The 57,671-nt window shown below is 47.7% G+C and carries 47 protein-coding genes (2 of these 47 running past the window's edge); 24 read left to right on the plus strand and 23 right to left on the minus strand.

The window, feature by feature from the left end; genetic code table 11:
* The 7 genes from DWW52_RS06820 to DWW52_RS06850 form a co-directional block, all read left to right on the plus strand.
* On the plus strand, positions 1 to 1,217 hold the 3' portion of the coding sequence (locus tag DWW52_RS06820; RefSeq protein ID WP_118714711.1) for a TolC family protein. Its footprint begins 115 nt before the window's first position; only the last 1,217 of its 1,332 coding nucleotides appear in the window; the start codon falls outside the window, past its left edge; it ends in the stop codon at positions 1,215 to 1,217.
* Positions 1,218 to 1,241: 24 nt separating this feature from the next.
* Entirely contained in the window at positions 1,242 to 2,405 is a 1,164-nt protein-coding gene (locus DWW52_RS06825) for an efflux RND transporter periplasmic adaptor subunit (protein ID WP_118714712.1), read from the plus strand.
* Positions 2,406 to 2,426: 21 nt separating this feature from the next.
* On the plus strand, positions 2,427 to 3,191 hold the full coding sequence (locus tag DWW52_RS06830; protein ID WP_118714713.1) for an ABC transporter ATP-binding protein: 765 nt from the start codon (positions 2,427 to 2,429) through the stop codon (positions 3,189 to 3,191).
* Between the two features lie 148 nt (positions 3,192 to 3,339).
* Positions 3,340 to 4,560 (plus strand): ABC transporter permease, encoded by a 1,221-nt coding sequence (locus DWW52_RS06835; RefSeq protein ID WP_118714714.1) that lies wholly within the window; start codon positions 3,340 to 3,342, stop codon positions 4,558 to 4,560.
* Positions 4,561 to 4,688: 128 nt separating this feature from the next.
* Positions 4,689 to 5,753: a sensor histidine kinase gene (locus tag DWW52_RS06840; protein WP_118714715.1), complete on the plus strand. Its 1,065-nt coding sequence runs from the start codon at positions 4,689 to 4,691 to the stop codon at positions 5,751 to 5,753.
* A 13-nt stretch (positions 5,754 to 5,766) separates the two neighbouring features.
* Entirely contained in the window at positions 5,767 to 6,483 is a 717-nt protein-coding gene (locus DWW52_RS06845) for a LytTR family DNA-binding domain-containing protein (protein WP_118714716.1), read from the plus strand.
* A 148-nt stretch (positions 6,484 to 6,631) separates the two neighbouring features.
* Positions 6,632 to 7,810 carry an AIR synthase related protein gene (locus DWW52_RS06850; protein ID WP_118714717.1) on the plus strand — a complete coding sequence of 393 codons (1,179 nt, stop codon included), beginning with the start codon at positions 6,632 to 6,634 and terminating at the stop codon, positions 7,808 to 7,810.
* 67 nt (positions 7,811 to 7,877) lie between these two features.
* Here the strand turns inward: DWW52_RS06850 and DWW52_RS06855 are convergent, their stop codons facing one another.
* The 9 genes from DWW52_RS06855 to DWW52_RS06895 form a co-directional block, all read right to left on the minus strand.
* Positions 7,878 to 10,952 carry an AsmA-like C-terminal region-containing protein gene (locus DWW52_RS06855; protein ID WP_118714718.1) on the minus strand — a complete coding sequence of 1,025 codons (3,075 nt, stop codon included), beginning with the start codon at positions 10,950 to 10,952 and terminating at the stop codon, positions 7,878 to 7,880.
* 106 nt (positions 10,953 to 11,058) lie between these two features.
* On the minus strand, positions 11,059 to 12,228 hold the full coding sequence (locus tag DWW52_RS06860; RefSeq protein WP_118714719.1) for an exo-beta-N-acetylmuramidase NamZ domain-containing protein: 1,170 nt from the start codon (positions 12,226 to 12,228) through the stop codon (positions 11,059 to 11,061).
* A gap of 3 nt (positions 12,229 to 12,231) precedes the next feature.
* Positions 12,232 to 13,236: a DUF4837 family protein gene (locus DWW52_RS06865; protein ID WP_118714720.1), complete on the minus strand. Its 1,005-nt coding sequence runs from the start codon at positions 13,234 to 13,236 to the stop codon at positions 12,232 to 12,234.
* Positions 13,237 to 13,251: 15 nt separating this feature from the next.
* Positions 13,252 to 14,013: a DUF3108 domain-containing protein gene (locus tag DWW52_RS06870; RefSeq protein ID WP_118714721.1), complete on the minus strand. Its 762-nt coding sequence runs from the start codon at positions 14,011 to 14,013 to the stop codon at positions 13,252 to 13,254.
* The gene (locus DWW52_RS06875) at positions 14,010 to 15,923 is read right to left on the minus strand and encodes an Ig-like domain-containing protein (protein ID WP_118714722.1); all 1,914 of its coding nucleotides are present in this window, start codon (positions 15,921 to 15,923) and stop codon (positions 14,010 to 14,012) included. Before DWW52_RS06875 ends, DWW52_RS06870 begins: the two co-directional genes overlap by 4 nt.
* An 82-nt stretch (positions 15,924 to 16,005) precedes the next feature.
* The gene (locus tag DWW52_RS06880; protein WP_118714723.1) at positions 16,006 to 16,683 is read right to left on the minus strand and encodes a ComF family protein; all 678 of its coding nucleotides are present in this window, start codon (positions 16,681 to 16,683) and stop codon (positions 16,006 to 16,008) included.
* Between the two features lie 266 nt (positions 16,684 to 16,949).
* Positions 16,950 to 17,723: an energy transducer TonB gene (locus DWW52_RS06885; protein ID WP_233556746.1), complete on the minus strand. Its 774-nt coding sequence runs from the start codon at positions 17,721 to 17,723 to the stop codon at positions 16,950 to 16,952.
* A gap of 12 nt (positions 17,724 to 17,735) precedes the next feature.
* Entirely contained in the window at positions 17,736 to 18,965 is a 1,230-nt protein-coding gene (locus DWW52_RS06890; RefSeq protein ID WP_118714987.1) for an ABC transporter permease, read from the minus strand.
* 159 nt (positions 18,966 to 19,124) lie between these two features.
* Positions 19,125 to 19,748, minus strand: a complete 624-nt coding sequence (locus DWW52_RS06895; protein WP_118714724.1) for a hypothetical protein — start codon at positions 19,746 to 19,748, stop codon at positions 19,125 to 19,127.
* A gap of 469 nt (positions 19,749 to 20,217) precedes the next feature.
* Here DWW52_RS06895 and DWW52_RS06900 point away from each other — a divergent pair, with 469 nt between their 5' ends.
* The 6 genes from DWW52_RS06900 (at position 20,218) to DWW52_RS06925 (ending at position 26,182) form a co-directional block, all read left to right on the plus strand.
* Entirely contained in the window at positions 20,218 to 21,558 is a 1,341-nt protein-coding gene (locus DWW52_RS06900; protein ID WP_118714725.1) for a TIGR01777 family oxidoreductase, read from the plus strand.
* 323 nt (positions 21,559 to 21,881) lie between these two features.
* Positions 21,882 to 23,201 (plus strand): pyridoxal phosphate-dependent aminotransferase, encoded by a 1,320-nt coding sequence (locus DWW52_RS06905; protein WP_118714726.1) that lies wholly within the window; start codon positions 21,882 to 21,884, stop codon positions 23,199 to 23,201.
* Positions 23,202 to 23,427: 226 nt separating this feature from the next.
* Entirely contained in the window at positions 23,428 to 23,655 is a 228-nt protein-coding gene (locus tag DWW52_RS06910; RefSeq protein WP_027202850.1) for a 4Fe-4S binding protein, read from the plus strand.
* A gap of 19 nt (positions 23,656 to 23,674) precedes the next feature.
* Positions 23,675 to 24,760, plus strand: coding sequence for a 3-methyl-2-oxobutanoate dehydrogenase subunit VorB (locus tag DWW52_RS06915; protein ID WP_118714727.1), 1,086 nt, complete (start codon positions 23,675 to 23,677; stop codon positions 24,758 to 24,760).
* A gap of 3 nt (positions 24,761 to 24,763) precedes the next feature.
* Positions 24,764 to 25,531, plus strand: a complete 768-nt coding sequence (locus DWW52_RS06920) for a thiamine pyrophosphate-dependent enzyme (protein WP_118714728.1) — start codon at positions 24,764 to 24,766, stop codon at positions 25,529 to 25,531.
* A 99-nt stretch (positions 25,532 to 25,630) separates the two neighbouring features.
* Positions 25,631 to 26,182 (plus strand): 2-oxoacid:acceptor oxidoreductase family protein, encoded by a 552-nt coding sequence (locus DWW52_RS06925; RefSeq protein WP_118714729.1) that lies wholly within the window; start codon positions 25,631 to 25,633, stop codon positions 26,180 to 26,182.
* Positions 26,183 to 26,238: 56 nt separating this feature from the next.
* Here the strand turns inward: DWW52_RS06925 and DWW52_RS06930 are convergent, their stop codons facing one another.
* Positions 26,239 to 27,864, minus strand: coding sequence for a sodium/sugar symporter (locus DWW52_RS06930; RefSeq protein ID WP_118714730.1), 1,626 nt, complete (start codon positions 27,862 to 27,864; stop codon positions 26,239 to 26,241).
* Positions 27,865 to 27,888: 24 nt separating this feature from the next.
* Positions 27,889 to 29,043, minus strand: coding sequence for a galactokinase (locus DWW52_RS06935; protein ID WP_118714731.1), 1,155 nt, complete (start codon positions 29,041 to 29,043; stop codon positions 27,889 to 27,891).
* A gap of 155 nt (positions 29,044 to 29,198) precedes the next feature.
* Here DWW52_RS06935 and DWW52_RS06940 point away from each other — a divergent pair, with 155 nt between their 5' ends.
* Positions 29,199 to 30,215 carry an aldose epimerase family protein gene (locus tag DWW52_RS06940; RefSeq protein ID WP_118714732.1) on the plus strand — a complete coding sequence of 339 codons (1,017 nt, stop codon included), beginning with the start codon at positions 29,199 to 29,201 and terminating at the stop codon, positions 30,213 to 30,215.
* A gap of 34 nt (positions 30,216 to 30,249) precedes the next feature.
* On the opposite strand, the gene DWW52_RS06945 is transcribed toward DWW52_RS06940, so the two are convergent.
* On the minus strand, positions 30,250 to 31,800 hold the full coding sequence (locus DWW52_RS06945) for a DHA2 family efflux MFS transporter permease subunit (protein ID WP_118714733.1): 1,551 nt from the start codon (positions 31,798 to 31,800) through the stop codon (positions 30,250 to 30,252).
* A gap of 3 nt (positions 31,801 to 31,803) precedes the next feature.
* A complete protein-coding gene (locus tag DWW52_RS06950; protein ID WP_118714734.1) occupies positions 31,804 to 32,823 on the minus strand; it encodes an HlyD family secretion protein in 1,020 nt (339 codons plus the stop codon).
* 227 nt (positions 32,824 to 33,050) lie between these two features.
* Here DWW52_RS06950 and DWW52_RS06955 point away from each other — a divergent pair, with 227 nt between their 5' ends.
* From DWW52_RS06955 to DWW52_RS06965, 3 genes are read left to right on the plus strand one after another with little or no spacing between them, the layout of a single operon-like run.
* Positions 33,051 to 33,470 carry a hypothetical protein gene (locus DWW52_RS06955; RefSeq protein WP_118714735.1) on the plus strand — a complete coding sequence of 140 codons (420 nt, stop codon included), beginning with the start codon at positions 33,051 to 33,053 and terminating at the stop codon, positions 33,468 to 33,470.
* On the plus strand, positions 33,445 to 34,749 hold the full coding sequence (locus tag DWW52_RS06960) for a DUF3440 domain-containing protein (protein ID WP_118714736.1): 1,305 nt from the start codon (positions 33,445 to 33,447) through the stop codon (positions 34,747 to 34,749). Before DWW52_RS06955 ends, DWW52_RS06960 begins: the two co-directional genes overlap by 26 nt.
* Positions 34,736 to 35,248 carry a ParB/RepB/Spo0J family partition protein gene (locus DWW52_RS06965; RefSeq protein WP_118714737.1) on the plus strand — a complete coding sequence of 171 codons (513 nt, stop codon included), beginning with the start codon at positions 34,736 to 34,738 and terminating at the stop codon, positions 35,246 to 35,248. Before DWW52_RS06960 ends, DWW52_RS06965 begins: the two co-directional genes overlap by 14 nt.
* Positions 35,249 to 35,460: 212 nt before the next feature.
* Here the strand turns inward: DWW52_RS06965 and DWW52_RS06970 are convergent, their stop codons facing one another.
* Complete coding sequence (locus DWW52_RS06970; protein ID WP_118714738.1) at positions 35,461 to 36,567, minus strand: pyridoxal phosphate-dependent aminotransferase; 1,107 nt, start codon at positions 36,565 to 36,567, stop codon at positions 35,461 to 35,463.
* Between the two features lie 13 nt (positions 36,568 to 36,580).
* Positions 36,581 to 37,045 (minus strand): DUF4268 domain-containing protein, encoded by a 465-nt coding sequence (locus tag DWW52_RS06975; protein WP_118714739.1) that lies wholly within the window; start codon positions 37,043 to 37,045, stop codon positions 36,581 to 36,583.
* A 253-nt stretch (positions 37,046 to 37,298) separates the two neighbouring features.
* Here DWW52_RS06975 and DWW52_RS06980 point away from each other — a divergent pair, with 253 nt between their 5' ends.
* The 3 genes from DWW52_RS06980 (at position 37,299) to DWW52_RS06990 (ending at position 40,734) form a co-directional block, all read left to right on the plus strand.
* Positions 37,299 to 37,904 carry a ribonuclease HII gene (locus DWW52_RS06980; RefSeq protein ID WP_118714740.1) on the plus strand — a complete coding sequence of 202 codons (606 nt, stop codon included), beginning with the start codon at positions 37,299 to 37,301 and terminating at the stop codon, positions 37,902 to 37,904.
* An 83-nt stretch (positions 37,905 to 37,987) separates the two neighbouring features.
* The gene (locus tag DWW52_RS06985) at positions 37,988 to 39,511 is read left to right on the plus strand and encodes a GH3 auxin-responsive promoter family protein (RefSeq protein ID WP_118714741.1); all 1,524 of its coding nucleotides are present in this window, start codon (positions 37,988 to 37,990) and stop codon (positions 39,509 to 39,511) included.
* Between the two features lie 200 nt (positions 39,512 to 39,711).
* Complete coding sequence (locus DWW52_RS06990; RefSeq protein WP_233556748.1) at positions 39,712 to 40,734, plus strand: META domain-containing protein; 1,023 nt, start codon at positions 39,712 to 39,714, stop codon at positions 40,732 to 40,734.
* 157 nt (positions 40,735 to 40,891) lie between these two features.
* Here DWW52_RS06990 and DWW52_RS06995 read toward each other — a convergent pair whose 3' ends face one another.
* On the minus strand, positions 40,892 to 43,072 hold the full coding sequence (locus DWW52_RS06995) for a glutamine synthetase III (RefSeq protein WP_118714743.1): 2,181 nt from the start codon (positions 43,070 to 43,072) through the stop codon (positions 40,892 to 40,894).
* 274 nt (positions 43,073 to 43,346) lie between these two features.
* Here DWW52_RS06995 and DWW52_RS07000 point away from each other — a divergent pair, with 274 nt between their 5' ends.
* The 4 genes from DWW52_RS07000 (at position 43,347) to DWW52_RS07015 (ending at position 48,246) form a co-directional block, all read left to right on the plus strand.
* The gene (locus tag DWW52_RS07000) at positions 43,347 to 45,641 is read left to right on the plus strand and encodes an ATP-binding protein (protein WP_118714744.1); all 2,295 of its coding nucleotides are present in this window, start codon (positions 43,347 to 43,349) and stop codon (positions 45,639 to 45,641) included.
* Between the two features lie 226 nt (positions 45,642 to 45,867).
* Positions 45,868 to 46,734, plus strand: a complete 867-nt coding sequence (locus DWW52_RS07005; protein WP_118714745.1) for a pyridoxamine kinase — start codon at positions 45,868 to 45,870, stop codon at positions 46,732 to 46,734.
* Between the two features lie 142 nt (positions 46,735 to 46,876).
* On the plus strand, positions 46,877 to 47,701 hold the full coding sequence (locus DWW52_RS07010) for an HAD family hydrolase (protein WP_118714746.1): 825 nt from the start codon (positions 46,877 to 46,879) through the stop codon (positions 47,699 to 47,701).
* Positions 47,702 to 47,703: 2 nt separating this feature from the next.
* Entirely contained in the window at positions 47,704 to 48,246 is a 543-nt protein-coding gene (locus tag DWW52_RS07015) for an AAA family ATPase (RefSeq protein ID WP_118714747.1), read from the plus strand.
* Between the two features lie 113 nt (positions 48,247 to 48,359).
* Here DWW52_RS07015 and pyrF read toward each other — a convergent pair whose 3' ends face one another.
* From pyrF to DWW52_RS07050, 7 genes are all read right to left on the minus strand, one after another.
* Positions 48,360 to 49,187, minus strand: coding sequence for an orotidine-5'-phosphate decarboxylase (gene pyrF, locus DWW52_RS07020; RefSeq protein WP_118714748.1), 828 nt, complete (start codon positions 49,185 to 49,187; stop codon positions 48,360 to 48,362).
* A gap of 40 nt (positions 49,188 to 49,227) precedes the next feature.
* Positions 49,228 to 50,313 carry a peptide chain release factor 1 gene (gene prfA, locus DWW52_RS07025; protein WP_118714749.1) on the minus strand — a complete coding sequence of 362 codons (1,086 nt, stop codon included), beginning with the start codon at positions 50,311 to 50,313 and terminating at the stop codon, positions 49,228 to 49,230.
* Positions 50,314 to 50,669: 356 nt separating this feature from the next.
* Positions 50,670 to 53,306, minus strand: coding sequence for a zinc-dependent metalloprotease (locus tag DWW52_RS07030; protein ID WP_118714750.1), 2,637 nt, complete (start codon positions 53,304 to 53,306; stop codon positions 50,670 to 50,672).
* A 101-nt stretch (positions 53,307 to 53,407) separates the two neighbouring features.
* Positions 53,408 to 54,523: a TlpA disulfide reductase family protein gene (locus DWW52_RS07035; RefSeq protein ID WP_118714751.1), complete on the minus strand. Its 1,116-nt coding sequence runs from the start codon at positions 54,521 to 54,523 to the stop codon at positions 53,408 to 53,410.
* A gap of 25 nt (positions 54,524 to 54,548) precedes the next feature.
* Positions 54,549 to 55,808, minus strand: coding sequence for a thioredoxin fold domain-containing protein (locus DWW52_RS07040; RefSeq protein WP_118714752.1), 1,260 nt, complete (start codon positions 55,806 to 55,808; stop codon positions 54,549 to 54,551).
* 32 nt (positions 55,809 to 55,840) lie between these two features.
* Positions 55,841 to 57,166, minus strand: a complete 1,326-nt coding sequence (locus DWW52_RS07045) for a thioredoxin family protein (RefSeq protein ID WP_118714753.1) — start codon at positions 57,164 to 57,166, stop codon at positions 55,841 to 55,843.
* Positions 57,167 to 57,229: 63 nt separating this feature from the next.
* Positions 57,230 to 57,671: the 3' portion of a putative zinc-binding metallopeptidase gene (locus tag DWW52_RS07050; protein ID WP_118714754.1), read on the minus strand. The gene runs 422 nt beyond the window's last position; only the last 442 of its 864 coding nucleotides appear in the window; its start codon lies off the right edge, out of view; the stop codon is at positions 57,230 to 57,232.

Genomic DNA, 57,671 nt, shown 5'->3' on the forward strand with positions numbered 1-57,671 from the left:
CCCGGAAAAACAACATTCAGGTGCAATCGGCCCGGGTTTCCCGGCAAAGCACAAACGTGGATTTATTGCAGGCCAAGGCGCAACTTTTCCCCTCGTTGACCTTTAGTAGTTCACAAGGTTTCGGGCATCAAAAAGTGCAGGACACGGGAGGGGATTTCAAATCACAAAGTGCTTACACGGGAAGCTACTCGCTCAACTCCGGCCTGACCCTCTACAACGGGGGCAAACTCACCCGTTCCATCCGGAAACAGGAAATCACCAACGAGGCTCAAACCTACCAGGTGAGCATGGCCGAGAACGACATTGAAATCGCCGTTACCGAGGCTTACCTGCAAATTCTTTACGCCAACGAATCGCTGAAAACGAACAGACAAACACTAGAAACTTCCGCCGCGCAACTCGAACGTTCCAAGGAACTACTGAAAGCAGGCTCGATCGCCGCCAGCGATTACGCGCAGATTGAGGCCCAGTACGCCAACGACCAGTACAAAGTCACCACGGCCGAAAACACGTTAGCGTTAAATAAATTACAACTGAAACAGCTACTGGAACTGGAATTAACTGATCATTTTGAAATATACTTCCCGGAACTGGACGATTCACAGGTACTCGCCATGGCACCCTCGTTGGAAGAGGTCTACCAGACAGCACTGGAAGTCATGCCGGAAATGAAAAACAGTAAATTGAATGTCGAATCGGCACAACTGGAAGAGAAGATCGCGGCGGGAGACCGTTTACCGAGCGTGTCACTCAGTGCTTCCGTCTCTACCGACCACAACTCGGAATCAGACTACTCTTTTTCAAAACAACTAAATAATAAATTAAGCGAGAACGTGGGGATTAACATCAGTATCCCCATTTCCAAGAATCGCCAGATCAAGTCCGCCATCGAGAAAGCAAAACTCCAAACCGAAACGGCACAATTGAACGAGATAAACACCCGCAAGGAATTGTTGAAAACAGTCGAATCCCTTCATCAGAACGTGATTTCAGCACAAAGTCGCTACGTGGCAGCAACCAACAGCGTGAAATCAGCCACGAAAAGTTACGAGCTGGTACAAGCACAATTCGACAGCGGGATGAAAAACACGGTAGAGCTACTCACCGAGAAAAACAACTACTTGTCGGCCATACAGGAGCAAATACAGGCCAAGTTCGAGAGCATCCTCTCGCTTAAACTGTTGAATTTCTACCGGAACCAACCTATTGAATTATAACACGAAACATTAATATAGCCCAAAATGAAAAAAATAGCGATTATCATCATCATCCTTGCCGTCATAGCGGGAATCTACTTCATCGTTCGCGGGGGTGAAAACAAAGCCGTGACGTATGAAACCGCCGAGGTAAAAAAAGGCTCTATCAATAACACGGTCACCGCCACGGGCACGATCGAACCGATCACGCAAGTGGAAGTAGGTACACAAGTTTCCGGCACGATTTCTCACATTTACGTGGACTACAACTCCATCGTGAAAAAGGGACAAATCATAGCCGAACTGGATCGTACCCTGCTGGAAGCCGAATTGGAATCTCAAACCGCCAACTTGAAATCAAGCGAAAACGAATACGATTACCAAAAAAAGAATTACGAGCGTATCCGGGGATTACACGAGAAACAACTGGTAAGCGACACGGAATACGAAACGGCTCTATACCAGTATGAAAAAGCAAAACAAGCGTATGACAAGGCAAAAGCCGACCTCGTGAAAGCCAAATCAAACCTAGGCTATGCTACCATCACGTCCCCCATTGACGGCGTGGTACTATCGCGGGCCGTGGACGAAGGGCAAACGGTAGCATCCAGCTTTAACACCCCGACCCTTTTCACCATTGCCAACGACTTGCGCAAGATGCAGGTCATCGCGGACGTGGACGAGGCCGACATCGGGCAAGTGGAAGAGGGACAACGGGTGACGTTTACGGTTGACGCCTTTCCCGACGACACGTTTGACGGGAATGTTATCCAAGTACGGTTAAACCCGACGACGGAATCTAACGTCGTGACTTACGAGGTCGTGATCGACGCCCCGAATCCGGAACTAAAACTGAAACCGGGATTAACAGCTAATATCACGGTATACACGCTGGAAAAAGAGAATATATTACTCGCCCCCCTGAAAGCCTTCCGTTTCACCCCGGCCACCACGCCCGGCGAGGAACAAACGCCGCAAGCCGGTAGGGGTGAGAAAGTCGTGTGGCTAAAAACAGCCGAGGGGATGACTCCTAAAATCGTGAAAACCGGGGTTAGCGACGGAATCTACATGGAAGTGTCGAACGGGGTTCAAGCCGGGGATAAATTAATCGTCGGGGAAATGAAATACAAAATTGCCGCGCCCGGCAACGGGAACAGCGGGGAATCCAACCCCTTCATGCCTGCCAGACCGGGACAAAAAAAGAAATAACTTTACCAAAAGAGAAGACTCATGACCAATGATATTATAAGAATAGAAAACCTGAGGAGGGACTTTACTGTCGGTTCAGAAATCGTGCATGCCTTGCGAGGTGTCTCATTTTCGATCCGGGCGGGAGAATTCGTGACGATAATGGGTACCAGTGGCTCCGGGAAATCCACCTTGCTCAATATCCTCGGATGTCTCGACACCCCCACCTCGGGGGACTATTTCCTCGACGGGATTGCCGTCCGGGACATGGGTAAAAACGACCGGGCAACCTTACGCAATCGCAAAATCGGATTCGTGTTCCAGTCGTATAACCTCCTCCCCAAAACAACGGCCCTCGAAAACGTGGAACTTCCCCTGCTCTATAACCCGGCTTTCTCCGCGAAAGAACGGAAAGAAAAAGCCCTGGAAGCCCTGGAAGCCGTGGGACTTAAAGACCGGATCAACCACCGTTCGAACCAGATGTCCGGGGGGCAGCAACAACGTGTTGCCATCGCTCGCGCCATCGTGAACGATCCCGTGATCCTGCTGGCCGACGAGGCTACCGGGAACCTGGATACCCGCACGTCTTTCGAGATATTGACCCTATTCCAACGGTTACACGCGGAAGGACGAACGATCATATTCGTGACTCATAACCCGGAAATCGCCCAGTTCTGCAGCCGGAACATCGTGTTACGGGACGGACATATCACCGAGGACAAGATCAACCCGAACGTTGCCTCGGCCAGAAAAGCCCTGGAAGCGTTACCGAAAGAAGAAGAGGAAACGGGAACAATTGAAAATTGAAAAAAGAGATTCTAAGATTCTGTGATTGCCGATTCTATGATTAAGTGATTATTAAAAATGTTAGCCTTGCGCGGTTGGAATCACCTAATCCGGAATCTAAAGATCACGAAATCAATAGGATTTAAAATTTAAAATCTAAAATTAGAACATGAACTACGGAAACTTAATACGAATCGCCATACGGGCCCTCGCGAACAATAAATTCCGGGGTTTCCTGACCATGCTGGGTATCATCATCGGGGTCGCTTCCGTGATCTCGATGCTCGCCATCGGGCAAGGATCCAAGCGAAGTATCCGGGAACAAATATCGGAAATGGGATCCAACATGATCATGATCCGCCCGGGAAACGGGAAATTCGGGGGAGTCAGACAAAGTGCCAGCAGCATGCAAACACTCAAGCTGGAAGATTTCGAGGCGATCACCCGGGATGTCAGCCTAATCGACAAGGCAACCCCGATGGTCAATTCCAGCGGTCAAATCATCTACGGGGCCAACAACGCCCCGACCTCCGTGTACGGGATTAACCAAGACTACTTGGATATACGAAAATTCTCGGTTGACCAGGGAGAAATGTTCACGGAACATGATATAAAAACAGCCGCGAAAGTGTGCGTTGTCGGGCAAACGGTCGTGAATAACCTGTTCACAAAAGGAGAAGACCCCCTGGGAAAAACCATCCGGTTCAAATCAACGCCCTTCCGGATTATCGGGGTACTTACTCCCAAGGGATACAACTCCATGGGACAAGACCAGGATGACATGATCCTCGCCCCCTACACCACGATACAAAAGCGCATACTAGCCATCACGTACATCAACGGGATCGAGGCATCAGCCATCAGCGAGGAAGCATCGGAAGAGGCCATAGAGGAAATATCCGCCATCCTCCGGCAAAACCATAAACTGGCCCCGGGAGACGAGGCAGACTTCCACGTCCGTTCACAGGAAGAATTAAGTTCCATGCTAAGCACGACGACAGATTTAATGACCGTGTTATTGGCATGTATCGCGGGAATATCCTTGCTTGTCGGGGGTATCGGGATCATGAACATCATGTACGTATCGGTAACGGAACGCACGCGGGAAATCGGGCTTCGTATGTCCATCGGGGCAAAGGGACGGCACATCCTGTTCCAGTTCCTCATCGAAGCCGTGATCATCAGCGTAACGGGAGGTATTATCGGGGTTATCCTCGGCATAGGCTCGTCACTCATTATCAAATACGGGATCGGCTGGCCCGTGTACGTTCAGGTGTATTCCGTCGTACTCTCGTTCTTGGTTTGCACGATCACCGGAATATTCTTCGGCTGGTACCCGGCACAGAAAGCATCCCGGTTAAACCCGATCGACGCCATACGATACGAATAGGGTTTGCCTTCGGCAAGTTACAGGTTTGCAAGTTACAAGTTCGCGTGACTTGTTTTCCAAACTTGCAACTTGTAAACTTGTAACCTGTAACCTTTTTAATATCTTTGCAAGTGGAGAAAGACTATATAATGCAAAAGGCAAGAAACAAAAAAATATTAATGGGAGCCATCCACATCATTGGCTGGGGCATATTCTTTGCCCTCCCGTTCTTTTTTTATCGTGGGGAAGGGGTCTCGATTACCCTAAACAGATATCTAGGATATTGTTTCGTTCCGCTGTCTTGCCTGATCATCTTTTACGTGAATTTTCTCTGGTTGATTGAAAAACAACTCTTCCGCCGGAAAGTAATCCTCTTCATTCTAAGCAACATCGCCGTTGTTCTCATCATGGGGGTGGCACTCCATTTCTGGCAAGACTTTCACAGGGCCCATTTATCGGATCCTCTCCCGGAAGCTTTACAAGCAATAAAAGATTCTTTTCCGAAACCACCCCGCTACGTGTTTATCGCCCGGGACATGATGCTCATGGCCCTTACCGTGGCTCTTAGCGTGGCGATCAAAATGACAGGGGGATGGTACGAAACGGAAAATGAAAAACAAGAGTTGAAAAAAGCGCAGGCAGAAGCGGAACTTCAAAACCTGAAAAGCCAGCTCAACCCTCATTTCCTGTTCAACACGCTGAACAACATCTATTCCCTGATAGCGATAAACCAGGACAAGGCCCAGTACGCCGTTCACGATCTCAGCAAAATGCTTCGTCACGTGCTGTACGAGAACAACCAGCATTTCGTACCCATAAACAAAGAATTCGAGTTCATGAAAAGTTACATTGAACTCATGAGCCTGCGTTTACCCAAAAATACCCGGCTGGAAATTTCCATCCCGGAACAGGCGAACAATAGCATGATCGCCCCGCTTCTCTTTATCCCCCTACTGGAAAACGCCTTCAAACACGGGGTTAGTAGCACACAGGAATCGTTTATCAACATCAAGTTTGACCTCCAAAACGGGAACCGGATTGATTGCCGGGTAGAGAACAGCAATTACCCCAAGAAAGATAACGACCGTAGCGGTTCGGGTATCGGGCTGATAAACCTGCAACGCCGACTGGAACTACTCTACTCCGGGAAATACATTTTCAATAGAGAAATACAAGACGATAAATTCGTCACGCAACTGATTATTCAACTCTAAAACCTCGAATGCCATGACCTTAAACTGCCTGATCGTGGATGATGAACCGTTAGCTCTCGACTTACTGGAAAGTTACGTGAGCCGGACCCCCTTCCTGCACCTCGTGGCCCAATGCGACAGCGCGGTGAAAGCGCTCGCGGTAATCGAAGAGGAACCGGTTGACCTGGTGTTTCTGGATATCCAGATGCCCGAACTCAACGGGCTGGAACTCTCCCGCCTCGTGAGCAACAAGGTCAAGATCATCTTCACCACCGCCTTCGAGCAATACGCACTGGAAGGTTTTCGGGTAGATGCTATCGACTACCTGCTGAAACCGTTCAATTACTCGGAATTCCTCCGGGCTGCCACGAAAGCCCTGCGTTGGATCGAGATGAGCCGGGCCGAGAACGTCTCTTCCAAAGTACCGGATTCGATCTTCGTGAAAAGTGACTACAAACTCATCCAGATACAACTGAAAAATATCCTCTACATCGAGGGACTCAAAGACTATATTCGCATCCAGACCGAGGACAAGGAGGGCGGTATCCTCACGCTCATGAGCATGAAATCCATCGAGGACCACCTACCCGGTGATCTCTTTATCCGGGTGCATCGCTCCTATATCGTCAATATCAACAAAATCAAAACCATCGAGCGGAATCGTATCGTGTTCGGGAAACTCTACATTCCCATTTCCGATTCTTACAAAGACCGTTTCATGGAATTGCTGGACAAACGAGCAATTAATTGAAAATTGAAAATTGAAAATTGAAAATTATCCCTACCTTTGCGAAGAGATAATAAGTCAATGCTAATATCAAGATAATTTGAACGATTGAACGTGAGGTATTCAAACGAATTCTTCATCTTTAATTTTCAATTTTCAATTTTCAATTGTTATGAGAAAAGACGAAAGATATAATCAACGAGGGGTGTCCGCATCCAAAGAAGACGTGCACAACGCCATTAAAAACATCGACAAAGGTATTTTCCCGAAAGCCTTCTGTAAAATCATACCCGATTACCTCGGGGGACAGAAGACCTATTGCAACATCATGCACGCCGACGGGGCGGGAACAAAATCCTCGCTGGCATACATGTACTGGAAAGAAACGGGAGACCTTTCCGTGTGGAAAGGCATCGCGCAGGACGCCTTGATCATGAATATCGACGACCTCATCTGCGTCGGTGCCGTGGATAATATCCTGCTCTCTTCCACGATCGGGAGAAACAAAAAACTGATCCCCGGGGAAGTGATCGCCGCGATCATCAACGGAACCGAAGAACTGATCGAAGAATACCGGAAACTAGGCGTCAACATCTATTCCACGGGAGGCGAAACCGCCGACGTGGGCGATCTGGTGAGAACAATCATCGTGGACTCGACCGTGACCTGCCGGATGAAACGTTCCGACGTGATCTCCAACGACCGCATCAAAGCGGGAGACGTCATTGTCGGCTTGGCCTCCTACGGACAAGCTACCTATGAAACCGAATACAACGGCGGTATGGGCTCCAACGGCTTAACTTCCGCCCGCCACGACGTGTTCGCCAAATACCTGGCAACCAAATACCCGGAAAGCTACGATAATTCCGTACCGGAAGAACTCGTTTACTCCGGTCAATGCAAATTAACCGATAAGATCGCCGAATTGGGAATTGATGCCGGCAAACTGGTATTATCCCCGACGCGTACTTACATCCCGGTAATCAAACAAGTTCTTGACAAATACCGTAAACAAATTCACGGAATGATCCACTGCTCGGGCGGTGCCCAGACCAAAGTGATGAACTTCGTGGAAAACATGCACATCGTGAAGGACAACATGTTCCCCGTTCCTCCCCTGTTCAAGTTAATTCAAGAACAATCGGGGACCCCGTGGGAAGAGATGTACAAAGTTTTCAACATGGGCCACCGCATGGAAATCTACGTGGATGAAGAGATTGCCGACGACATCATCGCTATCTCTAAAAGCTTTAATATTGATGCCCAAATTGTGGGTCGTTGCTACGATCACGAAGAGGGAGAAGGTAATAAGCTCACGATTATCAGCGAACTCGGGAAGTTCATATACTGAACCGTGGGTTTCATTCTTAAAACCTATATATAAAGAAACCGTCCGGAATCCGGACGGTTTCACTTTTCTACTCTCTCGCCGATTGCAGCATCTTTCGAATCTGGTTCTTCACGTTGATCTGGGCACTATCCACTTTTGCCCGTTTCGAGGGGATGAATAAATCCTTGTATTTCGCTTTCGTGATCTTGAACTTCATCTTCTCCAACGACCCGTAGATATCCACACCCAGCTTAAACGGGACCGGAGATTTCAACACCGAAATATGATAATTGAAAGTCATATCTATCTTATGCTCACCGCCCACGGCAACTTTATACCGATCCACTTCCACCAGGAAAGGGAATACCTCGATCATCCCGTTCTGAATCCGGAAATCCACGGACACGCTATCAATCAAATTCCGTTCCTTATTCTTGAACATCAACATCTTTGATATCTCGGCGAAGGTCTCCCCGTCCATCAACACCAAATCTTTACCGTCAATATAAGCGGCAGCCCGTAACGTGGGGAGATCGACCATCATGGTGGAATCCAGATCGGTCTCGGCCGCCATGTGGAAATCAACCAATCCCTCGAACGAACGCAACATCGGGACAATCGTATCCAGAGAAGGCATGAAATCAATCAATGAACCCACGTCGATATCATCCATCCGCAGATCAAACCCCGTATACGCTTTCTCCTTCGAAGAAGCCTTGTACAACATGGTAGTCCTCACGTCTGCCGCCATAGAACGCATGCTCAAATCGGACAACTCGATACATTGGTTCTGCATCACTACCTTACCATGAATACTATCCAATTCCAATTTCCCGTACAAAACCTTATTAATATTCGTCTCGAACGTGAAGTTAATCCCGGGAGGGACGACGAAAACAGACATGGTAGAATCCGCCACGTAAGTCGAATCAGCCGCCAGGTTAACATCCGACAACTCTTCCTCGCTCAATTCATCCTCCGCACCCCATTTCATGTTCACCCGATTGGCCTCTCCCACCTCCATAGCCTTCATCAACTGGTTGCAATCAATCCTGTCCGACTTCACCTTCAACTCCGCTTTCAACTCCTCCTGTCGTAAAAATGCTCCCGCCAGATTATACACCTCTCCGGTCAGCAACACGTCCGAACGTCCTAACCTCAATTTCGCCCCGTTCAGCTTGATATGTCCGGGACTCAAAGTCACTTTCGTCCCCGGCATCTTCACACGCAACGGGAACATCGGGGTATACATCCGCAAATCTTTAAAACCGATCACGCCATTCGTGTTCCACTGACGCTTGTTCACCTTGTCCGGAACCCCGGACAGATCAAACCCGGCATTGGCCAATCTCAACCGGTTACCCCGGGCCTTCACTCGCAGGCTATCCATTTCCACCCTGGCTTTCACCAAGGGCAATTTCTTATCTTCCGCCGAAGGAGATAACGCGAAATTCGCCTTACTATTCCCCATCCGAAAACGCACGGAATCACCCATGACCAGATCAATCCACCCGATACGGATATCAGCCGACATAGAGGCTACCGCCGTCGTGTCCCGCAGAGGAGAAGTTTTCACTTTCACATAAGAAGTATCCATGTGGAACACCAAAGCATTCTTCCATTGAATATCGACACTATCAAACCCGAATATCCCGTTCAACAGATTCTTCTCCTGCAAAATTGTCTTGTCTTCCATGTTCGTCCCGAAACCTAATATCACGGACTTTGAACGCAATCTTAAACTATCCTTCTCACTGGCAAGCAACACGTCATGCAACCGACATCCGCCCCGAATATCCAGCTTTCCATAATTCTTATTCTTCAAATCGGCAAGCAAAACATTCGCTCTCAATCCGGCATTCAAGCCCCCCTTCAACGTCACACCCTCTTGTACCGGGAATATCTTGGGTAAAACCGAAAAATCCACGTCTGCCTTCACCTCTGCCGTCAACCGGGGATTCGTGAGTAAATAATCCACCCGACCATTGATATCCACGTTAATATCTGTTCCCTTCACGTACAACTTATTCACTTTCAAGAAAGAAGGTTCATCCTTCTGCAAATCAACCATTCCCTCCACGTCGACATCCAACTTATCCAACGCGTAGGGCATCCCCGCGTACTTCACCGCCCCGTCATTTATCTTGAAGCGGGCGTTCAACACGGGCACTTGTTCTTTCCCGTATTTCCCTTTCAATGTACCCCGGCACAACACCTCTCCCGAAACCGTCACGCCCTCATCCGGTTTGAGAATAGTCTCCGGCACAAGTTCAAGTATCGTTTTTAAAGAAGGTACCTTTATCCCGAAAGTCAGATCCACGTCCAACAAACGCGCCACGGTATCCGCCTGCAAACGACCGCCCACACCGAACTTGATCCCGTTCACCTGCATGACGGCCTTATCCAACACGTAGAGCAAAGAATCTCTATTCAGGTGCATACCCGTCTGTAACCCGAACTGCAACCGCTTCACGAGTAAATTACCTTCCTGCCAAAAAAGTACGTTCTTGGCCTTCATTCCCAGTTGCAGATTCGCATTCCGTTCCATAAAATCGCCCTCGATCTTCAACCCCAACCCTTCCAGACGGGCGTAAAGTTCGTTCGCCCGATCATCAAACACGAGCCGACCGTCCACGATACGGATATTGCGAATATCAATCCGCTCTGCCAACTTCTCCCGAACCGAATCGGTTTCTACCACCGCGGTATCGGGCTCGGACACCCGAACCATATCCCAACCGGGAACCCCGTTCGTATCAATATAAGCATATATATGAGGCTCCTCCAACCGGAGTTCCTTCACGATCACCTCTTTATTGGACAAATAAGCCATCGGGTTCACGGTCAACCGACAACGCTTGAAACTCATCAAGGAATCCGTCGCCGCGTAGACATTCTCTCTACCCGAAGTATCCTGAAACACCTTCGTCACCACACTACCGTTTCGTATTTCCAGACCGAAATCAGGGAATGTCGAGAAAAAAGTCAGTTCGATCGAGTCAAAATGTACCTCAGCATTCAAAAATTGGTTAGCACTCTTCTCCACGATAGGAGTCAACTTCTCCGGGGTAAAAATAAAATTCAGCACGATACCGATTGAAGCTGCAACCAGTAATACCAACACGAGAAGAGAAATTAAAAAATACTTTAGCAAACGGACCATTATAATTTTAAATTTTAAATTTTAAATTTTAAATTCCAGCCGCACGGAAGATCGCCTTCGGCGAGTTACAAGTTACAGGTTACATTTGCCTCCGGCAAGTTACAAGTTACCGAAGGTAATCCCCATAAATCAAATACTTGTTCCTCACTTTCATGAACTCTGCCACCTCATCCTGCCACCCGGCTCGGATTTCTTCTTCCGTTGCCCCGTCCTTGATTTGTTGCCGCACTTTAGCATTTCCCACCAGCTTGTCGAACAAGGCGTTGAAAAAAGGCTCCTTGCCTTTATACTCCCGATAAGCCAACAATAACCACGCCAAATTCAGACGTTTCATTTCTAAAATAGTCTTATATTCCCCTTTCAAATCCATGCCGTGACACACTTGTCCCGAACATTTAGGCGTCATGCTCATCCCCTTGATCGGTTTGGGCACGTAAGAATAAGGCATACCTTTCAAACCGGGATGACCGAACACCTGAAACGGCCGTAACGTCCCTCGCCCCTCGTTAATCGCGGTCCCCTCGAAAAAACAAGTCGACGGGTAAAGCATGACGGAAACCGAATCCGGTAGATTCGGAGACGGGGCATAAGGCAGAGCCACGGGTTGCTCCCTTTTCCATCCCTCGCAAGGCATCACGGTCAAATCACACGAAACACCATCCTTTAGCCATCCTTCCCCGTTAATCATCCGGGCATACTCCCCGATCGTCATCCCGTACACAACCGGAACCGGATGCATCCCGACAAACGACTTGAACTCTTTCCGCAACACCGGCCCGTCCACGTAAAAAGCATTCGGATTCGGGCGATCCATCACGATCAGGGGAATATCCTGTTCGGCACAAGCCTCCATCACGTAATGCAAAGTAGACAGGTAAGTATAGAACCGTGTCCCCACATCCTGCATATCAAAAATCATCACGTCAATACCTTCCAAGTCCGCCGACGACGGTTTCTTCTTCTTCCCGTACAACGAGATCACCCGCAAGCCGCTACTCTTATCCGTGTAATCCCCGATCGTCTCCCCGGCATCGGCCGTCCCCCGGAAACCGTGTTCCGGGCAAAAGATACGAACCACGTGAATACCTTTCCCCAACAGGAAATCGACACTATGCGTTGTATCCACCCGAGACGTGTGATTGGCCACGATCCCGACACGTTTCCCTTCCAGTAGATTCCGGTAAGCATCGAAACGCTCGATCCCGTGCCGCACATTCACGGAAATAGCATCCGTACAAGCGGATGCTATCACCAAAAATAATATAAAATATCTCATCGACTATTTTTTCACCTCTTTCTTATCCTTGAAATCTATCACCATGGTGTTCAGGACAGCATCTACCTGTTTCATCATATCCCGCTTCTCCTCGTTCGGGTAATACACGTATCCCATCATGTAAATCACACGCTGGTGTTCCTGATCCAGCACCACGTTCAACTCGTAAGGTCCGGCCATAAAATCATTCACGACCGTCCACAAGCCGCGGAACAATATAGCGTAATGCCCGTTATACTGGTATTGCACCGCTGTATAAGGAACTTCCAAATCCAATGCCATATACGAATCTTTACGGGGTCCGGGAATATACTTCTGCAACTCCTCGTTTACCCGATCCAGGATAATCACGTTATTAAACTGGCTCTCGTGTTCATATTTCTCCGTGAAGAAAATAATTCCCTTACTATTCTTCGTTGTCTCGCTCGACATCCACACGAAATTGGTCGTATCCTTGTTCACGTAATATCCGGTAGGACAATACAACAGGATATCATACTTGTTCTTGAACAAATTAAAGATATGGGAATCGGCCGTTTTCTTGTAAATGGCCACCAGACGGTCACGCTCCGCCTTGGCATACGTTCCGAGAATCGTCAACTTGTTCTCGTCAAACAGCTTGAAAAACGTTTTCTTATCCGGGGCCGCTATCTTTATATACTTCTGTGTCTTTGCCCACGGGCTATCGACATACTGAACGTACGCTGAATCAATAGAAGGAGATATCACCACCTGTAACACGTTACGGTGTCCCTTCATATTCTTGTCGAAATACATCTCCGGCAGATTCAACACGTCAAAAACAGGTTCCGCCTGAGGCAACCCGTCTTGTTCCTGACCGAAAAAAGCCTTGATCGTGTCCCCGACATTACCGTCCCATAGATTCTTATCGGCAATAATCAACACTTGATTGATCTTTCCCGAAATACCAGGCATCAGGTTCTTGGTCGTCTCCTTACAAGACCCCAACACCAAAATCATCGCGAAAACAAATATTAAACCCTTCATAATAATTGAAAATTGTTAGAACTTACTATTGGCCTCGTCCAAAATACCTTTCACTGACCCCACGATAATCTTGGCCTCGACCATCACAGGTATCCGGTACTCGTCGTCACTCACCCAAACCTTCATATTCTCCCCACCTTTAAAGACGTCTCCCGCCACCAGCAAGGGTGAAAAAACGTGACACATCCGGCGTCCGCTATCCGTCTTCACCTTCTCTTTCCCCAGGTAACGGACGTACAAATCATATATCTTATCATCCAGGAGAATACGTATCGGGATCTGATCTCCTTTCTTATAATTATCAAAATCCAGTTCACGGGCATACCACGCAACCGACAACATATCGTAAGTATCCGGCAACAACTTGATCGTATCCTGCCGCTTGTACTTTCCGATCTTGTGGACTTCCGATATAACCCTGCCGCTATCGTAATCCCACACGTAATCGAACGTCTTGTGATAACTACCCTCGTGTGCCTTTCTCGAAAACTCGTAAGGCTTGTAAGTCACGCTATCATGATACGAGACGAGCGTGTCTCTCAGCTTGAACACCCAGTCCCACGAGGGATTAGAATACCCCACGGCGAATATCCGCTGAGCGTTCGGATATTTGTCGGAAGGCTCCACGGTCATTTCTACCGCGCCCGCGTTAATCCAAATAAAGCTCCAGTTGTAATAGCCCCTGTAAGTCAGTTTCTCTATCACATTCGGCAACTTCTTCTGCGACACCGCGGGCAGGCTTATTAATAATGCAATTATCAGTATAATCGTTCTCATCGATTAGTTCTATTTCTTTTGTTATCCTTCTCTGTATTCTTCTTTTTACTCGGATCTTCTCTCTTATACGTTTTACTCATGTCAAAGTCTTGCTCGACATCAAAATTTTTCTTCAATTTTATTTCCACGGGCAAATATTTCACTTCCTCCGGTTGTAAATGCTTCAGGTAATTACCCGTATCCCATTTCCCGTTCCCGTTCCGGTCAAGGATCGCCCGGATCATATACGTCCCTTCATTCAGATAGTCAAAGACCACTTTACCGTTCCCCTTGATCGTCCGCTCTTCCAAGATCTTTATCTCCTTATCTCCCTGGTAAAGCTGCAAAATAATCGGGGTCGTGGCTTCCTGCACGTTGACGATAATATTCCCGTAATCTTCAATCGCTTTCGTCTTGAAGCTTTTCTCCAACTTATTGTTATACAACCCGTAAATACTGTAAATACCCATCGAGTCGATCGACAACTGGTACTCGGTCTCCGGCTTCCATTGCTTCTCCACGTAATATCTACGGATTTTCAGGCTATCGTGTTTCACGTTAAAGTCCGTCGGAACCCAAACTGAATCCACTTTCTCCGACAACTTGATACTCTTCAATCCCTCCTCGAAAATCGGGCGATCAAATTCCAGCGTGATACTCCTGTTCAAATCCACCGTTGCCCCCAAACCGGCCTTAATTTCCATGAACTTGATTTCCGGGATAGAATCCTTCTCCTTGTTCCGTTTGCCACGAGGTAGCGGTTTATCTTTATAGAAGAACTTGGTCGTATCCGTGAACATGGTCCGTTTCCCCAGAGAATCCGTCCGCAAGTAACTCACCTCCGCCACCAAAGAATCAATCTTGTACACGAGAGAATCCTTGATCCACATCTGGATCGTATCCCTTCCGGCCGAACGTTCCTCGATATACCAGTCATCCTGGTTCGCTTTATCCAACAAATGCACCCCGAGCAAACGCACGCTCAATTGATTCTCGGCCGGAAGACTGAATATAAAATCCAATCGTTCCCGTTCTTTCCGCAATTCATCTACCATGTACAACTGAACCTTCTCCTCGTTGAACATCGGGATAAACAAGTTGGTCGGCCCGAAAGCCGTGAAATCACGCCGGATAATCGTATCCCGAGACAACACCCTGAACTCCATACCTTTTTTCGTCCGTCGTCCCTCGACAACCGTCGTGTCCGGATGAATCGTGTCGTAAATTGTCTTCGGGAAAGATATCGTCCGAATCAAGGAATCTATAAACCCGACCTTCTCCTCCGTCGGCAGGAACTTGTTATCCCGGTTGGCATCGTCGATCGCCAACACCCGGTAATCGGCATTCTTGATATTCGTCACCCGGAACATTCCCGCGCTATCCGTTCTTGCCACGTAACTGGGCAAATCGAGAATCGCTGCCGAATCCGCGTGATTCTCGTAAAACATCACCGTCGCTCCCAACACGGGCAATTGCGTCTCCATGTCGATCACCTGTCCCCCCAGCTCCATCGAATCCAATTGAGGCCCCGTGGAGAACACGTAACGATAGAATCCCAAGGGGTTCCCCTCGTTATTATCAACAATCGCATCGGCGAAATCAAGCGTGTACGTGGTGTTCGGCTTCAGCGTATCCTGGAAAGTCACCCGGACATACTTCCCCCTCAAGCTCACCTTGGCCTTCTTCTTTGCCGGGGGAGACATCACGAACTTGTTGGCAATCTCCTTTAACTGAATATATTCGTCAAAATAAATATCTATCTGCTTTCCCTTGAAATTCGTAGAATAAGATTCCGGCACCTCCTTCACCACCTTCGGCGGCGTCTCGTCCTTCAATCCTCCCTGCGGGTAACCCCTGTTCGCACAGGCATATATAATCAACGCCACTATAATAGCAACAAAACAGAATCCATTCCAATAAAATCTATTCATAGTCCTCAAAAATATTAACTTTACAAAACTAGGGAAAAAAAGCTAAAATCCTTTCAATTTTAGATTTAAGATTCAAGTTTTTTTAGATACCGCCTGACTTTCCAAGACAAGCGACACTCACCCGAATCCCCCTGATTTTACACAACTCCGCCATACATGCCCGAACAGTAGCCCCACTCGTTATAACATCATCAACCAACAACACGTGACAACCTTCAAGTCCCTCGACATTCTCCAGTCTAAAAGCATCAGCCACGTTCCCCGCTCGTCGCTCCCGTTCCAGTCCGGTTTGCGAAGGGGTATTCACAACCCTCTTCAACCGATCCGATTCCAATCGTACCCCTAAAACTTCTGCAATCCCCGTGCCAATCAAAAACGCCTGGTTAAAACCCCGTTCTCTCTCCCGCTTCGGATGTAACGGCACGGGAATAACGCGATCAATCCCGTCCGCATTTCCCATTCTCTCCCCCAACATTCTACCCGCCCACACGCCTAACTCCCGATTTGACCGGTATTTCACGGCATGCACCAGCCGATGATAATCACTTCCCCTGTCATAACGAAACAACCAGTACAAATTCTCGATCCCCAAATCTCCCCGCATCTCCTCATCCGCTTCCTCGTCCATACCCTCGTTCAAAGGCAAACCACCCAAACATCCCGAACACAAAAACCGCTCTCCTTCCACCAAAACGTCACCACAAACCACGCAAGTACGGGGAAAAAGTAACCTTAGAAACGGGAACACAGAACTTTTCATTCTAAAAGAGGTTATTAATTTTAAATTTCAACCGCACAAAACCAGCGTTTTTTTCATCCTAAATTCCTTCAAATACTTCCAACCTTCGGCAACACAAGCTGCCGTGAACAAGGCGCCCCGCAGGGGATTATCCATTTTAGATTTAGAGATTTTAGATTTTAGATTTTAGATTCCCACTGCACAAGGCCAGCGTTTTTTCATTCTAAATTCTAAATTTTAAATTCTACATTTCTCTGAAATGAACCTTATAAACTTTATGGACTCATTCACTGTTTTACAAAATTGTAAGTAATCGTTCCCGCCTGTCGTTCCGGGGCATTCTCGTCAACGTTGAACTCCGAACTTAAAGCCGCATCCACCGCGACCTCCCGCAAACAATCATCCTTACGGGATTCCGCATCCACGACTTCCGCTTTAACAACACGCCCCTTACGATTCACGATGACATTCACGACCACTTTCCCGCCAAACTCGCACTTGAAAATAGGAATCGGCAAATAGGTCTTGTAACGTCCTTTTATATTATACGACACGCTACTTTTTCCCACGTATACCGTAGATCGCAGCGAATCCAACATCCGTTCCTTCTTATCCCGGAGAGCCCGGATACTATCCTCGTTATAATGCTTGTCTTTATTCGCCCGGTAACGATTACCGTAGCTCCCGCCTATTTCCTCCCGTATCTGCTCGATGTACTCCTCCACACGTTCGTGCGCCTCCGCCCCCTCGTTCTTCTTCACCGCATCCTCATTCACCGCCAGCGAACGCAACATCTCGCGCACCTCGTCATCGGCACTCTGCCGGGCAATCTCCTCTTTCTTCTTGAGTTCCTCCTGCTTTTGCTGCACGATTTCCGGTTCCGGCATATCCAGCTCAATCTCCATCCGGCCTTGAGAATCCAACTTGGAAATCCCCACGCAAACTAGAAAAATAGCCAGCACAAGATGAAAAATCACCGTCCCCATAACCCCGTGACGATGCACCTTCAACCACTCCATGACGGAACTCTTTATACCGGAAAAATCAAACTGCACGCTCATAACTCAACCTATTTACTCAAATTTAATCGCTTTCACCGGACTAATCTTAGATATCAACATCGTGGGCACGATCAGCATCAATACGGTCACCGTGATCACACCCAGATTCAACAGGATCACGTACCCGACACTGAAATTAACCGGCACCGTATCCATATAATACGTCACCGGGTCAAGATGTATCACGTGAAACACAGCCTGCACACCCGCCAACACGAACGCCAGCACGTTCCCCCACACCATCCCCTTCACGATCAGACCCGCCGATATATACAGGAACAATTTCCGAAGCGACACGTTCTTGTATCCCAACGCCTTCAATATCCCGATCAATGACGTCTTATCCAGTATCAGGATCAACAACCCCGACACCATGTTAAACCCGGCCACCGTGACAATCAGTATCAGAATCACCCACACGTTCATGTTCAGCAACGCCAACCAGTCAAAAATCTGCGGGGCCACGTCGGCAAGCGTTCGCACCTCGTAATTCCCGCTCATATCATACACGATATCTTCCACCTTCCCCCCGATTTCGCTCACCCGATTCACATCCTCCAACTCCACGGCCACTCCCGACACCTCACCCGGTCCCCAATCGTTCAATTTCGCCAAATGTCGTTCGTCCACCAACACCATCACGTCATCATACTCCTTGAACCCCGTATCGTAAATCCCGGCCACCGTGAAAACCCTTGCCCGTGGCGGTTCCTGCACGAAATGAGCCGTTATCCTTCCGCCCACTCCCACTTCCAGCATATCCGCCACCGACGACGAAATCAATATCTCGTTCGAAGCCCGTTCCGAGCTAAAATCAGGCATATCCCCCTCCTTCAGGTTTTGCCGGAAAAAGGCAACATCATACCCGGCATCCATCCCCCGTAGCACCACCCCGTGAATCTCCTCCTGACTCTTGAAAATAGCGGGTTTCTCGATATAACCGTACACGTTTTTCACCCCCTCGACCCGCTTCAACACGCTGACCAGCGAATCGGCCTCCCGCACCACACCCCCCTCTCCCGTCGACCCGGGAATAAAAGGGACCACGTTCAGGTGAGCCGTGAACCCCGACAACTTATCCGTGATCTCGTGCTTGAAACCCGTGATAATAAACAAAGACAGTAACATCACGCACAATCCTAACGCGATCCCGACGATAGCGATCTTCACAATCGGAACCGACGCGGATTTCGTGGCATCCCCTTTCAACAACCTACGCGCGATATACCATTCTAAATTCATAACCATTGAAAATTGAAAATTGAAAATTGAAAATGAAGAACGACTTCACACCAACATTTCAATTCTACTATTATAATTACGCGAAACTACGAAAACAAAATTCTTTTCCCAAACATAACCTCGCCTCGTTAAACAGCAACAAATATACGGATTTATTCACTAAACCCGAAAATACTTGCTTGATGAAAAAGCACCCTTATCCTTTCGCATGAAGAACAAATATACATGCACCCCTTCCATCACCGGTAATCCCGCATCCGGGATAGTAAACTCCGCCCGGCAATCCCCCCTTTTCGCCACGACCCCGGGAAGTAATTTTGGAGCTTTCGGATAAGAATCGTAAAAATACCCCACTCTCAACCCGTCCGACATCCGGGACAATTCCCGATTCTCCCGATTCTCCCAAGTCACGATTAACGTCCACCCTTTTCGTATCACTCGCGCATTCATCGGCTGGAACAACTTCCCCACGCTAAATTCGAAAGACGGGAAATCCACCACTCCTCGTTCATCACAAGCCGGCGCGTTCGCACGATGAAACTTCGCCCAACGATTCTGTTCCACCGTCCCCGAAGCTACATCCCAAATAGGAATTTCCTCTATCTGTCGGAAATAAAACCCTTTCAAATAGAACATCATCTTAAACACGGCCCTCGCTTTTACCTGTTCCGGGGTTGGCACTAATAGAGTGCCATCTTTTTTCTTTCCCGTGACCAACCGGGCATTCCGGCTTTTACACTGGCACAATTTCCCGGACTTATAATAATACGTAATCCCATTCATTGACCATTTTTTTCTTTGACTTGATAATAAAATCTCCATAACTCTGTTCTTTTTATTTATTAAACTTGATTCTCAACATTTTATCGCTATCCCGCCGCACGCTCAACAGTATCTCTCGCCACACGCTTTAGTATATTCTCTACATATCAATATAAATTCAAGTAAGAATCCCCGGGTAACGCAATCAATTTTTAATGAACTTTCAATCAACATTCAATCAACTTACCCACGAACAACCGGCGCATCAACACAGAAACTCCGGCACACGAGTAGCGCAACACCCTTTTTCTTTATTCCATATCATTAACAAACCCCTTTCCGCTTGAAACATTTTCACCATTTTCATTCGTTTAACAATATACTTACATGAACAAAAGAAATCACGCTCCCAGATGTAACTTTGAGTCGATAAACTCACACGACCATCAAAAACATCCGGTAGTCGATTAAATAAAACAAGAAGGCGTTTATGAAAATTGCGATGAGCGGCGCAAGCGGATACGTGGGTCAACATCTCACACGCTTCTTAACAGGGAAAGGCCATGAAATCATCCCTTTAGGAAGAAGTTTCTTCAAAGAAGAAGACTTCAACCAATTGTGTCATGCCATACAAACAAGCCAGATCGTCATCAATCTCGCCGGAGCTCCCATCAACAAACGCTGGACCAAAGCGTACAAACAGGAATTACAAGACAGCCGCATTCCCGTGACCCGCCAATTAGTACGCGCCATGAAAGCGGCTAACACCCCGCCGGAACTCTTCATATCAACCTCGGCCGTAGGCTATTATTCTTCCTCCGGGATTCATGACGAACATGACGGACAACCGGGATCGGATTTCTTGGCCCGCTTGTGTCAGGCCTGGGAACGAGAAGCCCACGAATGTCCTCACGCAACTCGCCTGGTTATCACTCGATTCGGCATTATACTTTCCGAAGACGGGGGTGTTTTACAACAGATGATTCGCTTGCAACACGTAACACACCTAGGCGCAATCATAGGAAACGGACAACAGCCATTCCCGTGGATAAGCATGCAAGACTTATGCAACGCGTACGATTTCATCATACAACACCCCCACTTACAAGGCACGATAAACCTCACCTCTCCCGAAGTGATCTCCCAGAAACACTTCGCACGCGAGCTGGCAAAAGCAAAAGGAATCCGGTTAATCGTTCCGCTTCCCAAATTTATCTTCCACCTGCTATATAGCGAAGGAGCCTCCTTCATAACAAGCGGGCAAGCGGTTCGCCCCTCGATATTGCAAAAAGCAGGATTTATCTATATCCATCCAACAATAAAAAAACTCCTAACCACCATGAGTCAAGCAGAAATAACAACAGGAAACAAAGCCCAGAAAAGTTTTGACAACCGCACGATCCAAACGATGGATTTACCCAGATACATGGGACGTTGGTACGAGATCGCCCGTTACGAAAATCGCTTCGAGAAAGGAATGACCCACGTGACAGCCACTTACACACGATTATCCAACGGCAAAATTCGAGTGGAAAACGAAGGATACAGGAAAAACACACACAACAAGGCCATCGGACGAGCCAAACAACCCGATCCCGACGCCCCGGGCAAACTGAAAGTTTCATTCTTTTTATGGTTCTACTCCGACTACTACATCCTCGAACTGGACACAGATTACAATTACGTCGTCGTGGGCAGCAGCACGGACAAATATCTCTGGATACTGAGTCGTGAAAAAAACTTACCAAACACGATATTGGATAAATTGCTCAACCACCTCCGGGAAAAGGGCTACGACACGAACAAACTGATTTTCACCAAACAGGACTAAGGCTTATTTTCATCTTTCCATCACCTCGTATTAGCATTGACAAAACAATATATGCCAATGCATTAGACTCGACATTAAACAAACCGGGCAAATACCTCACCACTCCATCCCGCCTTCTCGTGTTTAGCCCGGTAAGACCATACCGAACCATCCAAATACCGAAAAACGGATAAATAACCCGAAAGACATCTCTCCCAATTTCAGAATCAAACTAAATTACACGAGCCACTTCAAATTTAAAACGATTTCGGAGCATATAATGACGATTTTTTATTAAACTCGCGTACAAGCTGAGAAAATAGAATAAATCATATAGAATAGTCATGCAAAATAATCTAATTGACAAAAAAATCGTAGACCAGAAGCTGGAAGCGTGTGGAATCCGTGACATGGAAGATGCCACGATACGCGATATCGTGAAAGTAGTTAACCTGGTTGAAGCCGAAAGCGGGGAAAAGTTCATCCGCATGGAAATGGGCGTTCCGGGACTCGCTCCCTCAAAAGTAGGTATCGACGCCGAAATCGAAGCCCTTCGTGCCGGATGCGCTCAATTCTATCCCATGCTCGAAGGACACAAGGAATTCAAAGAAGAGGGTTCCAAATTCGTGAAAAACTTCATGGATATCAACGTCAAACCGGAAGGCATCATCCCCACGGTAGGCTCCATGCAGGCTTGCTACGCCGCGTTCATGGCTACCACGGAATGCAAGAAAGGGAAAGACACGGTTCTTTTCATCGACCCGGGATTCCCCGTGCAGAAAACCCAGATGCAGGTTATCGGTAAACCCATCGAATCATTCGACGTTTACAACTACCGCGGAGAGAAACTCCGTGAAAAACTGGAAGAACATCTTTCCAAGGGAAACATTGCCGCAATCCTATACAGCAATCCCAACAACCCGGCCTGGATATGCTTCACCGACGAGGAATTGAAAATCATCGGGGAACTGGCCACCAAATACGATGTCATCGTGCTGGAAGACCTCGCCTATTTCGCCATGGACTTCCGCCGGGACCTCTCCGTACCGGGAAAAGCCCCCTTCCAACCGACCGTGGGCAAATACACGGACAACTACATCGCGATGATCTCCGGTTCCAAACTGTTCAGCTACGCCGGACAACGTCTCGGGATCATGTGCATCTCTGATGCCCTGTACAACCGGAAATATGACAACCTGCACGACCGTTTCGGTGGACTGGGGACATTGGGTTACACCATCGTCAACCGGATCATCTACACCCTGTCGTCCGGGACCACCCACTCCTGCCAGTACGCCATGGCTGCCATCCTGAAAGCCGCCAACGAGGGACGTATCAACATCCTCGACGGGGTGCGGGAATACGCGCAAAGAGCGAACGCCATGAAAACCTTATTCACGAAATACGGTTTCGAGATCGTGTATGACCGGGACTTGGCCGAACCCATTGCCGACGGCTTCTACTTCACGATCATCTATCCCGGTTTCACGGGAGGCGACCTCACGAAAGAAATCCTGTACTACGGTATATCAGCCATCCCGTTGCGAGATACGGGCTCCAAGAAACAAGGTCTTCGCGCCTGCGTTTCACAGACCGGTCTCGATCGGATGCCTGCCCTTGAAGAACGCTTGAAACGATTCGCGGCAGACCATAAGATCAATTGAAAACGGAGAATTGAAAATTGAAAACGTGATTTTCAATTTTCAATTCATACAAAAAATCCCTATTTCAAGGGATTGCGGGATAACAATAAAAATAATAGCAAAACAATGTTAAAATACAAGCAACCTATTTCATGATTCAATTTAAGTTTGTAATTTTATCCCGTAAATGCGTTACGAAATATAAGGCAAAAGCAGAATTTATTTATAAATCATAATCAAATCAATTATGGCAAAATTTAGAGGCGCTGTCGTCGTTGACAAAGAAAAATGCAAGGGGTGCAACCTTTGCGTGGTCGCGTGTCCTACCAAAACCCTCGATCTAGCGAAAGAGGTAAATGGAAAAGGATACCACTATTCCGAGATGGTAAATCCGGAAGCATGTATTGGATGTGCCAGCTGCGCGTTGGTATGCCCGGACTCGGTAATCACCGTTTACAAAATGAATGTTCAATAAAGAATAAAAACTACCGAAAATGGCAGAAGTAAAATTAATGAAAGGGAATGAGGTAATAGCCGAGGCTGCTATCCGTTGTGGATGTGATGCTTATTATGGTTATCCTATTACCCCGCAATCCGAAGTCATGGAGACTCTCATGGCACGCAAACCGTGGGAGGAAACAGGAATGGTCGTGTTGCAGGCCGAGAGTGAAATATCCTCAATCAACATGGTATACGGTGCCGCTGCTTGCGGTAAAAAAGCGATGACATCATCATCCAGCCCCGGTATCTCGTTGATGCAGGAAGGTCTAACCTATCTGGCAGGTGCTGAACTCCCCTGTCTGGTCGTGGACGTTGTACGTGGAGGCCCAGGTTTGGGAACCATTCAACCGGCACAAAGTGACTATTTCCAAGCAACGAAAGGTGGAGGTCACGGAGACTATCACTTGATCGTACTTGCTCCCGCTTCCGTTCAGGAAATGAACGATTTCGTCGGTCTTGGTTTTGATTTGGCATTCAAATATCGTAACCCCGCCATGATCCTTGCTGACGGTGTTATCGGGCAGATGATGGAAAAAGTTCAATTGAGCGAATACAAACCTCGCTGGACCGAAGAAGAGATCAACCAAATGTCCGATAGCTGGGCGTTAACCGGAAAGAAAGCACACCGCTCTCACAACACGGTAACCTCTCTTGAACTGGATTCTTACAAACAAGAAACTTTCAACCACAAATTGCAGGCAAAATACCGTGCAATGGAAGAAAACGAAGTGCGTTTCGAAGAAATCCAATGCGATGACGCAGAATACCTGTTCGTGGCTTACGGCTCCGCTTCACGTATTTGCCAGAAGGCCGTGCAACTTTGCCGTGAACAAGGCATCAAGGTAGGTATCCTTCGCCCGATCACGCTGTATCCTTTCCCGACGAAAGAAATCGAAAGACTTTCCAAACAAGTGAAAGGAATCCTGACCGTGGAAATGAGCGCCGGACAAATGGTAGAAGACGTTCGCCAGGCTGCCAAATTCAGAATCCCGGTAGAACACTTCGGACGTTTCGGGGGAGTTATTCCCACGCCGGAAGAGATCGTTGAAGCACTTAAAAAACAAATTATAGGAGCATAAGCTATGTCAGTAGAATTAAAAGATATAATAAAAGAGGAGAATATTGTTTACAAGAAAACTCCCGTGCTTACCGACAACGTGATGCACTACTGCCCGGGATGTTCCCACGGGGTAGTTCACAAACTTGTTGCGGAAGTGATCGAAGAAATGGGTATCCAGGACAAGACTATCGGCGTGTCTCCGGTGGGATGTTCCGTACTCGCTTACAACTATTTGGATATCGACTGGGCGGAAGCAGCTCACGGACGGGCTCCGGCCGTGGCCACGGGTATCAGCCGTGTTCACCCCGATCGCTACGTGTTCACGTACCAGGGCGATGGTGACTTGGCATCTATCGGATGCGGAGAAATCATGCATGCGTGCAGCCGTGGCGAGAACATCGTGGTTATCTTTATCAACAACGCCATCTACGGTATGACCGGGGGACAAATGGCCCCGACTACCCTTCTGGGACAGGTCACCGCTACCACTCCTTACGGACGTGATGCTAAATTAAACGGTTTCCCGATGAAACTGACCGAATTACTTGCCCAACTGGACGGAACTTGCTACGTGACTCGCCAATCGGTACACACCCCGGCGAACGTGCGCAAAACAAAAGCCGCTATCCGCAAGGCATTCGAGAACACCCGGAAAGACAAAGGAGTCTCTTTCGTGGAAGTTGTCAGTACGTGTAACTCCGGTTGGAAAGTAACCCCGGTAGAAGCCAACAAATGGATGGTCGAGAACATGTTCCCGAAATACCCGTTAGGAGATATCAAAGACATTTAATCAGTTCATAAAGTTCATAAAGTCCATAAGGTTCATAAAGTCATTTTTATTCTAACCTTATAAACTTTATAACTTTATAACCTTATAAACTCAATAATTATGACAGAAGAAATCATTATAGCAGGATTCGGTGGACAAGGAGTTCTTTCCATGGGAAAGATTCTCGCTTACTCCGGAATTATGCAAGATCAGGAAGTTGCTTGGATGCCTTCTTACGGTCCTGAAATGCGTGGTGGTACTGCCAACGTGACCGTTATCCTTAGCGACGAGCGTATCAGCTCCCCGATCTTAACCAAATACGATACCGCTATCGTTCTGAACCAACAATCCATGGACAAGTTCGAAAGCATGGTAAAACCGGGCGGGACCTTGATTTACGACCCGAACGGAATCACTCACGAACCCACGAGAAAAGATATCAACATCTACAAGATCGAGGGAACTGCCATTGCCGTGGAGCAAGGTAACCCGAAAGTCTTCAACATGATCGTTCTCGGAGGATTCTTGAAAGTAAAACCGATCGTGAAACTTGACAACGTGGAAAAAGGATTACAGAAATCTTTACCCGCACGTCACCACAAGATGATCCCGATGAACATCGAGGCCATCCAGACCGGTATGAACAATGTAGAAGTTGTTAACCAACTATAGTTCACGACACAAGAAAAGAAAACCCCGCCTTCGGCGGGGTTTTCTTTTTACTTCAATTACCAGCAAGCCGTATAAATCACAGCCAACAAGATACAGATTATGTATGCACATATATTAAACGCTTTATCCGTCTTGAACATATCCGACGTTAAAGCCAATCCCTTCGGGTCATCATCCGTCTTGCAAGTTGCCAGACTAACCATACCGATCGTCACCATCGTCAACAGGAACGTGTACATCATCTGATCGAGGAACGGCATCTCTATCGGCAGGAACTTCAACAACAAGGCAACCGGGATAGAGATCAACACACCCGTAATCGCCCCCCGGTTCGTGGTCTTTTTCCAGAACAATCCCATCAAGAAAACAGCCAGGATTCCGGGACTCACCAACCCGGTGTACTCTTGTATATACACGAACATCTGGTCGAAATTCGCCATCATCGGGGCCAGCAAACACGCCACGACCAACGCCACGGCTGCCGTAACACGTCCCACACCCACCAGCTTCTTATGGGAAGCCTCGCGGTCAATATACGGTTTATAAATATCCATCGTGAAAATCGTGGACGTTGAATTCAGCATGGAAGCCAACGAAGAAACGATCGCCGCCGCCAACGCCGCAAGCACTAATCCCTTCAACCCCGTGGGAACAAACGTCCCGATCAACCAAGGATACGCCTTATCGTTCCCCCCTGTCACCTCGAACATGGCGGTTACAGACGGGTCTTTCGCCTCCGTGTACATCACGAAAGCCACAATTCCCGGAATAACCACGATCAGAGGCACGATCAACTTCAGGAACGCCGCGAAAGCGATCCCCCGTTGAGCCTCTTTCAAAGACTTCGCAGCCAAGGTACGTTGAATAATATATTGATTAAATCCCCAGTAATACAGGTTCGCCACCCACAACCCACCGACAAGTACCGCGATACCCGGTAGATTCTTGAACTCCGGATTATCCTTCGAGATAATCATGTGGAACTTATCCCCCGCCGTGTCAAGCACGTGGTTAAACCCTTCCACGATACCGCCGCCGGGCAACACGTTATCCAACGCGATAAGCGTCGTGATCACGCCCCCGATAATCAACAGAGCCACCTGAATCACATCCGTCCAGGCCACGGCCGACAACCCGCCATAAATAGAATAGGCGGCTGCCACGAAAGCCAACCCGACAATGGCGGGAATAAACAAATCCCCATTCCCCGAACCGATAATCGTATCAATCGCCTTCGCCCCCAAGAATAACACGGAAGTCAGGTTCACGAACACGAACAGGGCGATCCAGAACACGGCCAGAATCGTTTTAAGATTCGTGGAAAAACGTTTCTCCACGAATTCGGGAATCGTGTACAATCCCTGCTTGATAAATATCGGCAAGAAAAACTTTCCCACGATAATCAGCGTCAGCGCAGCCATAAACTCGTATGACGCGATCGCCAGCCCCACGGCAAAGCCCGATCCGGACATCCCGATAAACTGCTCGGCAGAGATATTCGCCGCGATCAACGAGGCACCGATAGCCCACCACGGCAATGACTTACTTGCAAGAAAATAATCCTCCGTTGTCTTCTGCACGCCCTTCTTTCCCCTCGACACCCATAATCCCACGGCGATAATCATCAAGGCGTACGCCCCGAAAATGAAATAATCCCAGAACTCAAAACTTGTGTTCAACATCTTTCCAGCTATTATGGTTTATACTTAGTAAATTCTCCTTACCCCGTCACCGATATCCGCCACGTAGAACTCGGCACTCAACCCGATTTTCTCATGGTATACCGCCGCCAACTTCTCGACAAAGCCAGACACGTCATCTTCTGCCACCAGACTCACGGTACAGCCGCCGAAACCTCCTCCCGTGATGCGAGAACCCAACACGCCCGGCAACTTCTGTCCCTCTTCCGCCAAAGTATCCATCTCTGTCCCGGTGACCTCGTAATCCTCTTTCAAGGAACGATGAGACTCGTTCATCAATTGCCCGAAGCGAACTAAATCGCCTTTCTGCAACACGTTGATCGCCTCGTTCACGCGGGCATTCTCCGTCACCGCATGACGGGCCCTGCGACAGACCGTATCATCCGCTATCAAATGCTTCACGTCCTCGAATTCCGCCACGCTCAAGTCGCACAAATGCTTCGCGTCAATCTCCCTGTTTATAGCGGCCAACGCCTGTTCACACTGGCTTCGCCGCACGTTATATTCCGAGGTCACCAGATCATGATTCTTGTTCGAATTGGCAATTACCAACTTATAACCGTTAATATTCAACGGGATCAGGTCATACTCCAGCGTGCCGCAATCCAAAGCGATAGCATGCCCGCTTCGGCCCATGCCCACGGCAAACTGATCCATAATCCCGCAATTCATCCCGACGAAAACATTCTCGGCCCGTTGTGACATCTTCACCAGCTCCACCACGTCCAGCCCCGTGTTCAACATATCGTTCAGCATAAAAGCCGTCACTACCTCGATAGAAGCAGACGAAGAAAGTCCCGCCCCGTTCGGAATATCCCCGAAGTACAGGACATCAAATCCCCACGGATCGAATCCCCGGTCCGCGAACTCCTTCAACACGCCCAACGGATACTTCACCCATTCGGCAGGTTTATTCTCGAAAACACGCTCGTCAAATTCCCCCCGGAAAGCCTGATTCATACTGGCAAACCCGGTCTTCCGGTCCTCCCGGCGAGCCATCAGCAGGTAAGTCCCGAAACTCAACGCACACGGGAAAACCCTTCCCCCGTTATAATCAATATGTTCCCCGATCAAGTTCACCCGCCCCGGGGCGAAATAAAGATGTTCCGCTTTTCTCCCGTAAACCTCCTTGAACCTCTGTTCTAACACGCCTGTATCCATTTTAATTAATTTAGAGTTTAAAATTTAGAATTTAAAATGGGGGCTAACGCCACATGTCTACAAAGTTAAAGTATTTTCTTTAATTTTTTATATTTATCACGGATGAAAATCTCCTACTATTGCTTATTTTTATGACTTGATAAAAATCATAGGTCATGGAACTGAAAGAATATATTCTTAAAAACGAATGTCTTGAGATTCACGTCTGTAATCTCGGAGGGATTATAAAAAACCTGTTCGTGCGCGATTGCAGATGGCGACGGGTAGACGTAGTTTTAGGGTTTGATACCGTTGAACAATACATCGCTCCGGCCTACCGGAACAATTATCCTTACTTCGGGGCCCTCATCGGACGCTATGGTAATCGCATCAAAAACGGAGAGATCACCATCAACGACAAGACCTACCTGCTAAATAAAAACGAAAAAGAGAATTGCCTGCACGGGGGAACACCCGGGTTCGACCAGCGGATATGGGATGTCGAGCAACCGGACGATGAACATCTGATCTTGCGCTACACCAGCCCGGATGGCGAGAACGGATTCCCCGGCACCCTGGATGTCACGGTACGCTATTCTATAGAAAACAATGTATTCCGGGTCATCTATGACGCCAGTTGCGACCAGCCGACACACGTGAACCTCACGCAACATCCCTACTTCAATCTAAACCCGGATGACACGAACATCGGGAACCATGAACTGCGTCTATATTCCTCCCGCTACCTGGAAACAACACCCGATCTGATCCCCACGGGAACGATCCTTCCCGCTGACACGAAACATTCATTCAATTTCAACAAACCGCTTTTCCTTGCCCTGCAAGAAGACGGGCTGGACGATTGCTACGCGTACGAGGACCCGATAGAACCCCAGCTCATGGCCGAATTGTCGCATCCCAAGAACGGGATCACGATCACGATCCTGTCCGACTATCCCGGTCTGCAAGTCTACACGGGAAAATACATCGACGTGACGAACGGCAAGGGAGGCCGGCATTACGGTCCCTATTCCGGCATCGCCCTGGAAGCACAGATGTTCCCGGACAGCCCTCATCAACCGTCATTCCCGTCCACCCGCTTGAATCCGGGAGAACGATATTACCACAAAACGATTTACTCGTTCAACTGTTTTGGCGTGGAGGAAGATTGGAGTGAAGATTCTTTCCAATAGCCACCGTCAACTGATAGTACGTGATGAAATACTATTATTTTCGTTTCGTTTTCAAAAAGAACATCGGGATCAAAGCTAGGAGCGTGGTGACAAAAGCCACGAAGAAAACATCGTCTATACCGCTGATATAAGCCTCCATGTCCACGTGTTCAAGTATATACCGTTTGGCGTAGGATACGGATTCCGCATGTCCGAGTCCCCCACTCGCTGAAAAGAAATGCCTCAACCCGTCGACCACGTTCGTGTAAGTCTGTTCGGAATAAGCGATTGCCTCATGATAACGCTCCGTGTGAAACGTTCGTCGCTGGCTGAGCAAATGGCTGAACATCGCCACCCCGAAACTCCCCCCGATCTGCCGCACGATATTGGTAACGCTCGACGCCTGCGCCATCTGCTGGTTACTGATCATTCGCAACGACACGTTGAGCAACGGAGGGTAAAGAATCCCCAACCCCACGCCCCGCAGGTAAAGGCTAACCATGATATACCACTTATCCGTCAGGAAAGAAAAAGAGTAATTCATGTAAAAACTACTGCAAAGCAACAGCAATCCCAGCACGATCACCACCTTGGAATTAACCCACCGGGCAGCGTTTCCTGCCAGCGGGGAAGCCACCGCCTGCAAGAACCCCACGGGCAAGAAAAACAACCCCGTCTGGTAAGCCGAATACCCCAGAGAATCCTGCATGTAAAGCGGAATCAGGAAAGTACTCCCGAACATTCCCACCCCGAAGATAAACACGATCAGGTTCGCCAGCGAGAAATTATGATCTTTGAAAATCTTCAGGTTAATCATGGGATTCTTGACGGTCAGCTCCGTGTAAATAAAAAGCACGAAACTAACGGCCGCCACCCACATACACCCCAGCACCAGCGGGCTCGACCATCCCCTCGTGTTCGTACTCGACGTCACTTCCGACAGCCCGTATAGGAACACGGGCAAGAAAATAGCGGACGTCACGAATCCCGGTATATCGAACTTCTGCCGGATGCCCGTCTTATACTCCTGCTGCACGATCATCGTGTAAATGATACTGAACACCCCAATCGGGATATTCACGAAAAAGATATAATTCCAGTTCAGGTTATCCACCAGATAACCACCGATCAACGGACCAAACGAAACGGAAGCCGCAGAGGCAATCGCCCAAAAGCCGAGAGCCATTCCCCGTTGCTCGACCGGGAACACCGTCGTGACAACGGCCATTCCCACCGGCATCAACAGCCCGCCCCCGATTCCCTGAAAGATTCGCCAGAAAACCAACTCCCCGATCGCCGTCGAATTGCCGCACATGAACGAACCGATCGTGAAAACCACTAACGAGAAAATAAACAGTCGTTTATACCCGAACCGATCGGACAACCACCCCGCCGCCGGGAGAATCGTCGCCATCGAAAGCATATACCCGGTCAATATCCACTCGGCACTGTTCATCGAAGCCCCTAGCGTCCCCATGATAACGGGCAACCCCGTGTTTACCACCGTGGAATCCAGCACAGCCATAAAGGTGGTCAGCATCACGTTGAACAACACGAGCCACTTGTAACTCGAACCTCCCAAGGGTGTCGCACTCCCAGTCTCCATCGTCTATTCCTTTACAATTTTAACCGTGGCCGACATGCCGGACACCAGTTTCACCCTCGCTTTCTGCCTGTCGTCCCCCTCCACCTTATCAATCGAGATTTTCAACGGAATCCGTTGTGTCACCTTCGTGAAATTCCCCGAAGCGTTATTCGGCGGCACCAGCGCGAACTCCGAGGCCGTGTTATCACCGATATAATACACCCGTCCCTCGAAAGTCAACTTGTCGTAAGCATCAAGCGTGAATCGCGCCCGTTGCCCCAAGTATATCTCTTTAAACTTCGTCTCTTCCAGATAAACGGCCACCCAAATATCCGTTCCCCGGTTAAGTGTCAACGTCGTCTGCCCGGCCTCGACCATATCTCCCGGCAAAACCCACCGTTTCCCGATAATCCCATCAGCGGGGGCCGTCACTTGATAATACCCCAACTCCGCACGGACAGAAGCGATGGCCGCCTCCGTGGCCCGGATTGTCGCCTCGATAACTTTAATTTCGGCCTCGATCATAGCAAAACGATCCCGGGCGATCTCCGTCTGCAATCGCGAGGATTTCCACGCCTGTTCCGCATCCTGAAACTTCTCCAAAGGGATCTCGCTCCGTTCGTACTGGGATTTCGCCCGTTGGTAATTCTCCGCATTAAGCTGCTCCGCCAAGGCCGCAATCTTCAATTCCTTCCGAGCCGTAGTCAGGTTCACCCGTCGGGAGGCCAGTTGTGCCACCTGCTGCTCCCGTTGTGCCTCAACTTGCCGTACCCTAGTCAAAGCCATGCTATCATCAAGCGTCAGTAAAAGATCGCCCCGTTTCACCGTGTCGCCCTCCATCACCAGCAAACGGGCCACCAGTCCCGGCACCTGCGCCGCCACGCTCACCCGGTACGAGTCGAGATTCGCATCATCCGTGCTGATATATTTACGATAATTCAACCACCATAAAACGACGGCCACGATCGCCACGATAATAAAAATAACCAGGAATATAATCTTCTTCCTCTCTCCCTTCTTCGAGACCTCCACCGTATTTGCCATAATTCAAGTTTAGTTTAGAATGAAATATTTCCGCTATAAACGTCTAAACAAAACATTAGGTTATATTTATTTCCCCCACCCACACGCCTTTCCACGTAAACAGGCGGGAAATAAACAGAAGATTAATTCCAATCCATCCCTCACCCCCTCTTCTGGATTTTATAAAAAATTATTCTCCCTTTTTGATTTATGATTAATTTTAACTATGTTCGCAGAAAAGATCGGCGATGAACATAGAAAAATTACACGGTACAGATCCTCGGTTGTATGAACTTGTGGCACCGTTGGTAATGAGTATTCCCGTACTCCGTCAGAACAACAACTACCCGTTTAAGACATCAGCCAACCACAAGTGGCTCGTGGCAACGGAAGGCGATGAAGTCAAAGGCTTTATGCCTGTTGAAATCAAGAAAGCGGGCGCCTGCATCGATAATTATCACGTTCCGGGGGATAATTCCACCCTACTAGCAGCCCTGATTGACTTCGCGAAGAAAGAGTTCACGGAAAACCAACCTCTTTTCGTCGTCTCCCATGCACGAGATGCGGAAGTTTTCCGGACAAACGGTTTTACCGTTTTCAAAGAGTGGAAATTATATGTAAAAATGGTATATTCCCCAGCTTATGAGAATCAAAAAGAATGTGTATGACGTCGTGCAAGCACGGCTTGAACGATTATTCACCGATTTCGATAACGTGTACGTTTCCTTCTCCGGCGGGAAGGATAGCGGGGTGCTACTCAACCTGTGTATAGACTACATCCGCAAGCACAAGCCCAACCGGAAACTCGGCGTCTTCCACATGGACTACGAGGTGCAGTACAACGAAACCATTCGTTACCTTGACCGTACGCTAGCCGCCAACCCCGACCTGCTCGAAGTCTACCGGGTATGCATCCCCTTCAAGGTATCGACCTGCACGTCCATGTACCAGCGCTACTGGCGTCCGTGGGACGACTCGTTACGCCACCTGTGGGTGAGAGAACTCCCCACGGGATGTTACTGCAAGGAAGACTTCGATTTCTACACGGAAGAGATGTGGGACTACGACTTCCAAGTAAAATTTGCCGAGTGGTATCACAAAAAAAAGAACGCCCAGCGTACCTGCTGCCTCATCGGGATTCGCACGCAGGAGAGCTACCACCGCTGGCAGGCGATCCATCGCGACAAAAACTACCACAGCTACAAACACTTGAAATGGACGCACAAAGTCGCGCAAAACATCTTCAACGCCTACCCGATATACGACTGGCTCACCACCGATATCTGGACCGCAAACGGAAAATTCAAGTGGGACTACAATCACCTGTATGACCTCTATTACCAGGCCGGGGTTCCCCTCGAACGCCAGCGCGTGGCCAGCCCCTTTATCTCGCAAGCCCTTTCCAGCCTCAAACTGTATCGGGCCATAGACCCCGACATGTGGGGCAAGATGATTAGCCGAGTCAACGGCGTGAATTTCACCGGACTATATGGCGGTACTACCGCTATGGGCTGGCAATCGGTCACGTTGCCGGAAGGCATGACATGGGCCTCCTACTTCAAATTCCTCCTCTGCACACTCCCCGATGAAGCGCGTGAAAACTACTTGCGCAAGCTCTCCGTGAGCATGGAATTCTGGAGCAAGAAAGGCGGGTGTCTCGCCGAGGAAACGATCGCCAAGCTCCGTAGGATGGGTATCCCGATCTCGGTCGGAGAATCCACGAATTACAAAACCAACAAAAAGCCCGTGCGCATGGAATACCAGGATGACATCCGCGTCTCCGAATTCAAGGAACTACCCACGTTCAAACGCATTTGTATCTGTATCCTGAAAAACGATCACTCCTGCAAATACATGGGATTCGCCTTGAACAAGGCGGAACGCGAACGCCGGGCAAATGTCATGCTGAAATATAAATCTCTAATGGAATCTTATGGAAGAATATAAAAGCCCCGTGTACAACGTGATCCGGGTCCCTGTCGACAAGGTGGTCGCCAACACTTACAACCCCAACGTGGTGGCCCCACCCGAAATGAAATTACTGGAACTATCCATCTGGGAAGACGGCTACACCATGCCCTGCGTGTGCTACTATATCCCCGAAAAAGACATCTACGAACTGGTGGACGGGTTCCATCGCTACAAGATCATGAAAACCTCACAACGCATATTCGAGCGAGAAAAAGGACTCCTCCCGGTTGTCGTGATCAACAAGGACATTTCCAATCGCATGGCCTCGACGATCCGCCACAACCGGGCCCGCGGCACGCACAACATCGAACTGATGACCGAAATCGTGTCGGAACTCACCAAGGCGGGCATGTCCGACAGTTGGATCATGCAGAACATCGGCATGGACAAGGATGAGATCCTACGCCTGAAACAAATATCGGGACTGGCAGAACTATTTGCAGACAAAGAATTCTCTCTCACGAAGGACGATTAAGAGAGGGGAATAAAGTCCATAGTCACAAGCCCTACGTTGGCGATCTTTTCTCAATCGCTGCACTTAGACAATAAGGGAATCCCAACCCTACACGAACAGAACATAGACCGAAATTTGAGTCTATGTTCTGTTCGTGTAGAGTAGTTGTTATGTTCTTGATCAAGAGAAAGGGTAACCCAACCATAGACAACGGGCGGATTACTCTCGAAAAACTATTTCAATCCTTCGAAATACGCTACCAGTTTCTCGTGAGGCACGGAAACACATATACGCGAATAATCCTTCGCGTACGCTTGCCGGGTCTTCGTGAAGAAAGAAAGCGACACCGCACCGATATAATGTTCAAGCAACTCCTCCTCGCTCCGGTTGACGATCACGAATATTCCACGGGGTGTCGTGCCCGTGTAGAACTCGTCGGCCAACAATCCCTTCGCCCGCAAGTACTCGATATTCAAAGCGATATCGCGAATCGTGCGCTCCTTGAAGGCCGTCACCGCCCGTTTCCCCTCGGGAGTTGTCAAGAGACGCAACACCAGTTCTTGGGCGAAACCATTGATCCCGTTCGTGTTGTACATCACCCGGACCTCCAACTCATCGTGCAGTTCCTTATTACACGTGTGTATAAACCCAAGCCGTTGCCCGCTCAATCCCACCGACTTGCTGAAACTCTCGGTAATAATCACGTTCTCCATGTTCATCAACCGCACGTAATAATCATCCGAGGCATCCATAAAAAGACGACGATAAGGACAATCATAAAAAACCACCACCCCGGCATCGTTCAGCGCACGGATGATCGCCAGTTGCTCCTCGTCGTCATGCTTATCGCCCAACGGGTTACTCGGATCGCTGATTAACACGGCGTTTCCCTTCAAACAGTCGATCATCGGCAGCAAATCCGACTGATTGTCATACCCCTCGCTCTCGACCTGCCGGATAGTAAGCATCTTGAAATAACACCCCCAATAATAAGAAGGAAGATACAATTTCCCGATATTCACCGTCTGCGCCACAAGATCAAGGGCATGCATCCCGCCCGCCGTGATCAAAATATTATCAGGCGAGGACTTCCCCGCAAAAAACTCCTCGTTAATCGCCACCCGCAAATCCGGCCGTCCTGCACCATGCGGGTATACCTGTATATCCGGAGAATTGAAATCAATTGATTTCACCACCTCCGTCAAATCAATGTTCACCACTTGATTCACACCCCGGTTCAGGGGTAAATATTCCTTCCCGTTCTCCCGAGAAAGTTCTTTTAGCGTCTCCCCGATTTGCACGATTCTAGAGAGGACCGCCCCACTTTTGTTTATTTTCATCGCTATTCCGCGTTTAATTATCGTTCTGTTTCAATCGTTCCGTGATCAAATCCCTGTACTCGAAATAAAGGTCTTCGAGCAAAGGCATCTTCTCGACAAAAAAAGCGTATATCCGCTCGTGATCCTCCGCCCGGTAGAGATTCACGCCCCGCAATTCGAAATAAATCGCACTGACCTCTTGTCCCTCGATTCCCGTGTACTCCTCCTCCCACTTCAACTCGTCACCGCACTCCTCCCGGAATAATGTCTGGTACGACAACATGCACTCGTATACCTCGAAACGACGCAACTCGTTCTTGTGATCAATCTGGAACAACACGAGAGCCTTCTCCCGGTCCGCATAGAACTTCAACTGCGTGGACCGTATCTTCACCCCCGTGAGTACCCACTTCCGGTAAACGTGCTTCCGCTTGCAATAACGCTTGAAACCCTCCCAGAACTTCAACCGGACTTCCTTTGCCTCTTCTTTCGTGAACACCTTTAGAAACTTAGATTTTTAAATTAATATTCAAGAACAAACTCTTTCGTTTTATCTCCCCACAAAGATAAAAAAAACTCTAAAGTTTTTGCTATATTTGCCCAAACGATAGAGTTTATAAGGTTTATAAAGTTTATAGACCCCTACGGGGCGTTTTGTCAACGGCAGCCTAGGCTGCCGATAAACACCGTCCGAAGGACACCCGTGACTTTATAGACTTTATGGACTTTATAGACTTTATGAACTTATTAATATGTTGACATTAAAATATTATCAAGACAAGATCGAGGCCGGGTGCGACGAGGCCGGTAGGGGATGCTTGGCCGGTCCGGTCTTCGCGGCAGCGGTGATCTTACCGGAAAACTTCTTCAACGAAATGCTGAACGACTCGAAACAGCTATCCGAAAAGAAACGAGACGAACTGCGAGTCGTCATCGAACGGGAAGCCCTAGCGTGGGCCGTGGCTAGCGTGGACAACGAGGAGATCGACAAGATCAACATCCTCAACGCCTCGATCGAGAGCATGCACCGGGCGTTAGCGCAATTAAGTATCCCCCCGCAACATATCCTTGTCGATGGTAACCGCTTCAAACCTTACGGGGACACGGAATACCACTGTATCGTAAAAGGAGACGGGAAATACATGGCCATAGCGGCCGCCTCCATCCTTGCCAAAACGCACCGGGACGAGTACATGAAACACTTGCACGAGCAATATCCCGTCTACGACTGGATTAGCAACAAGGGCTACCCGACCAGGAAACACCGGGAAGGAATCCTCGTTCACGGCATCACTCCCTACCACCGGAAAAGCTTCACCTTGCTCGACCCCCAACTAAAACTGGACTTTAATAATTGAAAATGAAAAGTGGTACAATAGTTGCTATTCGTTCAACATGCAAACTTTTAGTTTTTAGTTACTAACTTTTAACTTTATACATAATGCCTGTCATCAACTCCATTATCTCCATGTTCTCGACCAAAAGATTGTCGCAAATCGAGTTTTTCAAGGAAAATCCGATTCAGGTGCAACGCGACACGCTGGTTGAATTACTTAACGAGGCCGCCGACACGGAATACGGAAAAAAGTATGATTTCGCATCCATCCTGACAGCGGAACAGTACCGGGAACGCCTCCCGATCATCCACTACGAGGAACTGGCTCCCTACACCGAGCGCCTGATGAACGGCGAGCAAAACCTGCTGTGGCCTGAAGTCATCACATGGTTCGCCAAATCGTCGGGGACCACCGCCGCCAAAAGCAAGTTCATCCCCGTGAGTAAAGAAGCACTGGAGAACTGTCACTTCCGGGGAGGGAAAGACGTGATCTCGATCTTCAACAAACTCTACCCCGAGGCACAGGTATTCAATGGCAAAACGCTGGCCCTCGGAGGAAGCAGCGAGATTTCAAAGACGAACAACAACTGCCGCTACGGCGATCTGTCCGCCATACTGATCTCGAACACCCCGTTCTGGGCAAACATGATGAAAACACCCGACCAGTCGATCATGCTCATGAGCGAGTGGGAAGAAAAGATAGAGAAAATCTGCGACACGACCATCAAGGAAGACGTGCGTAGTCTGGCGGGAGTGCCGTCATGGTTCCTCACGCTGATCAACCGCATACTGGAACGAACGGGAAAAAGCAATCTTCACGAGGTATGGCCCAATCTAGAACTATTCATCCACGGGGGCATCAACTTTACCCCCTACCGGGAACAATACAAGCGACTGCTGCCCGATCCGAAAATGAAGTATCTCGAAACGTACAACGCATCGGAAGGATTCTTCGGATTACAGGATGACCCGAACGACACCTCCATGCTGTTAATGCTCGACTACGGAGTCTACTATGAATTCGTACCCGTCGGAGAACTGAGCAAGCCACGCCCCCGAGCGCTCCTCCTCGAAGAAGTCGAAACGGGCGTGAACTACGCCCTGGTGATCTCGACCAACGCGGGATTGTGGCGTTACATGATCGGCGACACGATACAGTTCACTTCAACTCGTCCCTACAAATTCAAGATCACGGGACGCACAAAGCTATTTATCAACGCTTTCGGGGAGGAACTGATCATTGACAACGCTATCGAGGCCCTGAAACACACCTGCGAACGCACGGGTGCCACCGTGATTGCCTTCACCGCCGCCCCCGTATTCATGAGCGACGGCAAGAAAGGAGCCCACGAATGGATCATCGAGTTTGAAACCCCACCCGCCGATACGGAAACATTCGCGGACATTCTCGACTCCGAACTGAAAAAAGTGAACTCCGATTACGAGGCCAAACGCTACAAGAACATGTCACTCCAACGCCTCATTCTCCATACCGCCCGTCCCAATCTTTTCAACGACTGGCTCAAAGAGAAAGGTAAACTGGGTGGGCAGAACAAAGTCCCGCAATTGTGGAACGATCGCACTCACATTGATCAATTATTGAAAATGAACGAACGAATAGGTGACTAACGCATTAGTCTCCCTGTTTATAAAGTTTGTAAAGTTTGTAAAGTTTATAAAGTGAATGGACCCCTGCGGGCCGCTCTGTCTACGGCAGCTTGAGCTACCGATAAACACTGTCCGAAGGACACTCGTCACGTTATAAACTTTATGAACTTTATAAACCTTTTTCCGCTTTACATCGTATCTTTGCAAAAAAATACACGCACATGAGAAAAACAACTATTTTAATGATGATCGCCGTGACATTTGCATTCTTCGGATGCAAAAGCAACAGCGGCAACAAGGCGCAACTGGTCGCCAACGAGTGGCAATTAAAAGAGATGACAACAACAGACGGGAAAGTCGAACTTCCCCAACGAGTGCCAACCATCGTACTGACCGACACGAACACGATGTACGGATTTTCCGGATGTAATCGTTTCTTCGGGAGATATTCCACGGAAGGCAACACGATTAAACTCGAACCGGGAGGAAGCACGATGATGGCTTGTCCGGACTTGCAATTCGAGGACAAATTCATGAAAACACTGGCAGTCATGACCACGTACAGCATCGAAAACAAAGAGTTAAAATTAACGGATAAAGACCGGAAACAAACCTTAGTATTCATCCCGAAAACAGCCGAACAAACAATCGGTGTCGCCAATGACGCGCACGGATGCAATGCGGCTGCCGGGTACACCTGGTCGGAAGCTAAGAAAGACTGCATCCGCCTGTTCGAAAACGGAGTTCGCATGAACCCGGTAAACGACCCGCAATCCACTCTTTCCACATTTATCGTTTTCTCCAACGACTCCACACTGGTCGAAGTATTCATCGCCGGTTCTGAAACACACCCGTTACTCGACAGACGCTCTTTACCGAATGGCGATTACGCGTGGAACGTGGAGGACGACGATACCTACAACGTGAGACAAGTAAACGGACAATGGATTATCGAACAACGCGGTGAAACCTTATACACCGAAACCCCGGAAAGCGTGATTAATGCCGTATTCCAAGGTGGTGATGGGAAAACCAAAATGCTGTACCAGGTGAACGTAACCTTCTACCCTGCCGAAGAGCTGGCTATCGTGACCCTCGACGACCAAACCTACGAATTACCCCAGCAACGCATGGCCTCCGGTTATCTTTATAAAAATGACCAGGTAAGCCTCATGGGCAAAGGCCAAGAAGCCGAACTCACTCTTCCCGACGGGAAAGTATTGAAATTACAGGAAAAGAAATAAAACAGTTTATAAAGTTTATAAGGTTCATAAGGTTTATAAAGTGACGGGTGTCCTTCGGACAAAGTTCAACGGCAGCTATGCTGCCGTAAACAAAGCGCCCGCAGGGTCCATCAACCTTATAAACTTTATAAACCTTATAAACTTTACAAACCCAACCTCAACGAGAGAACAACAATTCCCTATACTTTGGCAACGGCCAAATCTCATCATCCACCAACAACTCCAGCTTATCCACGTGATAACGAATCTTCTCCAGATAAGGACGCACCTTCTCGGTATACTCCCCGGCACGAGCCACCTCATCGGCGATCGTGTTTGCCTGCTTGCGGGCTTCCGTCATATCTGATACCATCTTCTGAATCTCACGAATGTGATGAGAGATCGTCCGGATAGCCTCAATCTGCACGTCTGCGACCATCTCGTAATCCGGCAATATATTCTTCAAAGCGTTCACGTTAGCTAACAAAGTATTCTGGTACATGATCGCCGTGGGAATGATATGATTCAGCACAAGATCGCCCAACACGCGGGATTCTATCTGCAATTTCTTCAAATATATCTCGTTCTTGATCTCGAACCGGGCTTGCAACTCCCGTTCGCTCAGAATCCCGTTATCCACGAATAAGTGTTTCGCTTTCTCCGAACAATAAGCCTTCAACGCCGGTACACAATCCACCTCGGTCGACAATCCCCGCCGAGCCGCTTCCTCATGCCACTCCTTACCATAACCGTTCCCCTCGAAACGCACCGGACGGGACTCGATTATATATTTACGCAACACCTGGAATATCGCCTCGTCCTTCTTGACACCCTTTTCAATCAAAGCATCGGTTTCCTTCTTGAACAAGATCAACTGTTCGGCCACCGCGGCATTCAAAGCGATCATCGGCCCTCCGCAATTCGCCGATGAACCAACCGCACGAAACTCGAAACGATTTCCCGTGAAGGCGAAAGGCGAAGTCCGGTTACGATCCGTGTTATCCAACATGATCTCCGGAATTTTTCCCACGTTCAACTTCAACTCGGTCTTCTCGTCCGGGCTCATTTTCTTATCGCTCACTTTCTCCACCAACTCGTCGAGCATCCCGGACAAATAATTCCCCAGGAACACGGACATAATCACCGGGGGCGCCTCGTCACCTCCCAGACGAGCTTCGTTCCCTTGCGACACGATCGACGCTTTCAACAGATCACCATGCTCGTAAACGGCTTTGATCGTCGATACCAGAAAAATCAGGAATTGCATATTCGATTTCGGGTTCTTTCCCGGCGACAACAAGTTCACCCCCGTATCCGTCATCAGAGACCAGTTGTTATGCTTCCCGGAACCATTCACTCCTTTATAAGGTTTCTCGTGCAAAAGCACCCGGAAATTATGCCGCCGGGCCACTTTCTTCATCGTGGACATCAATAACTGGTTGTGATCGACCGCCAGGTTCGCCTCCTCGAAAATAGGGGCACATTCGAACTGATTCGGGGCCACCTCGTTATGGCGCGTTTTGATCGGGATACCAAGACAATGACACTCGTACTCCAACTCTTCCATGAACGCCGTCACCCGGGCCGGAATTGCCCCGAAATATTGATCTTCCAACTGTTGGTCCTTCGCCGACGAATGTCCCATCAACGTCCGTCCACACAATTTCAGATCGGGGCGGGCATTATACAAAGCTTCATCCACGAGAAAATACTCCTGCTCCCACCCCAACGTGGCCATCACACGCTGCACGTCCTTGTCGAAATACTGACAGATATCCACTGCCGCTTTATCTATCATGGCCAAAGCCTTCAACATCGGTGTCTTGAAATCAAGAGCCTCCCCCGTGTACGCCACGAAAACCGTGGGAATACACAACGTGCGATTATTAATAAACGCGGGAGAAGCCGGGTCCCACGCCGTGTAGCCGCGAGCCTCGAAAGTATTCCGAATTCCCCCGTTCGGGAAACTCGAAGCGTCAGGTTCTTGCTGGACCAACAACCGCCCGTCAAATGATTCGATCACGTCACCATTCGGCAACAAATCAATAAAAGAATCATGTTTCTCCGCCGTGGCCCCGTTCAACGGGTGAAACCAGTGCGTGTAATGAGTAACTCCCCGTTCAACAGCCCATGCCTTCATGGCCGCTGCCACCTGATCGGCCAACCCGCGGTCAATCACCATCCCTTCCAACATCGCCTTCTCCAATTTTTTGTAGGCCTCGATTGAAAGATAGTGACGCATCTTATCCATTGAAAACACGTTCTCTCCAAACACGACTGAACACCTGGGACGTACCCCGCATTCAACAGGTTTGCGACGAGCGATCTCCTGTAAAGCTAAGAATCTAAATTTCGCCATAAAATTGTATTTTTAGAAATGAACCCTAAATTTTCAGGGGTCAAATATATAAAATAATATTTATTTTGAATACACACCCCTATATTTTTAATGCCAAAATCACAAAATAATCATTTTTCATAAACCATACCCCTCAAAAAACATCCCCTCCCTTCAAAAAGAATACATTCCATTTTCAAAATAAACAAACATCGCTATGGCTCTGTAAATAAAAAAACGTACATTTGATCGGTGTCATTAAAAATTACCAAAGGCGTTTTAAATAGCAATATTTATGTCAGAAAATACTTCTACCTACGGAACAAAAATTCCTGCCGGGTTACAAGAGGCTATTATAGCCGCAAGCCCCGACATGATCGTCATATTTGACGATTCATATCATTTGGTGCATTTACTTAACCCGATCCCGGAACAACTTCCCTTGCCCGCAGAAGAAATGATCGGGAAAACACTGGAAGAGATCGTGATACATCCCAAAGCAAGAGAGTATTTTCAACAACAATTACAAAAGACCCGGGAACAAAAAACTCCAAGACAATTCGATATCTGCCTCCCGACACGAAAAAACACCTACTATTTCGAAATCTACACGAGACTACTTCCCGATAACCAAGTAATCGCTTTTATGCGGGATATCACCGATTACACGCTACGGAAATTGCAAACGGAAAAGCTGCTACACTTTCTGAGCCAAGTACTCGAAAGCATAGATATCCCGGTTTTTATCAAGGACATGAATTCTGAACGCTACATTTTCTGGAGTAAACAATCATGCATCTTTGGACGTTCCAGTGAAGAGGTTATCGGCCAAACGGAAGAAATCGTGATGAGCAAGGAACGGGCCCAACAAGTCCGGGAATTTGACCGACAACTCGCAAGAAATAACACTTCGTACCGGGGGATTGAAAAATTCGTTCTTAACGACGGTCAGGAACACATGCTAATGATCAACAAACACCTTTTTACTGAAAACAACGAAAACTGGCTCGTGTGTAGTGCTTTGGACATCACCAGCATGCAAAAACAACAAGAAGAGATCAAGTCTATCACGCAAAAACTGATGCTCGCCCTGAACATCACGAAACATGCACTCTGGATGTACGACATCGAAGAACAGGTATTTATCACCAACTCGTTACAATTAAAAGGGATATATAGAGATTCTTTAGAGTGGGATCTGAAGATACCGTTCTCTCAATTCTTCAATGCTATACATCCCGATGACCAGACACGAGTAGCCCAAGAATTCGATAACCTCATCCGTGGCAAAGTATACCGGATAAAATTAACCTTCCGGGCTGACTACAAACACTGTGGGTATTACAAATGGATTGAAATTAACGCTTTACAAGAGGAAGGATGCCATCACGAAAAAACGAGGAGATTAATCGGAACCTCTAGTTCCGTCGATGACTACAAGAAACTGGAAAATTCCCTGCGGGATGCAAAGGAGAAACTAGAAATCACGAATTCATCCCTATCCTCCGTTCTCAGCCTGGCTCACGTTCTCCCGTGGGATTGCGATGTCCCCTCGCAGACCTTCTCTTGCGACTATGACATCTACCATCATGAAGATACTCCTTTTGCCATCAACGGGAAATACTTCTGCAAGGTCGAGAAATATATTAACTCCATACATCCCGACTATCGGGATCACATGCGCTCGGTATTCGAAGAACTCCTCTCGGGCAAACGCACCGAATTCCACGAAGTGTACCTCGTACACTGGTACAACAACCGGGAATACGAGTGGATCGACAAACAGGGAGCCGTTTACGAATACGACCTCTCGGGAAATCCCAAAACCATCATCGGATCAAGCATCGTGGTAACGGAACGCAAACAAATGGAACAAAACCTGTTACAGGCAAAAGAACAAGCCGAGGAAAGTAACCGATTGAAATCCGCTTTTCTTGCGAACATGAGTCACGAAATCCGCACACCTCTCAACTCGATCGTGGGCTTCTCCGAAATCCTTTCCATGACGGAAGACGAGATGGAAAGACAAGAATACATCAATATCATCAAGAACAATAATAACCTGTTGCTACAACTGATCAACGACATCCTCGATCTCTCCAAGATCGAGGCCGGAACGTTAGAATTCGTGTACTCGAAAGTGGATATTAACCTCTTACTCGACGAGATTGAACAAGCAACCCGCTTCAAGATGAGCGACAGTCCCGTCACATTCAACGTGGAAGAACGCCTGCCCGAATGTGTCATTCGCACCGAGCGTAACCGCCTGTCGCAAGTGATCAACAATTTCATAACCAACGCCATCAAATTCACCGAACAAGGAAGTATAAAACTGGGATACAAATTACTGGACCCGAAAACGCTCTATTTCTACGTTTCCGACACGGGTTGCGGTATCGCCCCGGATAAAAAACAACAGGTATTCGGACGCTTCATCAAGCTGAACAACTTCGCTCAAGGCACGGGACTGGGACTCGCTATCAGCGAAACAATCATCACGAAACTCGGTGGTAAAATCGGCGTGAACTCCGTGGAACATCAAGGCTCAACCTTTTGGTTTACCCTACCCTACACAGGGCAATCGCATTAAAAACGCTTTCGCTCCTGTCCGTAAAGTCCATAAAGTCCTGAGTAGCTTACCGGCAGCTAAGCTGCCGTGAACAAAGCGCCCGCAGGGTCAACTGACCTTATAGACTTTATGGACTTTATAAACTTTTGACTCAAAGAGCTGAGCGTTTTGATGCGTTTGCCTCGCTACCCAATGCTTCACTGAAATAAATTTTATTACCTTTGGGCAATAAAGAAAATGATCAACCATGAAGAAAATTGCCGCCATACATGATTTATCCGGCTATGGAAGGGCTTCTCTTACCGTGGCAATCCCCATTCTCACGCACATGGGATTCCAGGTCTGTCCCCTCCCGACCGCAATATTATCCGCTCATAGCGAGTACAAAAATTTCCGTTCGCTGGATTTAACCGATTACATGGAAAGTTTTATCGCACACTGGAAAGAACTGCAACTCAACTTCGACGCCATTTACACGGGGTATCTCGCCTCGGTAAAACAAATGGATATCGTTCTTGATTTCTTTGATTTCTTCAAAAGCGATCACAACTTCATCCTTGTCGACCCGGTACTGGGGGATCACGGGGAACTGTATTCCAGCATGACACCCGAAATGGTCGAGGGCATGCGGAAACTCTGTTCACAAGCCAAGGTCATCACGCCTAACCTCACCGAGGCCGCCTTTCTGCTCGGGCATGATCCCCGACAAAATGTCTCCGTGGAAACCGCTATACACTGGTGTAAACAATTGAGCGAACTGGGACCGGAACACGTGATCATCACTTCCGCTCCGGGAAGTAACGACCAAAACGTGGCTACTCTCGCCTATAACCGCCGGGATCACCGCACCTGGCGAGTGCTATGTGATTATATCCCCGCCTCCTATCCAGGCACGGGGGATGCTTTCGCCAGCGTCATCACGGGTTGCATGCTCAACGGTGACAGTCTCCCCGAAGCTCTCGACCGGGCCGTACATTTCATCAACATGGGTATCAAAGCCACGTTCGGTTACACCCACAACCCACTCGACGGGATGAACCAGGAAAAGGTACTCCATTACCTCAACGAACCGCTCCCGTACTATAAATATGAACTCCTCCAAGACATTTCTTGATTTATGATTTCCGATTCAGTGATTCCTGCCATACAAGGCTGGCTAACGTTTTCATTAATCACGAAATCATTGAATCGGAAATCACGGAATAGAATGGTCTTGTGCGGCTGAAATCTAAAATCTAAAATTTAAAATCTAAAATATGATCAGGGCTATCATCATTGATCTGGACGGAACCACGCTTCCCCGCAACTGGCACAGTATAAGTGAAGCAAACCGAGAAGCATTGGAAAAGGCAGGGAAACAAGGTATTACTCGCATTCTGGCCACGGGACGCTCCGTATTCTCCCTCAACAACACACTTCCCGAAGGTCTTCCCGTGGACTATATGGTTTTCTCCTCCGGTGCCGGTATCATGCGCTGGCACAATAGGGAAATCCTAGTTACGCGGGAACTGTCCCCGGAAGAAACACGGGATATCGCCACGAGCCTCTGGAAGTATGACATCAATTTTACTATACAGCAGCGCATCCCGAACAATCATCATTTCTATTACCGGAACGTCTCCTCTCTCCACGAAGATTTCCGTCGTCGTATCGAGAACTATCCCGGCCTAGGCACTCCTATTCAAGACACGGATGAAATACAAGGCGGCGCCACCCAATTTCTCGTGATCCTGGATGCCCTCCAACTTCAACTCCACGGGGATATCCAGCAGAAGCTATCCGCTTACTCCGTGATCCGTTCCACCTCGCCCATAGACAACCAAGCTATCTGGACGGAAATATTCGCCCCGAACGTGAATAAAGGAACATCCTGCCAAATACTCCTCGATCAACTCGGCATCCGTTATGACGAATGCGCCGGATTAGGAAACGACTACAACGACATCGACTTTCTTGAACGTTGCGGCCACCCGTTCATTGTATCGAACGCTCCCGAATCTCTACGCACCCGGTTTGAAAACGTACCCGCTGATGTTGATAACGGTCTGGCCACCTTCATTCACCGCTCCCTAAACCTGTAACCATGATTTATAAACCTAATTTCTTCGTCATCACCGGAGGTCCCGGGGTCGGGAAAACGACTCTACTGGCAACCCTTGCCCGACAGGGATACCCACACGTTCCCGAGGTCGCGAGAGAAATCATCCGGGAACAAATGGCCCAAAACGGTGATGCGCTTCCCTGGGCAAACATCCCTGCCTATACCCGACTGATGCTCTCCCGTTCCATCGATAGCTTTCAACAACACCAAGTCCACGACGAAATCCTTTTCTTCGACCGGGGCATCCCCGATACCCTCGCTTACGCCCACCTCACCCGTCAACCTGTCACCCCCGAACTAGACCACGCCACTCTCAAATTCCGCTACAACCCGCTCGTTTTCATCCTTCCCCCCTGGCCGGAAATCTATCAAACCGACACCGAACGCAAACAAACTTACCAAGAAGCTGTCGCCACTTACGATATCATGCTAACCACTTACCGGGAACTCGATTACACCCCCGTCATCGTTCCCCAAGGGACTCCCGAAGAACGTGCCGCCTTCGTCGTCCATCAATTATCTTAACATCCCAATCAGACCGCCTAAAAATACGACGGGCAACTTCCCCACTCTCTCCCTCCTTAAAACAAAAAAAGGAAACACAATCGTGTTTCCCTAAAACGATTTAAGCTTCTCTTTTATCTTATCCCTTTTGCCGCTAGCAATTCGGCCATCTGTTGTTGCAACTTCACGGCTTCTTCTCTAGCTCTCACGGCAAAATTCTCGGTCTTGTCGGCAAAAATGATCCCGCGAGAAGAATTCACGATCAGACCACAATGGTCATTCATCCCGTACTTGGCAACCTCTTCCAGGCTACCACCTTGTGCCCCGACTCCCGGAACCAACAAGAAATGATTCGGAACGATCTCCCGGATACCGCTCAACATTTCCGCTTTCGTGGCTCCCACGACGTACATCATGTTCCGGTCATTTCCCCACTCTTGCGATTTACGTAACACTCGCTCGTACAATTTCACCCCGTTCTCCTCGAAAAACTGGAAGTCGAAAGCTCCCTTGTTGGAAGTCAATGCCAACAGAATCACCCATTTCCCCTCGTATTTCAGAAACGGGGTCACGGAATCCTCTCCCATGTACGGGGCCACCGTGATCGAGTCAAAATCCATCGTCTCCAAGAAAGCACGCGCATACATTTCGGAAGTATTCCCGATATCCCCGCGCTTAGCATCGGCAATCAAGAAAATCTCCGGGTACTTTGACTTAATATATTTTACAGTCTTCTCCAACGTGATCCAACCGGCAACCCCGTTACTCTCGTAGAACGCGATATTCGGCTTATACGCGATCGCCACGTCTGCCGTGGCATCCACGATCGCCTTATTAAACTCGAACACGGGATCTTCGGTCCCCATTAAATGTTGCGGAAGTTTCTTGATATCAGAATCCAATCCCACACAAAGGAAAGACTTTTTCTTTTTTACCTGTTCAAATAGCTCGTTATAAGTCATAGCCTTAAACTTTTATCTTTTAATTTTATCTTTTATCTCCCTAGAACCCGCTCTCCTTCAACTTCTCGGTGTTCTCCTCGATCTGCAGTTTCTCGATGATCTCGCCAATTTCACCGTCCATAACAGCCGCCAGATTATACAGCGTCAAGTTAATCCGGTGATCGGTTACACGTCCTTGCGGGTAATTATAAGTACGAATCTTGGCTGAACGATCACCCGTGGAAACCATGGTCTTCCGCTGGGAAGCAATCTCGTCCAGATACTTCTGGTGTTCTATCGCGTAAATACGAGATCTCAACTCGGTCATCGCCTTGGCCAAATTCTTTATTTGAGACTTCTCGTCCTGACAAGTCACCACGATACCCGTGGGGATGTGCGTCAACCGGATAGCCGAATAAGTCGTGTTCACAGACTGTCCGCCGGGACCGGAAGAACAATAGGTATCTTTCCGTATATCCGCGGGATTCAACACCACGTCGAACTCTTCTGCCTCGGGCAACACGGCCACGGTTGCCGCAGATGTATGCACGCGTCCTTGCGTTTCGGTAGCCGGAACCCGTTGCACCCGGTGTACTCCCGATTCATATTTCATGATTCCGTACACGCCGTCACCTGATATGTTCGCCACGATCTCCTTGTATCCTCCCGAAGTTCCCTCGCTATAATTGGTAATCTCCATTTTCCAGCGTTTTGACTCGCAGAACTTGGTATACATACGGAACAAATCCCCGGCGAAGAGACTGGCCTCATCTCCCCCGGTTCCCGCCCGGATTTCAAGGATCACGTTCTTCGAATCCTCTGGATCTGCCGGAACCAACAACATCTTTACCTTCGACTCCAACTCGGGAATTTTAGTCTCCAACTCCTCGATCTCCATCTCGGCCATCTCTCTCAACTCTTTGTCCGTCTCCGTATCCAATATCTCTTGTGCCTCATCATAAGATTTCACCGCACTCTTCAACTCGTCTCCTGCCTCCACGACCTGTTCAAGGTCACGATATTCCTTGTTCAACTTCACAAAACGATTCATGTCCTGTATCACTTCCGGGTCGGTAATCAACTGCCCGATCTCCCGAAAACGAATATAAAATGTCTCTAATTTCTCTAAAAGGGAATTGTCGCTCATATAAATATCTAATTATAATCAGCGCGAATTTAATAAATTATCAGCAGCTTTCAAAAGTAATATTTTGAAGACGGTCACGAATCAAACCCAAAAAGGACATCACCCTAACATCACCTCCATTCCAACCACACTACACGAACACTTGATAAGCGTTGTTGTACCGGAGGTATACTGGACGTACACCGGAGATGTATCCCGTAATCCACCTGACTTCACCCCATTCACGACGGGAAAACCACATCACTCCTGTTCCAACGAATCCCCACGTTTCTCGTATAAAAATAGGGTAGCCCCGACGAGACTACCCCTAATCAATTTCAGATACTTACTCTGAACACAAAACTAGAAAACATCTACTACAATTTATCTTTCAAAGCATTATTCAATTTTATCAACAAGGATTGATAGTGAACCTTCGCACTACCCGTTGTCCCAGCAATCCGGCTCTTCAACAAATTGCGTGATTTCACGGCCATATCCTGCAAGTAAGCTTTAGAATCATCAATAGAGCCCACGTTCACGGCTCTTTGCCAACCGTAGCCCGGAGTTCCGAATTGATCTTTCACCATGTGCGAAGCCACATAACCACGACCATACTCGGCATCAACCATACGGAACTGCTCGGCAAAACGAGCGATCAAACCACTCTCATCCAGGTTGTAAGCCACAATCTCATCTACCGAAGGCGCAAACCCGAAAGGAGAAGCGGCTTTCTTGCCAGCCCCATCGTTCAAAGACTCGCAAACCATATCTACCATGGCTTTCTGTAAAATCTTATCTCCCTCGGTCAAAGCCTTACCTTGCAACAAACTGTTCCACGTTCCATTATAAAGATCTGTCATAAACTCGTTAATCGAATAAGGAGAAGCAGCCACGTGAGAAGAAAGAATCACGTTACTAACCAACCCCTGCAAATCTTTAGCAACCCGCTCCCGCACGATAGCACTTCCATCCACGCTCAACGGGAAATGTTGCTTCAATTCGGCATTATTCAACCAGTCCATAGACTTGTATTGTTTCAATATCCACGCCATAGAAGCTTTCTGACGGGCTTTCGGCACGGCCTCGTAACGCTTGCCGGGAGTTCCTTCTTTCACCTCGGTCAGGTAAATACCACCGACATTATACATCACGTTACGCAAATACCGGTAATACTGATTCATGATCTGCCCGTACAATGTTTGACGATGCGAATAGTTCGGATCATCATTAATCCATTCTTTCAGATTAGAAAGAATATATTTCAAGTTTTTCACGCCATAATCACTCGCTTTCACCGGGTCATCCCCCAAATCTTCCTCGATAGCACTCGGATCGTAACGTACCTGAATCTGCTGTCTTCCGTAACGATAAATCGGATCTCCGGCTTTCTCGTCTACCCATTTTTCCACAATCGCCTGCTCATCCCATTCATCCTTCACGTCCGGAACATACTGGTAATTCCACTTGATCAGGAATTCATCGTAAACTCCCAAGTTCGGGGGAGTCAATTTCACCCCTTTATCACCGGGTTGCGCCACGTAATTGAAACGCGCATAATCCATGATACAAGGCGTCGTCCCGTATTTTTGGGTAAATGAAGCGGAACGTAAAGAATCTACCGGGAAAGCCGCGGAAGAAGCCATATTATGCATGAATCCCAAGCAGTGTCCCACTTCATGTGCTACCACGTAAACCAAAGAAGCTTTCACCACGTCATCCGGTAACTTTTTCCCTCTCACGGAAGGGTCGAGCTGTGCGGTTTGCACGAAACGCCAGTTATTAATCAATTGTATGATATTCCCGTACACCAGCACGGAAGCGTTGATAATCTCGCCCGTTGTCGGGTCAGTCCAGGACGGTCCCATGGCATTCGCCGTGGAATTCGGCACGTAACGGATACAAGAGTATTTCAAGTTATCCGGGTCAAAATCAGGATCGTCTTTCGGAAAATCTTTCGCCACCATCACGTTCTTGAAACCGATCTTCTCGAAAGCCGCATTCCAAGTCGTTACCGCCTGACGAATCGGTTCCTTCCACAATTCCGGGAAAGCGTCATCCACATAAAACACAATCTGCTTCACGGGCTCAACCAACTCTCCCCGCTTATACGCTTCCACATCCTTCGGCTCCAACCTCCAACGATGAGCCACGGAATAACTCCCGATCTCGTCCTCTTTCGTGATAGACAAACGGGTTTTGGAACTATTGAATATACCTACACGGGAATCGGAAATACGAGGACGCATCTTATCTTCCGGCAAAAGCAGGATAGAACGGGTCACAGTAGCCGTGAAAGGATAATCATCCATCAACTTCATCATCCCCATAACACTCAGAGACACCCCGTAAGACATCACGGTCTTCACACTCAAGTTGTCGTCAAAAGCCTTAATTTCGTCCAAGTAAGAACCATCCTTCTTGAAAGAAGAAGAGATCTTCACCATCCCGCCCATCATGGCATCCGCGAAGAACCCCAGATCCTTCACGTTCGTCGCAAACAACGTGGTCATATCAATCACCACTGCCGTACTATCCGGGGTATACGCCTTCACGTCATACGAGTATACAATCGGGTCCCCGTACGCGTTGCTCATGGCCTTCTGCAAATTATCCGTCGTCACCGAAGTTGACACGTAACGCAAATACACGGAACTATCCCGCTTCGTGAATTTCATGTGCAATGGAGCATTTGCCTTATAACCTATATCACAAAACTCCGGAGAAGTCACGTTCGTCACGGTTGATGCCAGTAATATCTCCCGATTCATATATTTCAGAGGGATTTCAAAATACAATTTATCTCCCACTTTATGCAAGGTTATAAAGTTACTTTTAGCTGTAACTACATTTTTCCCTTTAAACAATTTCTCGTAGGAACTCACTTTCTTAGGAGCAGGCACGGTTGCCGTGGGTGTACCTTTTTTCTTCTTCTTTTTATTCGCCGCATACAGGTCTGACGACAACGGCATGGCAATAATCATCGCCATCAATACAATCATCCATTTTTTCATACAAACTAATTTAGTTAATCAACGTTTCGCGTAAACGAAACACGTTTTCTTTTAATTAATAGACTAAAAAACCCCGATCGGTTGACAAGAAAAAGCACTTTTCAATTAAAAAATGATGCCACCTTTTCCTTCAACGCTTCACCCCGCAAGTCCATGGCCACGATTCGACCTTCTTTATCCAACAAATACATCTTTGGAATCCCGGTCACGTTATAACGCTTGGCCACCGGGCATTCCCAACCTTTTAAAGAAGAGACATGCACCCACGGCAAATTATGTTTCTCGATCGCGTTCACCCACGCCTCTCTCTTGTCGTCCAACGACACACCATACACCTCGAAGCCTTTATCCTTGTATTCCTCGTAAATAGCTTTCACATTCGGCACTTCAGCTAAACACGGTCCACACCAAGAAGCCCAAAAATCCAACAACACGTATTTTCCCCTCAAAGACGAAAGTTTTACCTGTTTCCCGTCCGGAGCCGCCAGATCAATATCGGGAGCAATACCACCCACGTTGATAAAGCGCAACTTCTCGATCTTATCTTTCAACAACTGCCCGGGATAAGAAGCTTTCACTTCCGGGGTCAATTGCCCGTAATAACGCTCCACGTCCTCGAACGGGTATTCCTTGGCAATAAAATCACCGATCACGTAGGTAATAGCCATCCGGTTCGCATTCGAGTCGATGAAATTTTTGATACTCTTGTCTACCTCTCTCTTCAACATCTCCATAGCCTTCCAGGTAGAATCTAATTTCACGGAATCGTCCTTCACCTGCACCATGGCAAACATCCCTCCCAAACTGATAAGATTCTTACTCATTTCAAGTTGTTTCCCCATTTTCAAGACCTCTTGTTCCGGACTCCCAGCAAGTTTAAGATCATACGCATCCAATTTTTTACCCTCTTTACTAACAAGCCGGGTTGCCGTCACTTGCATAGGGACTTCATCCAGCAAAAGAACTTGTTCATTTTTACCAAGGGTTAACACCCGCTTATCCACTTGCTGGATTTTCCCAGAAAGAACAAAAGCCCCGTTTTTCACCACCACGGAATCCTCCACAAGGAACTTTTTATCCCCGATCTCTTTCTTTAAATACACCATCATCCCGTCCCCGTCTTCAACCGTTCCCGAAATCTTGTACGTTTCCCCGCTATTGCAAGAAACTGCCAGCATCAGTATAACGCACAAACCAAAACATACATTCTTTATCATATCTTTCTAGTTTAAAATTTAAACATCATTTTTCGTCCTTCTCTCCCAAATTAAAAAACTTTGCCATTTCAGCTTTTTTCTCCTTTTCCAACTGCTCGAATTTTTCCTTTGCTTCCGCTGCTTTTACTTTCTGCCCCAATTTCTCGTACGTGAGAGCAATCACGTCATAATAATTCTGTGTAATCAACTTACTTTTAGCCAGACTCTCTTGATCCTGTAACGCGATCAATGTTTTTAAGCAATCGTTCAGGATCTTTTTATCCCGAACATGACAGACAATGTACCTGTAAGTCGCACTTCGAAAAGCACTTTCGTAGTTGAGGATATTTAACTGATCCGCAAAATTCAGCATATTATACATCCCCAAAGCATCCCCTTTCAACCGATAATCATTAATCGTCAATTTACACAATAAGGTAGGGAAACGTTTCACCGTATTCTTTTCCAACATCTCCCGAAGCCGCGTTTCCCGATCGGCCATCATCTTCAACGTGTCGGGATTTGTAGTACGATTTGTCACCTCGATAATCTCCTTCACGGCATTACTCATCCCGCCCTCCAATTGACTTTCCAATCTATAACGATCCACATCCAACCGGTATTGAAATTTCTCGATATGATCAAAAACATAACGATAAGCTTCAGAATAAGGATCAACGACATATCTCCCAACCAGCGTCCACATATCCCGATCCTGTAATTTTTCCACCGGAATAATTTTCAAATAATCCGTCAGGATATTTCTGATCTCATCCTTCTTAAACGCTCCGTTCAACGCGGCCACGTAATCCCGTATCGTCTCGAAATCCCTCGCCCCACTTTCATACTTTTTCTGCATCGCCGCGAGAGTCTTCCCTTCCAACCCTGCCTTCATCCCGGCGATTAATTCATCCGCCTTATGATAACCGGCCATCTGATGTACCACGTTTCCGTTCTGATCAATTAACAACAACGTCGGGAAACCGATAATATACTCCTTGTATTTCTCTCGTAGCATCTTGCCATCCCCTTTCTCCATATCGTACTTCGCGTTCACGAAATTAGCATTAAAGAAATCCCCCACCTTCTTCTGCGGGAAAATATCTTTCGCCAACCCCTTACACGGTCCACACCACACGGTGTAACAATCCATAAATATCAACCGATTCTGTTCTTTTGCCTTTTGCAGCACCTCACTCCAAGGTTGATTCTCCATGAACACGATTCCCTCTTGTCCTTCATTTTGGGCAAAAACAGAAATCCCCATTCCTGTCAATAACAGGATAAAAAACAATTTTATTTTCATACAAGTAACTATTTACAATACGTATAACTTCCTTATTTTGATTTCAAGCCGATCTTCGCGTAAAGATTTTCGATTGCCTGTTTGTACTCTTCATCTATCTGAGCCTTTACCTTCTCGTCTTTGAACAACCCTTTCATATCGACAAGACGTAATTTATAACGTTCATCATATTTTTTCGCGTACTCCTCGCTTTTCTTTTTATCTCCCAAACGATAATACCCGATAGCTAAAATATCATACGCATTCTCCGTGAAAAGATTAACCTTTCCGTTACTTCTTTCATCAGCCTGATCCTGTTTTTGTTGCATCATCGCCAAGTATTTCTTGATAATATCTTTTTGAGTCTTACGATCTGCAAACTCGATCATGTATTTATACATATCCGGACGGAATGAATACTCATCTCTCGTTGCCTGCAATACTTTATCAGCCTCAAGTATGGCATCCAAAGCCATGATATCCCCTTTCATCCTCACGTCATTAATCGCGAGCTTCGCGTTCAACTCATTAAACCCTTTCACGTTAGCCCCTTGTAACATTTTCTTCAACGTTTCCCCTCTCTCCCGCATCAATAGCAACGTATCCGCATCCGTATTTTTAAGAGTCGTGTTGACGATATCCCGAACGGCATCCGACATTGCTCTCAGTAATCGAGATTCAACATCATACCGATTCACATTGAGTTTACGCTGGTAAGTATCCAGATTCTTCATCACATATTCATATTGTGGCGCATAAACATTATTCAAATAAGGTAAATACATTTCCAGCAACTCCTTGTTTTTCAACGAATCCAACGGCATCGACTCAATATATCCCCTTATAACTCTCTCTTTCGTATCCTGATCATAAGCCACATCAAGCGCTTTACAATAATCCTTTATCAACCCCAACGAACGCTCGCCCGCATTGTACCGCTTTTGAAAAACAGCGAGAGTCTTACCGTCCAACCCGTCTTGTAAAGCAGCAATCAGAGCGTCCGGCTCCGTGTATCCAACCACTTTATGAATAATACTCTCGTCAGCCGGATTAATAACCAGCATCGTCGGGAACCCCGGAATATCACTCTTGTATTTCTTATACAATTCTATTCCCTCCCCCTTTTCCATGTCATACTTACAACATACAAAATTGGAATTCAAAAAATCACCTACCTTTTTCTGAGGAAACACATTTTGAGCCAAACCTTTACATGGTCCACACCAAGAGGTGTAGCAATCCATAAAAATCATTCTTTTCTCTTCCTGCGCTTTCTTCAACACGTTACTCCATCTCTCTCCATCAAGAAATTTAGTTCCTTGTCCAAAAGCACAGCAAGCAAACGTTACAAACACACAAACAAATAATAATTTTTTCATACCATTATCTTTATCAATTTTATCTTATGGAGAGACAGGAAAATCAGTCTCCCCATAAGATTCTTATTCCTGAGCTTCAGGCAACGTTACACCAAAATTCTCTAGAAAATACTCTTTTACAAGTTCAACCTTTTTCTTCACATTTGCATTTTTCGCATAATAAGTCTCCTTCTCAGAAGGTTTCTTAAAAGCAATAAAGGCCACATAATCTCCAAAATCCTGAGCATAACTTGTCGTATACATATTACGTCCATTAGAATTATATTTCCCTCTTCTACCAAATTTCAATATTGCATATTTCCCTACCATATCTGTCGTTGCAGCCACATATTGGTAAGTTATAACAGTCCCACTACTTAAAACCGAACTTGGATTATACCCATCATCACTAATGATAGCAAAATCAGTTGGATAAGGCCAAACTGCAAGCATTCTCTCGACAAATATCGAAACCCAAGCATCCCGTAACTCATCTTTATCCAATTCGTCAAATTGTTTTCCTACC

Source organism: Odoribacter sp. AF15-53 (assembly GCF_003479425.1).
Classification (GTDB): Bacteria; Bacteroidota; Bacteroidia; order Bacteroidales; family Marinifilaceae; genus Butyricimonas.

Bases quoted from the DNA above. Each gene is read 5' to 3' on its own strand.
- DWW52_RS06845 (WP_118714716.1), top strand. From the start codon at position 5,767: ATGACCTTAAACTGCCTGATCGTGGATGATGAACCGTTAGCTCTCGAC.
- DWW52_RS06935 (WP_118714731.1), bottom strand. From the start codon at position 29,043: ATGGATACAGGCGTGTTAGAACAGAGGTTCAAGGAGGTTTACGGGAGA.
- pyrF (WP_118714748.1), bottom strand. From the start codon at position 49,187: ATGACTTATAACGAGCTATTTGAACAGGTAAAAAAGAAAAAGTCTTTC.
- DWW52_RS06945 (WP_118714733.1), bottom strand. From the start codon at position 31,800: ATGGAGACTGGGAGTGCGACACCCTTGGGAGGTTCGAGTTACAAGTGG.
- DWW52_RS06875 (WP_118714722.1), bottom strand. From the start codon at position 15,923: ATGAATAGATTTTATTGGAATGGATTCTGTTTTGTTGCTATTATAGTG.
- DWW52_RS06835 (WP_118714714.1), top strand. From the start codon at position 3,340: ATGAACTACGGAAACTTAATACGAATCGCCATACGGGCCCTCGCGAAC.
- DWW52_RS06890 (WP_118714987.1), bottom strand. From the start codon at position 18,965: ATGAATTTAGAATGGTATATCGCGCGTAGGTTGTTGAAAGGGGATGCC.
- DWW52_RS06960 (WP_118714736.1), top strand. From the start codon at position 33,445: ATGAGAATCAAAAAGAATGTGTATGACGTCGTGCAAGCACGGCTTGAA.
- prfA (WP_118714749.1), bottom strand. From the start codon at position 50,313: ATGAGCGACAATTCCCTTTTAGAGAAATTAGAGACATTTTATATTCGT.
- DWW52_RS06980 (WP_118714740.1), top strand. From the start codon at position 37,299: ATGTTGACATTAAAATATTATCAAGACAAGATCGAGGCCGGGTGCGAC.
- DWW52_RS06905 (WP_118714726.1), top strand. From the start codon at position 21,882: ATGCAAAATAATCTAATTGACAAAAAAATCGTAGACCAGAAGCTGGAA.
- DWW52_RS06895 (WP_118714724.1), bottom strand. From the start codon at position 19,748: ATGAATGGGATTACGTATTATTATAAGTCCGGGAAATTGTGCCAGTGT.
- DWW52_RS06855 (WP_118714718.1), bottom strand. From the start codon at position 10,952: ATGGTCCGTTTGCTAAAGTATTTTTTAATTTCTCTTCTCGTGTTGGTA.
- DWW52_RS06950 (WP_118714734.1), bottom strand. From the start codon at position 32,823: ATGGCAAATACGGTGGAGGTCTCGAAGAAGGGAGAGAGGAAGAAGATT.
- DWW52_RS07000 (WP_118714744.1), top strand. From the start codon at position 43,347: ATGTCAGAAAATACTTCTACCTACGGAACAAAAATTCCTGCCGGGTTA.
- DWW52_RS06955 (WP_118714735.1), top strand. From the start codon at position 33,051: ATGAACATAGAAAAATTACACGGTACAGATCCTCGGTTGTATGAACTT.
- DWW52_RS06990 (WP_233556748.1), top strand. From the start codon at position 39,712: ATGAGAAAAACAACTATTTTAATGATGATCGCCGTGACATTTGCATTC.
- DWW52_RS07005 (WP_118714745.1), top strand. From the start codon at position 45,868: ATGAAGAAAATTGCCGCCATACATGATTTATCCGGCTATGGAAGGGCT.
- DWW52_RS07030 (WP_118714750.1), bottom strand. From the start codon at position 53,306: ATGAAAAAATGGATGATTGTATTGATGGCGATGATTATTGCCATGCCG.
- DWW52_RS06995 (WP_118714743.1), bottom strand. From the start codon at position 43,072: ATGGCGAAATTTAGATTCTTAGCTTTACAGGAGATCGCTCGTCGCAAA.
- DWW52_RS06940 (WP_118714732.1), top strand. From the start codon at position 29,199: ATGGAACTGAAAGAATATATTCTTAAAAACGAATGTCTTGAGATTCAC.
- DWW52_RS06965 (WP_118714737.1), top strand. From the start codon at position 34,736: ATGGAAGAATATAAAAGCCCCGTGTACAACGTGATCCGGGTCCCTGTC.
- DWW52_RS06920 (WP_118714728.1), top strand. From the start codon at position 24,764: ATGTCAGTAGAATTAAAAGATATAATAAAAGAGGAGAATATTGTTTAC.
- DWW52_RS07035 (WP_118714751.1), bottom strand. From the start codon at position 54,523: ATGATAAAGAATGTATGTTTTGGTTTGTGCGTTATACTGATGCTGGCA.
- DWW52_RS06850 (WP_118714717.1), top strand. From the start codon at position 6,632: ATGAGAAAAGACGAAAGATATAATCAACGAGGGGTGTCCGCATCCAAA.
- DWW52_RS07045 (WP_118714753.1), bottom strand. From the start codon at position 57,166: ATGAAAAAATTATTATTTGTTTGTGTGTTTGTAACGTTTGCTTGCTGT.
- DWW52_RS06865 (WP_118714720.1), bottom strand. From the start codon at position 13,236: ATGAAGGGTTTAATATTTGTTTTCGCGATGATTTTGGTGTTGGGGTCT.
- DWW52_RS07010 (WP_118714746.1), top strand. From the start codon at position 46,877: ATGATCAGGGCTATCATCATTGATCTGGACGGAACCACGCTTCCCCGC.
- DWW52_RS06985 (WP_118714741.1), top strand. From the start codon at position 37,988: ATGCCTGTCATCAACTCCATTATCTCCATGTTCTCGACCAAAAGATTG.
- DWW52_RS07040 (WP_118714752.1), bottom strand. From the start codon at position 55,808: ATGAAAATAAAATTGTTTTTTATCCTGTTATTGACAGGAATGGGGATT.
- DWW52_RS06830 (WP_118714713.1), top strand. From the start codon at position 2,427: ATGACCAATGATATTATAAGAATAGAAAACCTGAGGAGGGACTTTACT.
- DWW52_RS06840 (WP_118714715.1), top strand. From the start codon at position 4,689: ATGCAAAAGGCAAGAAACAAAAAAATATTAATGGGAGCCATCCACATC.
- DWW52_RS06925 (WP_118714729.1), top strand. From the start codon at position 25,631: ATGACAGAAGAAATCATTATAGCAGGATTCGGTGGACAAGGAGTTCTT.
- DWW52_RS06910 (WP_027202850.1), top strand. From the start codon at position 23,428: ATGGCAAAATTTAGAGGCGCTGTCGTCGTTGACAAAGAAAAATGCAAG.
- DWW52_RS06970 (WP_118714738.1), bottom strand. From the start codon at position 36,567: ATGAAAATAAACAAAAGTGGGGCGGTCCTCTCTAGAATCGTGCAAATC.
- DWW52_RS06885 (WP_233556746.1), bottom strand. From the start codon at position 17,723: ATGAGCGTGCAGTTTGATTTTTCCGGTATAAAGAGTTCCGTCATGGAG.
- DWW52_RS06870 (WP_118714721.1), bottom strand. From the start codon at position 14,013: ATGAGAACGATTATACTGATAATTGCATTATTAATAAGCCTGCCCGCG.
- DWW52_RS07015 (WP_118714747.1), top strand. From the start codon at position 47,704: ATGATTTATAAACCTAATTTCTTCGTCATCACCGGAGGTCCCGGGGTC.
- DWW52_RS06915 (WP_118714727.1), top strand. From the start codon at position 23,675: ATGGCAGAAGTAAAATTAATGAAAGGGAATGAGGTAATAGCCGAGGCT.
- DWW52_RS06880 (WP_118714723.1), bottom strand. From the start codon at position 16,683: ATGAAAAGTTCTGTGTTCCCGTTTCTAAGGTTACTTTTTCCCCGTACT.
- DWW52_RS06825 (WP_118714712.1), top strand. From the start codon at position 1,242: ATGAAAAAAATAGCGATTATCATCATCATCCTTGCCGTCATAGCGGGA.
- DWW52_RS06930 (WP_118714730.1), bottom strand. From the start codon at position 27,864: ATGTTGAACACAAGTTTTGAGTTCTGGGATTATTTCATTTTCGGGGCG.
- DWW52_RS06900 (WP_118714725.1), top strand. From the start codon at position 20,218: ATGAAAATTGCGATGAGCGGCGCAAGCGGATACGTGGGTCAACATCTC.
- DWW52_RS06860 (WP_118714719.1), bottom strand. From the start codon at position 12,228: ATGAGATATTTTATATTATTTTTGGTGATAGCATCCGCTTGTACGGAT.